Annotated in this window: 46 protein-coding genes, 4 pseudogenes, 1 riboswitch and 1 other annotated feature (1 of these 52 running past the window's edge); of the genes and pseudogenes, 24 read left to right on the plus strand and 26 right to left on the minus strand. The window is 59.9% G+C overall.

Annotated features, from left to right (window positions below; all coding sequences use genetic code 11):
• Window positions 1-124: 124 nt before the first annotated feature.
• The 4 genes from ACHAC9_RS11230 to ACHAC9_RS11245 all read right to left on the minus strand — a co-directional run bounded on the left by ACHAC9_RS11230 (window position 125) and on the right by ACHAC9_RS11245 (window position 7456).
• A complete protein-coding gene (locus tag ACHAC9_RS11230; RefSeq protein WP_435760067.1) occupies window positions 125-445 on the minus strand; it encodes a hypothetical protein in 321 nt (106 codons plus the stop codon).
• A gap of 1128 nt (window positions 446-1573) precedes the next feature.
• A complete protein-coding gene (locus ACHAC9_RS11235) occupies window positions 1574-3676 on the minus strand; it encodes an RHS repeat-associated core domain-containing protein (RefSeq protein WP_435760068.1) in 2103 nt (700 codons plus the stop codon).
• Between the two features lie 514 nt (window positions 3677-4190).
• Window positions 4191-6959, minus strand: coding sequence for a DUF6531 domain-containing protein (locus ACHAC9_RS11240; RefSeq protein ID WP_435760069.1), 2769 nt, complete (start codon window positions 6957-6959; stop codon window positions 4191-4193).
• Window positions 6960-7150: 191 nt separating this feature from the next.
• A complete protein-coding gene (locus ACHAC9_RS11245) occupies window positions 7151-7456 on the minus strand; it encodes a hypothetical protein (protein ID WP_435760070.1) in 306 nt (101 codons plus the stop codon).
• Window positions 7457-7811: 355 nt separating this feature from the next.
• Between ACHAC9_RS11245 and ACHAC9_RS11250 the strand changes: the two genes are divergently transcribed.
• Window positions 7812-8186: a hypothetical protein gene (locus ACHAC9_RS11250; RefSeq protein WP_435760071.1), complete on the plus strand. Its 375-nt coding sequence runs from the start codon at window positions 7812-7814 to the stop codon at window positions 8184-8186.
• 1144 nt (window positions 8187-9330) lie between these two features.
• Here the strand turns inward: ACHAC9_RS11250 and ACHAC9_RS11255 are convergent.
• Window positions 9331-9534 carry a helix-turn-helix transcriptional regulator gene (locus ACHAC9_RS11255; RefSeq protein ID WP_435760339.1) on the minus strand — a complete coding sequence of 68 codons (204 nt, stop codon included), beginning with the start codon at window positions 9532-9534 and terminating at the stop codon, window positions 9331-9333.
• A 616-nt stretch (window positions 9535-10150) separates the two neighbouring features.
• Between ACHAC9_RS11255 and ACHAC9_RS11260 the strand changes: the two genes are divergently transcribed.
• From ACHAC9_RS11260 to ACHAC9_RS11280, 5 genes are all read left to right on the plus strand, one after another.
• The gene (locus ACHAC9_RS11260; protein ID WP_435760072.1) at window positions 10151-11140 is read left to right on the plus strand and encodes an IS5 family transposase; all 990 of its coding nucleotides are present in this window, start codon (window positions 10151-10153) and stop codon (window positions 11138-11140) included.
• Window positions 11141-11534: 394 nt separating this feature from the next.
• Window positions 11535-12119: a hypothetical protein gene (locus ACHAC9_RS11265; protein ID WP_435760073.1), complete on the plus strand. Its 585-nt coding sequence runs from the start codon at window positions 11535-11537 to the stop codon at window positions 12117-12119.
• A 174-nt stretch (window positions 12120-12293) separates the two neighbouring features.
• Window positions 12294-12851: a type IV toxin-antitoxin system AbiEi family antitoxin gene (gene abiEi / locus ACHAC9_RS11270; RefSeq protein ID WP_435760074.1), complete on the plus strand. Its 558-nt coding sequence runs from the start codon at window positions 12294-12296 to the stop codon at window positions 12849-12851.
• Window positions 12852-13164: 313 nt separating this feature from the next.
• On the plus strand, window positions 13165-13551 hold the full coding sequence (locus ACHAC9_RS11275) for a hypothetical protein (RefSeq protein WP_435760075.1): 387 nt from the start codon (window positions 13165-13167) through the stop codon (window positions 13549-13551).
• Window positions 13552-14362: 811 nt separating this feature from the next.
• On the plus strand, window positions 14363-14923 hold the full coding sequence (locus ACHAC9_RS11280; RefSeq protein ID WP_435760076.1) for a metallophosphoesterase: 561 nt from the start codon (window positions 14363-14365) through the stop codon (window positions 14921-14923).
• Here the strand turns inward: ACHAC9_RS11280 and ACHAC9_RS11285 are convergent.
• Window positions 14822-15802 (minus strand): IS481 family transposase, encoded by a 981-nt coding sequence (locus ACHAC9_RS11285; protein ID WP_435760077.1) that lies wholly within the window; start codon window positions 15800-15802, stop codon window positions 14822-14824. The two genes, ACHAC9_RS11280 and ACHAC9_RS11285, sit on opposite strands and share 102 nt — an antisense overlap.
• A 195-nt stretch (window positions 15803-15997) precedes the next feature.
• Here ACHAC9_RS11285 and ACHAC9_RS11290 point away from each other — a divergent pair, with 195 nt between their 5' ends.
• From ACHAC9_RS11290 to ttcA, 4 genes and pseudogenes are all read left to right on the plus strand, one after another.
• A complete protein-coding gene (locus tag ACHAC9_RS11290; protein WP_435760078.1) occupies window positions 15998-16234 on the plus strand; it encodes a hypothetical protein in 237 nt (78 codons plus the stop codon).
• A gap of 88 nt (window positions 16235-16322) precedes the next feature.
• Window positions 16323-17473, plus strand: a pseudogene (locus ACHAC9_RS11295) (IS3 family transposase); the annotation flags it as partial.
• Window positions 16601-16717, plus strand: a sequence feature (AL1L pseudoknot). (Overlaps the previous pseudogene by 117 nt.)
• A 136-nt stretch (window positions 17474-17609) precedes the next feature.
• Window positions 17610-18718, plus strand: a protein-coding gene (locus ACHAC9_RS11300) for an IS3 family transposase (protein WP_435760079.1) whose coding sequence is annotated in 2 segments (ribosomal slippage) — window positions 17610-17862 and window positions 17862-18718 — 1110 coding nt in all. Because the reading frame shifts where the segments join, the coding sequence is not laid out codon by codon here.
• Window positions 18719-19061: 343 nt separating this feature from the next.
• Window positions 19062-19823, plus strand: a pseudogene (gene ttcA, locus ACHAC9_RS11305) (tRNA 2-thiocytidine(32) synthetase TtcA); the annotation flags it as partial.
• Window positions 19824-19842: 19 nt separating this feature from the next.
• On the opposite strand, the gene ACHAC9_RS11310 reads toward ttcA, so the two are convergent.
• On the minus strand, window positions 19843-20400 hold the full coding sequence (locus ACHAC9_RS11310; RefSeq protein ID WP_435760080.1) for a GNAT family N-acetyltransferase: 558 nt from the start codon (window positions 20398-20400) through the stop codon (window positions 19843-19845).
• A 117-nt stretch (window positions 20401-20517) separates the two neighbouring features.
• On the opposite strand from ACHAC9_RS11310, the gene ACHAC9_RS11315 reads away from it, so the two are divergent.
• Window positions 20518-21039 (plus strand): SixA phosphatase family protein, encoded by a 522-nt coding sequence (locus ACHAC9_RS11315; RefSeq protein WP_435760081.1) that lies wholly within the window; start codon window positions 20518-20520, stop codon window positions 21037-21039.
• Window positions 21040-21058: 19 nt separating this feature from the next.
• Here ACHAC9_RS11315 and ACHAC9_RS11320 read toward each other — a convergent pair whose 3' ends face one another.
• Window positions 21059-22621 (minus strand): hypothetical protein, encoded by a 1563-nt coding sequence (locus ACHAC9_RS11320; RefSeq protein WP_435760082.1) that lies wholly within the window; start codon window positions 22619-22621, stop codon window positions 21059-21061.
• Window positions 22622-23054: 433 nt separating this feature from the next.
• On the opposite strand from ACHAC9_RS11320, the gene ACHAC9_RS11325 reads away from it, so the two are divergent.
• Together ACHAC9_RS11325 and ACHAC9_RS11330 are read left to right on the plus strand one after the other, a co-directional pair.
• Window positions 23055-23621, plus strand: a complete 567-nt coding sequence (locus ACHAC9_RS11325; protein ID WP_435760083.1) for an RBBP9/YdeN family alpha/beta hydrolase — start codon at window positions 23055-23057, stop codon at window positions 23619-23621.
• Window positions 23622-23734: 113 nt separating this feature from the next.
• Window positions 23735-23821: pseudogene (locus tag ACHAC9_RS11330) on the plus strand (hypothetical protein); the annotation flags it as partial.
• Between the two features lie 160 nt (window positions 23822-23981).
• Here ACHAC9_RS11330 and ACHAC9_RS11335 read toward each other — a convergent pair.
• The gene (locus ACHAC9_RS11335; protein ID WP_435760085.1) at window positions 23982-24119 is read right to left on the minus strand and encodes a hypothetical protein; all 138 of its coding nucleotides are present in this window, start codon (window positions 24117-24119) and stop codon (window positions 23982-23984) included.
• The gene (locus ACHAC9_RS11340) at window positions 24058-25500 is read right to left on the minus strand and encodes a TonB-dependent receptor plug domain-containing protein (protein WP_435760086.1); all 1443 of its coding nucleotides are present in this window, start codon (window positions 25498-25500) and stop codon (window positions 24058-24060) included. Before ACHAC9_RS11340 ends, ACHAC9_RS11335 begins: the two co-directional genes overlap by 62 nt.
• A 681-nt stretch (window positions 25501-26181) precedes the next feature.
• On the opposite strand from ACHAC9_RS11340, the pseudogene ACHAC9_RS11345 reads away from it, so the two are divergent.
• From ACHAC9_RS11345 to ACHAC9_RS11355, 3 genes and pseudogenes are all read left to right on the plus strand, one after another.
• Window positions 26182-26358: pseudogene (locus ACHAC9_RS11345) on the plus strand (histidine kinase); the annotation flags it as partial.
• A gap of 248 nt (window positions 26359-26606) precedes the next feature.
• Window positions 26607-26741 carry a hypothetical protein gene (locus ACHAC9_RS11350; RefSeq protein ID WP_435760087.1) on the plus strand — a complete coding sequence of 45 codons (135 nt, stop codon included), beginning with the start codon at window positions 26607-26609 and terminating at the stop codon, window positions 26739-26741.
• Window positions 26738-27499, plus strand: a complete 762-nt coding sequence (locus ACHAC9_RS11355) for a LytR/AlgR family response regulator transcription factor (protein ID WP_435760088.1) — start codon at window positions 26738-26740, stop codon at window positions 27497-27499. The genes ACHAC9_RS11350 and ACHAC9_RS11355 overlap by 4 nt, the downstream gene beginning before the upstream one ends.
• 89 nt (window positions 27500-27588) lie before the next feature.
• Here the strand turns inward: ACHAC9_RS11355 and ACHAC9_RS11360 are convergent, their stop codons facing one another.
• The 3 genes from ACHAC9_RS11360 to ACHAC9_RS11370 all read right to left on the minus strand — a co-directional run bounded on the left by ACHAC9_RS11360 (window position 27589) and on the right by ACHAC9_RS11370 (window position 34815).
• Complete coding sequence (locus ACHAC9_RS11360) at window positions 27589-29361, minus strand: M14 family metallopeptidase (RefSeq protein WP_435760089.1); 1773 nt, start codon at window positions 29359-29361, stop codon at window positions 27589-27591.
• Between the two features lie 139 nt (window positions 29362-29500).
• A complete protein-coding gene (locus ACHAC9_RS11365; protein WP_435760090.1) occupies window positions 29501-31075 on the minus strand; it encodes a S41 family peptidase in 1575 nt (524 codons plus the stop codon).
• Between the two features lie 179 nt (window positions 31076-31254).
• Window positions 31255-34815, minus strand: a complete 3561-nt coding sequence (locus ACHAC9_RS11370; RefSeq protein WP_435760091.1) for an indolepyruvate ferredoxin oxidoreductase family protein — start codon at window positions 34813-34815, stop codon at window positions 31255-31257.
• 182 nt (window positions 34816-34997) lie between these two features.
• On the opposite strand from ACHAC9_RS11370, the gene ACHAC9_RS11375 reads away from it, so the two are divergent.
• Window positions 34998-35510 carry an Lrp/AsnC family transcriptional regulator gene (locus ACHAC9_RS11375; RefSeq protein WP_435760092.1) on the plus strand — a complete coding sequence of 171 codons (513 nt, stop codon included), beginning with the start codon at window positions 34998-35000 and terminating at the stop codon, window positions 35508-35510.
• Here the strand turns inward: ACHAC9_RS11375 and ACHAC9_RS11380 are convergent, their stop codons facing one another.
• The 7 genes from ACHAC9_RS11380 to ACHAC9_RS11410 all read right to left on the minus strand — a co-directional run bounded on the left by ACHAC9_RS11380 (window position 35511) and on the right by ACHAC9_RS11410 (window position 43759).
• Entirely contained in the window at window positions 35511-36176 is a 666-nt protein-coding gene (locus ACHAC9_RS11380) for an N-acetyltransferase family protein (RefSeq protein ID WP_435760093.1), read from the minus strand.
• A gap of 88 nt (window positions 36177-36264) precedes the next feature.
• Window positions 36265-37821, minus strand: a complete 1557-nt coding sequence (locus tag ACHAC9_RS11385; RefSeq protein ID WP_435760094.1) for a DAHL domain-containing protein — start codon at window positions 37819-37821, stop codon at window positions 36265-36267.
• Between the two features lie 87 nt (window positions 37822-37908).
• Window positions 37909-38652: a lysostaphin resistance A-like protein gene (locus ACHAC9_RS11390; protein ID WP_435760095.1), complete on the minus strand. Its 744-nt coding sequence runs from the start codon at window positions 38650-38652 to the stop codon at window positions 37909-37911.
• Window positions 38653-38739: 87 nt separating this feature from the next.
• A complete protein-coding gene (locus ACHAC9_RS11395) occupies window positions 38740-40014 on the minus strand; it encodes a multifunctional CCA addition/repair protein (RefSeq protein WP_435760341.1) in 1275 nt (424 codons plus the stop codon).
• A gap of 2 nt (window positions 40015-40016) precedes the next feature.
• Window positions 40017-40736, minus strand: a complete 720-nt coding sequence (locus ACHAC9_RS11400; RefSeq protein WP_435760096.1) for a glutathione S-transferase family protein — start codon at window positions 40734-40736, stop codon at window positions 40017-40019.
• Window positions 40737-40754: 18 nt separating this feature from the next.
• Window positions 40755-41717, minus strand: a complete 963-nt coding sequence (locus ACHAC9_RS11405; RefSeq protein ID WP_435760098.1) for a complex I NDUFA9 subunit family protein — start codon at window positions 41715-41717, stop codon at window positions 40755-40757.
• A gap of 38 nt (window positions 41718-41755) precedes the next feature.
• Window positions 41756-43759, minus strand: coding sequence for a transglycosylase SLT domain-containing protein (locus ACHAC9_RS11410; RefSeq protein WP_435760099.1), 2004 nt, complete (start codon window positions 43757-43759; stop codon window positions 41756-41758).
• A 145-nt stretch (window positions 43760-43904) separates the two neighbouring features.
• On the opposite strand from ACHAC9_RS11410, the gene ACHAC9_RS11415 reads away from it, so the two are divergent.
• The gene (locus tag ACHAC9_RS11415) at window positions 43905-44561 is read left to right on the plus strand and encodes a 5-formyltetrahydrofolate cyclo-ligase (protein WP_435760100.1); all 657 of its coding nucleotides are present in this window, start codon (window positions 43905-43907) and stop codon (window positions 44559-44561) included.
• 227 nt (window positions 44562-44788) lie between these two features.
• Window positions 44789-44920, plus strand: a complete 132-nt coding sequence (locus ACHAC9_RS11420; RefSeq protein WP_435760101.1) for a hypothetical protein — start codon at window positions 44789-44791, stop codon at window positions 44918-44920.
• 25 nt (window positions 44921-44945) lie between these two features.
• On the opposite strand, the gene metF is transcribed toward ACHAC9_RS11420, so the two are convergent.
• The 5 genes from metF to metK form a co-directional block, all read right to left on the minus strand.
• Entirely contained in the window at window positions 44946-45773 is an 828-nt protein-coding gene (metF, locus tag ACHAC9_RS11425; RefSeq protein WP_435760102.1) for a methylenetetrahydrofolate reductase [NAD(P)H], read from the minus strand.
• Window positions 45760-46113 carry a phage holin family protein gene (locus ACHAC9_RS11430; RefSeq protein ID WP_435760103.1) on the minus strand — a complete coding sequence of 118 codons (354 nt, stop codon included), beginning with the start codon at window positions 46111-46113 and terminating at the stop codon, window positions 45760-45762. Before ACHAC9_RS11430 ends, metF begins: the two co-directional genes overlap by 14 nt.
• 108 nt (window positions 46114-46221) lie before the next feature.
• Window positions 46222-47649, minus strand: coding sequence for an adenosylhomocysteinase (ahcY, locus tag ACHAC9_RS11435; protein WP_435760104.1), 1428 nt, complete (start codon window positions 47647-47649; stop codon window positions 46222-46224).
• Between the two features lie 26 nt (window positions 47650-47675).
• Window positions 47676-47746, minus strand: a riboswitch (S-adenosyl-L-homocysteine riboswitch).
• 135 nt (window positions 47747-47881) lie between these two features.
• A complete protein-coding gene (locus ACHAC9_RS11440) occupies window positions 47882-49246 on the minus strand; it encodes an ATP-binding protein (RefSeq protein WP_435760105.1) in 1365 nt (454 codons plus the stop codon).
• A 449-nt stretch (window positions 49247-49695) separates the two neighbouring features.
• On the minus strand, window positions 49696-50862 hold the full coding sequence (gene metK / locus ACHAC9_RS11445) for a methionine adenosyltransferase (RefSeq protein WP_435760106.1): 1167 nt from the start codon (window positions 50860-50862) through the stop codon (window positions 49696-49698).
• Between the two features lie 184 nt (window positions 50863-51046).
• Between metK and ACHAC9_RS11450 the strand changes: the two genes are divergently transcribed.
• Genes ACHAC9_RS11450 through dapF form a run of 3 tightly spaced genes read left to right on the plus strand, consistent with a single transcriptional unit; the run spans window position 51047 to window position 53626 of the window.
• The gene (locus ACHAC9_RS11450; RefSeq protein WP_435760107.1) at window positions 51047-51898 is read left to right on the plus strand and encodes a lysophospholipid acyltransferase family protein; all 852 of its coding nucleotides are present in this window, start codon (window positions 51047-51049) and stop codon (window positions 51896-51898) included.
• On the plus strand, window positions 51895-52758 hold the full coding sequence (locus ACHAC9_RS11455) for a lipid A biosynthesis acyltransferase (protein WP_435760108.1): 864 nt from the start codon (window positions 51895-51897) through the stop codon (window positions 52756-52758). Before ACHAC9_RS11450 ends, ACHAC9_RS11455 begins: the two co-directional genes overlap by 4 nt.
• Before the next feature lie 4 nt (window positions 52759-52762).
• On the plus strand, window positions 52763-53626 hold the full coding sequence (gene dapF / locus ACHAC9_RS11460; protein ID WP_435760109.1) for a diaminopimelate epimerase: 864 nt from the start codon (window positions 52763-52765) through the stop codon (window positions 53624-53626).
• Window positions 53627-53718: 92 nt separating this feature from the next.
• Here dapF and ACHAC9_RS11465 read toward each other — a convergent pair whose 3' ends face one another.
• Entirely contained in the window at window positions 53719-55434 is a 1716-nt protein-coding gene (locus ACHAC9_RS11465; protein WP_435760110.1) for an SEL1-like repeat protein, read from the minus strand.
• 453 nt (window positions 55435-55887) lie between these two features.
• Between ACHAC9_RS11465 and ACHAC9_RS11470 the strand changes: the two genes are divergently transcribed.
• Both ACHAC9_RS11470 and ACHAC9_RS11475 read left to right on the plus strand, forming a co-directional pair.
• Entirely contained in the window at window positions 55888-56955 is a 1068-nt protein-coding gene (locus ACHAC9_RS11470; RefSeq protein ID WP_435760111.1) for a porin, read from the plus strand.
• Between the two features lie 257 nt (window positions 56956-57212).
• Window positions 57213-57671, plus strand: partial view of a porin gene (locus ACHAC9_RS11475; RefSeq protein ID WP_435760112.1) — the beginning only. Its footprint extends 822 nt past the window's final position; the window shows 459 of its 1281 coding nt (coding positions 1-459); it begins with the start codon at window positions 57213-57215; its stop codon lies off the right edge, out of view.

Below are 57671 nucleotides of genomic sequence, written 5' to 3' on the forward strand. Positions count from 1 at the left end.
TCCTTTGAAGCTGAGCATGTCGGATCGTCAATGTGCGGCGTTGCAGTCTACTCGATCGGGGCCACCGCTCGGCTAACGCGACAAAACCCGTTTGTCGGCACTGACCCTGTGCCGCCCCTATGCATCAGTCCGTGTCCGTTTGTCGGCACTGACCCTGTGCCCCCCCTCTGGCCTCGCCGTGCCCCCCTGCGCGCCACTGCTTAGCACGCAACACGCTCTCTATCATTGTCAACGTCAGGGGCAAGTACTCACTGCGCCGCCGGGCAACATAGCCTGCAAAAGGCAAGATTGAGAACACTGCTGCAAGAAGTGCATTCTTCCCAGCAAACTCGGGTGGGAAGAACTTATCGAACTCGAAGCCACTCATGTCAACGTGATAGTGATAGGCCAACTCTTCCATGTAGGCTTCAGCAATATCTCCGTAAAGGCCAAGATCGTGATACATCCGCGTGCTGCCGTTACACCGTGCGATCTTTGCCTTCAGATAGGCCGCAGCGCCTGAGGTATTCGCGCAATTCTATCGAAAGTTCGTCTGCCATTCTATCAATCACAAAAAGCGTCGTAGAGTTCATAGGCCGCCAAGGCATACCCGGCATATGGGAGCTTCCGCAGGACCTTCGTGATCCCGTGACGCGTCGCATTCGAGTACAATTTTTTCGCTGCCGCCGCATGATTCATCTGGCTAAAACTTGAGGTACGCCTACCTGAAGGGCCTCCCCCGTCAACGCCTCCTCGCGGTTTGCTCGTAAACGCACCAGCTCCACCAATTACACCGCCTGCTGCTGCATTGCCAGCGGCACCAGCTAAACGGTGGGGCAATTTACCGCCGACCTGTGCAAAATCGTCAGCGCTGAACGCATGCGACAGACCTGCCGCTCGACCGGGTCCGTATGACACGGACAGCCCGCCACGGCGGGCGCTATCCGTGATTTCGACGGTAAGCGTTTAACAGAGAGGTGGATAGTGTCTTACACGGGAAGCCTGCAACGGCGGGCTTTATGGCAAACCGGAGGGTTGCGTGATGTGTGAGAGATTGGCTGGGGCGCGGGGGACTCCCCGCACCGGCCCAGGCTGGCCGTTGCCAGCGGCCGCACCGCCACCAGGCGGCTTTTTCGGCAGGATACGAACGGGATATAAATGGGATACGGCCGGCCGCAGATGGGATACGAACAGGATACGAATTATGGCGGAACCGCGCAGCGGTGGGACAGGTTGTCCGCCGCTACAGCCGAGGTCGTGTCCGATGATGTCAGACCTGGCCCCGTTGTTCCTGCAAGAATGAGCGGGCCAGGTGTTCATTACTCCTTAGTTAAATCTGCATCACAGTTTTGACATTTACTTCTCACAAACCCTGCGTAAATAGAAATGCTGCCGAGCTTACCTTGGTAGGCAACCGGAACACCGCAATTCGGACATCGGATTCGCATAAGTAGAAATGACCCTCCCATTATCCACACAAAAAAAGCAACTATAAGGGCTGTTTGTTGCGTTTCGACGAGGGCGATAATGATCGCTAGTCCGACCAAAATAAACGCACAGGCAGCGTAAACGAATTTCTTTCTAGGCGAAGTCATTATGGGCCTTTCTTCGACGAGAAAATATTCCGCAGCAAACCCCGCAAGCCCCAAGTTCCGGTAGTAGAATTCGAAATCGAGCCACCCAATTTGGCAGCAACGCCAATCGTACCTCCTACGACCTTGCCAGTTTTTGGATCTTTCATCAAGGTACCGCTACCCACCACACACGCAGCATTTAAATTCGTTGTATCACCGCTGACATTCGATAGTGCACCCGGCACATATCCAAGTTGAGCACCCAAGCCAACAAGTGCTCCCCCACCCACTCCACCGGACGCGACGATACCAATATCCAATGGTCGATTGCTAATATAAATACCTGCGCTGCCTTCGATGCCGCCTAAAAGCACCACGCTGCCGCCACCGGTAAGCGTGAATGTCGCAAGCCCGAAAGGGTCAATGTACGAAAGTGGATTCCCTTCGACATAGGCATAAGTATTTATTCCGCCTTCAAGCCCAATGGGATCGCTTTGGAGATATCGTCCCAGTGAGGCGTCATAATAGCGATTCCAGTTATACCAAAGCCCACTTTCTGCGTCAAAGTACTGGCCCGGAAAGCCGATGTTCAAACCACCTATCGAATCGACAACAACCATGCGTCTATCGAATACAGCATTCTCGGCACGCCATACCACATTGCTATTGATGTCAGTCAATACCTCAGGCCGCCCAGTTTGATCATTATGACTGGCAAAGAACTGATCATTACGAACAATCCCAATCATTTGCCCATCATTATGAACATAGCTTGTAGTCGTGGCCCCCACTTCCGCCAAAATTTCCCCACCTGGACCGTAGATGAAGTAGGTCGCCTCGCCACGTGAAATTTTCACTACCCGCTGATCAAGCGCGTTGTAACGGTAGTCGCCGACATGCCCCCCGTTCACGTGTACCCCCTCCAGCCGGTTGAAGTCATTGTAGGTATAGACGCGCGTACCGTCATGACGTGACTCGTTCGTCAGGTTCCCGACCAAGTCGTAAAGCAGCGTACTGGACTTGCCCGCCCCGCGCCACGACATAATTCGATTGCTGGCACTGTCGATTGTGAAGTCGTAGCTCCCTTCTCCCTCGCGTCCCTGCAGTGTGCGGTTACCAACCTTATCCCATTGGAAGCTCTGGTCATCTATACCAACCCGGTCTACTGTTTCAAGACGATCAGCTGCATCGTATCCAAACGTTGTGCTTCGTGCAGGATACACATTGTCGGTTGACGAAGATATCGTATCAACATCGTGATAACCAAATGTCAGGTCATGTTTTCCTGGAGTGGAAATCCGCTGCACCCGTATGTCGTTGTCGAGCGTCAACATACGGGGCAGTCCGTTTCCGAACCGCCACGCATATATCCCATCACTGGCTGGCTGGTACAGGAAGGAGTCTGCCAGTGTCATGCCCGTTGCCATACCAGCTCCCGGTGCGGCGTTCACAATCGCTAGTGCGGACGATACATGACCGAACCAGGCATTCCCTCGCAGCATTTGCCACTGCATAGTATAAGTTCCAGCTGCAGGCGCCACTACATTGAACCGGAACGTATGTTGCTCCCCGGGCGCTACTGTACGGTCGAGTGCAACACGGTTCTCACGCCAAAGAACATTGTTACTCGGATTTTGGGAGCCCAACTTATAATCAGCGGCGGGATTCCAGGTAGTATTGCCGGTATTTTTATAAGTCTCAACAACAGTGTACGATTGCCCTGAAACCATCAAGGATGGAACTTCTTTACTAACAAGCTCAGCGCTGTCACGTGGGGGCTCAACACTGACGGTGAAGTTTGGCGATTGGTCCCCAAACCACTCTGACGGCTCCCTCAACATGCGCCAACGGAAACTGTATGCTCCCGGCGCTGTAGGCGCTGTCACTGCAAAATAAAAAGTATAGCTTTGGCCTGGTGCTACTTCTACGGATCCAGCGATACTACCCGGAGTCCAAGCAGCATTGCTTTGCGACCCCAAACGGAAGCCTTCCGATGTTCGCCAAGTGCTCGTTCCATTGTTCTGCAATGTTAGCGCGACGTTATAGACCCCACCCGCTGCCATTACTGCGGGTACCGACTGAGAAACAAAAGCCGCTGAATTTCCGGAAACTGTGTCGTCCATCAGAAGATCAAGCAGCACTGGAAGCAGTTTCGCGATTGTCAACGAAGCGGGTGGTGCGGACGGGGTAGAAGGTCCAGACGGGCTGGTTGGTGCTGACGGATCAGTTGGGGCTGGTCCGGAGGGAACCGGAGACCCGGGAGGTGACGGGGGCTCCGGGGGAGGCTCCGACGGTTCCACTGGGTCCACTGGTTCAAGACGTAACGGTTGAAGCATGCCGGGTGCCGATGGCTCGGACGGAGTTGATGCTTTGGACGACGCCAATGCTGCACCGGCGTCATGCGGGGACTTCGCCTTTTTATCTTTTACAGGCGCTGCAGCACCTACCTCCCCCCCTATAAGGGCAGAAATAACCAATACGGCTTGAACAACTGTAGCAACACGACCAGATAGTTTTTTCATTTTATTTTACGTTTCTCGGCACTTCCACATAACTTCCCCACGACTTGGCAGCGTCGCGATAAGCGCGACGCCGCAGTAATCCGCCAGAGTGCGGCGCTCAGACTTGAACGCGATGTCAATTCTTTGCTTTTAGAGCGCTCGGGCTCTTAATCGCGGTACGACGTCCGACATTGTCATACTCATAAGTTATAACCAGCCCCGTTGGATAGGTCATGCCGGTCATCCTGCCAGCGTTATCATACGTCCAGCTGGTATTAAAGACCTGACCATAAATATCGTTACGTTGTCCCAACAGCTGTCCTGCGGCGTTGTAGGTATAATTGGTCTGCCCAGTGCCGTCATTTATCTTGGTTAGGTGACCCATGCCATAAGCACCTTCATCGTAGGTAAAAGCTTTACAGGAAGTGCTACTACAAGAGCGAGTTTGCCGACTAAGCATGTCCCAAGTGAATTCAGTCGCCCTAGCGGCTGTTGTTTTCGTTCTTAGCCTACCACCGCGATCGTACGTATAGCTTATCTGCCTAGTATCGGGGCTAACAAGACTAATGACGTCGCCAAAACCGTTGTAGCCATAGTGCGTTTGCAGACTGCGTGGGTCGGTGACGGTTTTGTTGCGGCCTTCGTTGTCGTAGGCAAGCTCGACAACACCGCCATCGGCGGCGGTCATGCGACTGAGTTGATTGCGGAAGTTGTATTCATAAGTAGTTACTCGGCCAGCTGCGTTAGTTACGGTCAATAAGTTTCCGTTGTCATCGTAGCGTTTTTGGACCTTCTGACCGTTATTGCCCAAAATATCATAGGGTCGTCCTTCAGAATCAAAGATCGTTTTTGCACTGAACTCTCCATCAACCTTGCCGCTCAGAACGCCATTACTTAAGGCAGGGACTTTGCGCGCGCTGCGCGTTGTAATGGAATTCTCAGTTAGATTAAGGTTGGTTTCCGTAAACTCTCCCAGAGCGTTACCAATCCCTACTTGACGACGTGCGGCATCATATTTGTACTGGACCATTCGCCCATCGGAACTGCGAATCGACTTGATCTGGCGATCATGTTCATAGACAAAATTCGTCGTCCGAGGGCCTGGCGATACGATACTTTTAACAAGACCGCGCTTGTCATAGTCGTATTCGGTTGTCTGACCGTTGATATCCAGATACTTTCGCGGTAAGCCGAGCCCATTAAAATCGGACCAAGACTCGGTCTGTCCGAGCGCGTTTGTACGAGAAGTTATGCGCCCAAATTCATCGTAATTTTCGACCGAAATTGCCTCGCCCTCATCTAATTGAATAGATGCGGTCACTGATGCAATTGTCCCCGCAGGTCGCATAACATACGCATAATTAAAAATGCGTTGCTCGCCATTTTTCGCGTCAGTAGCAACTTGCTTGGTCAATCGATCATTTAAATAGGTGTTCGTTAATTGCAAATAAGGATTACCGTCGACACCCCGATGTTCCACTCCCGTATTCTTGGTACCCGACCATGTATAAATTGTTTTCAGCGCTTCTGATGTACCGGCTGCTTCTACCGTTGACTTTAATCGACCATAGGCGTCATACTCATAGTCAGTCTTATTTTTTTTCCAGTCCAGTACGTAGTCGATATAACCATTTGTATCATAAACCGTCTCCGCTGCAGCTGAAGAGCATGTCGACGTTCCTACACGCGAAACCCGTGTTATTTTCAGCTCAGCCTGAATTGGCGCAAAACTGAAAGTGGTAGACGCGCCTTTCGCATCGGTCACGGTCGTTTCATTTTGCCCGTAAACGAAATTATCCGCCTCGCCATCGCCTTCCAGTGCACTACGGCGTACGCGACCGTCCGGATAATAGCTGTAGCGGCTATATCGAACGCTATTAATCGAGATACCTGTTAGCAGCGTGGCGGCTTGCGCCGCACTGGAATCCTCGTAATGATACTCGCGGATATCAGGGTCGGCATCCGGCGAAGTTACCTTCGTCAACATACCGTTTTGATTGTACGTATATTTCCAAGTATTGCCTGAAGGGTCTTGTACTTCAGCCACACGATGGTTTGCGCCCAACCGAAGTTGAACCTTCTGCCCAGCGTTATTGCTGACATCTATAATACCGCCAACACGGTGTTCAACTTTTATCAATTGTCCGGAAGCATTATTGTACGCCTTTTGGAGCACCCCAGCCTCGCTGTACTCATAAGTTCCCGATGGTGTCGATAGAGTATAGCCGACACCCTTTTCCCAAGTCAGCTGACCAGTGCGAAGAGCGGACTTTACGGAATAATATCCGCCAATGGCAAACCAATCATTTTTATCGAACAATTCTGGGTGGACAAAAGAATCTGCTTGGTAAAGGTATTTTGTGCCATCCGGTTCGATAAATGTGATCTCCTGGTATGCGTTCGACGACCATCTTTCAGTAGATTTTCTTCCGAAGCGTAGCGAAGGAAAATCGAGCGTCGACATCCAGTTAGCGCCAAATAAAGTGCCTGAGGCTTGCTGGCTGCGATATGTCCGCGTCAAATTAAACCCATATAGCCCCATTGACATGAAATCGACTTCGTCTTTAATCTTTTCCCCAGTTGTTATGATCACAGGCTTGCTCGTTGTGTTTGAGCAAGTTATCGCTGAATCATCCTCTGCCGGTGGCGCCGCAAGCGGGATTTCAACATCTTCATTGGTATTACCTGCGGTATCTTTCACTCCCCACGGCGAGTACGAGCCAAAGCCAGAAATATGCGGCCGTGGTGGCGGCTCAGCAGGCTCGCTAGGTCTCTGGCCGGTTATGTAGACCCGTTCCGCCTGAACCCAGTTGCCATCTGAGTCTTTATAATAATAGTATTCCTCTTTCGCTAAAGTCGGAGATGATATAAAGATGAGGGAAATCAAAGCAGCAATACGCTTCATTTTTTTCGACATATCGATCGATGACTCGTGCAAAAGACTTTTTCGTTGAACGACCATAATTGGGGAGTTATTAAGAAAATGTGCAGGTTAAGCCAAGCAGTACATATGACCGCAGCGATTATTGTCCACATGGCGCATTGCAGGCAACGAACGCATCGAAGAAAGCACGCCGTATAGCTGGTTATTGAACGTCAATTGAGTCCGAAGCTCGTGATAATGCACTGAGCATCTCGCTGTTCATAGTAAATGAACATTGGAATTTTCGCCGTCTTTGCCGTCATAACTGTGGCATAAAGACGGTTATGTTCTGCAACTGTCGATCCTCCTGGAAGCCCTAAACCCCCATTAGCGCACGTCGATGGCGTATGCCATAGCACGACAACAGTTGCGCCGTAGCTTTCTAGTTTCCAAGCAGTGGGCACTTCGGAAAAACCTGCGCCAAAGACATTTGGACTTAACGAAATCGCTAACGCTGCGATGCCGACGATTTTATACATATAAACCTCGCTATAAAAAGGAAAACTTTCTCTGCTTGTAATCTATTTGTCAACCACTCGTTCCGTAGTTCACTATTGACATTCGAAGCGGAGAAATATTTTATTTAATCAAAGAATGGACTTTTTGAAAATTTTCGACTTTTATAAGGAATGCCTACCATTATTTTAGCTTTCCTGAGCGATAAGTTAATGACTTACTTGGAGAGGCGTAAGTGCGTAAGTAACGCAACGTTTCCTTGTGGCACACAAATCACGTCATCAATTGTTCCAGCCAATTTCATGTCCATAGCTAACGCCATGCTGAGCAAAGCAAAATAAACGCCTTCCTGATGTTGTTGTTGCATCAATCCTATATATGGCAATGCTGTTGAACACGGAGGGCATTGCCATGCTGCAACACAAATGCACATGTACATTTTGGTCGCTGGCGCTCACTATTTCGACAACATCGCAGCCATCGAACTACCCGGCGGAGACGGAGCCGGTAATTAATGAAGAAGTAAATGCTAAGAGGATTTTTGTTTTCATTGAATTACTCATGAAAATTCATGACTCTATATTACAATTTTGGCAGACTCTATTTATGGACGACTATATAATCGACAGTTTCACGGTCGCCCCACACGTCACATACTCCCTTACCAATTACACTCACAGTTTTACCTACAGCATGGGCAGCGAGAAGGGCCGCAAGCATTGCACGTCCAGCGGCGGCATTTGGGCCAACTAAGTCAATTGCCCACTCATTGCCCGGACTGCAAGCCGGTGGGTTAGAAGCGGTTCCAGCACTAAAAAAGAGTTTGCCAGAACTCGAAACTAGGTAATTTCCCACGGGCCCCGAACTGGTTCCGCAAAGAGCTGGTCCCGACAAAGCGGCCATACTAAAAGCTAAGACGATTTTTTTCATTTTCATGTTTTTATCAGACACAGTATTTTTTGCCGTTAAGGAATCTTAAAAAAACAAATAATTTAGCAGCGAAATTTCTCGATCGCAACAACTGCTTAGTTGGTTCTTCAAAAAACTCGTCATAGTGTCTTGATTGCAACATAATTTACAATTACGCGAATGTTGTTGATTTACAAATAGATGTGTGTTAGGCACAACTCGAGAGGTAGAAGAACTTCCGGCGATAATTTCAAGCACGATTTTTACTCTTGATAAAATACGTTATCAAGAGTAAAGATGTTGGCGTGCACTACGCGATCGTGGCGTTGCGGGATGGCTCCTTCACACTGCTGCCCCCTCTAGGCCACGGACTAGGTTGGCGGGGTTTTACCTTGCGACAGAGCGATTTGAGGTGTAAAACGTAGCTTCGTATTCAGCCGCCGATTTGCGTGGCGAGGCAAATCGTGTCCTCGAAGAGTGGTGAGCGCGGCCACACTTTTTGTCCATCATAAGTGCGGGTAAGTACACTTATGACCGTTGTGAAGCAACGAAGCTTGATTGACCAGGTGCTCTTCAATCTTGTTCGGAAGTTACTTGTAGTCATCGGACAGTCGAGGCGTACGCGCTGACAGCAGTTTTGAATGTACTAGCTAGACTACTAAACATGTACAACATCGACAAAAAAACGTACCGCTTCGTAACTGTGCTTACAGCGGAAACGTGCGTTCTAGGCGTGCCTGTTGCCGTGTGGGACAACGCGTTCCTAGGTCGTTTTCAGCAGAACATGGCCCTGCACAAGGGGCTAACCGACAGGAAGCAAGCAGACATCAATCTAGCTGCACGGGGGAGCGAGGACCCCGGTTAGGTCCACCTGCGCGTCCTGCTCTAGGGTTATGTAATCGAATCGTTGTGCTGCCGAGCCCGGACCCTGGCGAATGCCATCATCGGGTTAAGGGTCTAGCCGTTGAGATAGTGCGCCATTCTGACGCTAGATAGCGGCGACTAGCTCCTCTGTCGAAATGATCAGCGAGCTTGCTGTAGTTCCAACGGCAGCAGCTAGCTGGAACACCGCTCGAACGGTAGGCTGCCGCTGACCACGCTCAATTAGACTAATGTAAGTCCTGTCAAGGCCTGCAGCATGCGCAGCCTGCTCCTGAGTGAGCTCAGCGCTTAAACGCGCCTCGCGAAACACTATTCCAAATGCTAAGCCTGGGTCCAATGATTTCTCCTCTTTGGAGAAATCATCCCTTTGCTGTATGATTAAGTCTTCGGACTATAGTCATCATTTCTTCAAGATTCGAGGGCGCCTTTGTGCAGGCAGCCTGGGATTGTTCCATCCTGCTCGTCGAAATGTATCGTTGAGCCGCTGCTTACTTACTTCAGTGCAATCATGGCGTTTGACTTACTCTGTACCTTGAATTCGGGCGCGCACGCAGATCTCTGCCTGCGCTACTGGGCATGCGACGACGAAGGAGTCTGGAAAGAGAGTTTGACCAGCCTTTGTCGGGCGTTTGCGCTCACAGCAGAGGCGTTAGAGAAACAAGTCTCGGATAACTCAGTCGCATACGCGCTCAAGATGCGCTGTAAGTGCTGTGGCATGCCTGAGTTTGCGGTAACCCGGGTTCAATTCGAGCGATTAGCACGTTTCACATCTCGATTCGCGCGGCCGTGTAACAATGTTAATTGTGAGCTCAAGCGCAACCCGCTCGATTTATTGAAAACGTTAGGGAAACACTGATTTAATCGGCGAGGTCTCGCCCGAAGCGAGCTGAGCTGGCACAATGGCGTATCGCATTTGCACAAGTTACATGATGAAGCAAACGAGCTTTTCCGACGTCGAGTTCGCCAGCAAGAAGAAGCTGACGCGGCGCGAGCGTTTTCTGGCCGAGATCGACGCGGCAACGCCGTGGCCTGCCCTGGTGGCAGCGCTGTTGCCGCACTATCCGAAAGGCGATGGTCGCGGTCGCCCACCGATCGGTCTGGAGCGCATGCTGCGCATGTACATTGCTCAACAGTGCCTTGGCCTGTCGGATGAAGGGATCGAGGACGCGATCTACGATATCCAGTCGGTGCGCGCGTTTGTCGGTATCGACCTCTCGCACGAATCGGCTCTTGACGCGACGACGCTGCTAAAGTTCCGCCGTTTGCTCGAAGAGAATGCGCTGACGCGCCGCATCTTCGATGAGATCAAGGGCCACCTTGCCAGCAAGGGCCTGACGATGCGCGAAGGGACCATCGTGGACGCCACCTTGATCGCAGCGCCACCGTCGACCAAGAACCGCGACAAGGAGCGCGATCCGGAGATGCATCAGTCGAAGAAAGGCAACGACTGGCACTTTGGCATGAAGGCACACGTTGGCGTGGACATGGCGACCGGGCTGGTTCATACCGTCGTCGGCACCGCTGGCAACGTAGCCGACGTGACGCAGGCGCACGCGCTGCTGCACGGCGGCGAGAAGGCCGTGCTGGGCGACGCTGGCTACCAGGGCGTGGCCAAGCGCCCCGAGAATGCGGGCAAGGCGATCGACTGGCATACGGCAATGCGGCCAAGCGTGCGCAAGGTGCTCAAGAAGAATCCGCTGGGCCGAGCCAAGGAAAAGCTCGAGCAAGCGAAGGCCAGCGTGCGCGCGAAGGTCGAGCATTGTTTCCAGGTCGTGAAGTGCCTGTTCAAACATCGCAAAACGCGCTACCGCGGACTAGCCAAGAACAACGCGCAGCTGTTCACGCTGTTCGCTTTCGCTAATCTGGTGCTGGCGCGAAGATTCATCGGGCGCATACACACCCAAGTTGCGTCCTGAGTGTGGAAAACGCTCAGGTAGTGCACAAAAAACGGATCAATTCTCCCTTCTGACTCATCACCGGGCCGAGATTTCGCTGTTGCGCGCCGCAATTACGAGAACACCGTAGAAGCAATCGGAAACTGATTAGTTCAGCGCTTCCTTAGACTCACTCAACCGGCGCGCTGACGTCATCGAAGAGAAGCTTCAGGCACTACGCCGGCAACTTCAGCCTGTCGAGTATGCGTCGCTGAACGTAGTTGATGCATTCTATTTATACTCCCTTTTAGTCGCGTCCGTAGGCGCCTGGTACAACGATGAGCTACCGGCGAATGACTCTCTACGAGCTAAAGTAGCGCCTACGCTCCTGTTGACAGAAAAGGCATACGAGCGGCTACGTTCTCTTTCAGTTATCGTGCCTAGCATTCACTCACCTTTGCAGTCTTTTAATATCGCAGGTGGCAAGAACAGTCCAATCACATACGATCCTCTACGTGTTAGTTGGACGCTTGCAAGAGATACAAACGGCCACGTTAAGGATCATTTAGTAGCTTTGCTGCGGAGCATAATCAGGTCGGCAGATGAAGCAAGCCGCCGGCAGATCCGTCAGGCTCTTGTCGAGCATGAATGCATAAATCTAATTGGTGGCAAACTGGCCAGTTTAAACATCAGTTTGAATCGAGCGACAGAATCACAGTTGCGTTCGGCACTCGAACCTATGTTGCGTAATCTCCCGGCAAAGGCGGTTATCCTTTTCATAAATGAGATTTTTATTGATCAGCGGTTTTGGGGCAAGTTTAAAAAGGCTAGAAGAGACACCGCTGTTTCGACTACAGTGGCTAAAATAGAAAAGTACGCAAAGGCAATGCCGCGGTTTAAATTGGCCGCAGATGCCTCGGAGCCGCTTAATGATCAGATACTTCTGGAGGGCGATTCGGTGATGTTGAATATTTTTTGCCAATTTCTTTCGGAGCAGTCTCAGCGCGCACGCAGCGATTGATCCTTGAGTGACAACATACGTTTGCGAGCCGATACACCAATTGCGTCGGGGAGGCTATCTATTTTTTTCGGAAGTACAATAATGATTGCGCATCCGCTCATGGGTGTACAACGGATTGTCCGGCAGGGCCGTGCAGAAATATTTTTCGAAAAGTCTGCTGTGGATTAAAAGCAAATGGATTTAAACGCGTTGCATACTAAGCTCGAGCAATTGGATGAGCTTGGTATCCAAGTTCTCGACTGGCCTGACTTGAAGCGCCTTCTAGGCGAATATTCCCCTAATCTAGTTAACAGAGTTGTGCAGAATGCGTTACGCGAGAAGGTATTGCAGCGGGTAGCTAGAGGTGTTTTTGTGAACCTGCATGCGCGGTCACGCAAGAGCTATCTGATCGAAGAGATAGCATGCGTCCTTAGAAAGGGATACTTCAATTATGTTAGCTTGGAATCTATTCTTTCTGAATTCGGGGTCATTTCTCAGATTATGATCAGCCGGATTACCATCATGACTACCGGGCGGAAAGGAACATTTCATACACCCTATGGAATCATAGAATTTACACATTCCGCTCGTAGATTGGATTCGCTTGTTGCACGAACGTTGCACATCGAAGGGAGACCGCTCCGCATTGCGACTAAGCGCGCAGGTGTTGCGGACCTGCTACGTGTAGGGCGTAATATCAGCATGATCGATTGGGAGGAACTCGCTGACGATGATTTCAAAGTAGACGATTAAAGTTTCGAATTAGCGGTTCTACTGTCGCTTACAAACAGTTCTTGAGCTCAATCGCCTAAGCGGTGGAACTCGCTGTTCTATTTGCATAAGAATAAGCCGTAAATGAGTGGGCAGCGCATTGCGACGGGTAGAACTGTGATGCGAGAACGAGACGTTTCTGACTGAACGGGTGTTGTGATTCGCCGAGGGGCGTAAGACTGGGCACATCGCCAGACGGAACAACAGGCATTTTTCGAAAGCGAATTGCGCTGTCACGCTTGCAATCACGCAAGTTTCGACCCTCATGTTGTACCGCTGCATTTGATTGTCGAAGATGTTCCAGAAGATTTCGACAGATTTTGAACTACACATGCCGGCCCATCCTGGCAAGATACCATTTATAGAGAGAAATATGGCCGAGCGAATAATAGACGATGCCAATTCGGCATTTTCGCTAGATAACACTGTAGATTTTATGCTTCTTGCAAAATTCAGTGAGTTGGAGTGCCGATCAGCTGATGCCGGTCGACCAATTAGTGTAGATCTGGAAAAATTATGCCGATTCGCTAACGTTGTCGGTAAGAATACAGCCCGCTATCTGGAAGAGAGGATGGTGCTTTGGCTGCGTAATGAACATAAGGCTGCGGTTTCTGTTAGCGATACAGCGCGAGCGGAAACAATAGATTCGCTGATCAGGTCTCAATTCGATCAGCGGGTCTGACTGTTTGCAACCGAGAGCTTAGTAACGGCATGGAACGCCCTTATAAACGTGGAAATGCGTTATAGAAGGTAATGACCTATAGCACGATTTAATTGGCAGGCCTACAGCACATAACCTAGATGCTCATCTCATAATCTTAAAATTTTGGAATTTATGAAGAAGCTCAGTTGGGCGAATGAGATATCTACCAAGTAATCTGTTTTATAGAATGGATGATGATGATGATGACGGATCAAGTGCCGACTAAACCTTTAGAGATTTCATCCGATCGGAAAGCTGAGGCATCGTTTGGAGCACAGGACACAAAACAGTTTGCCGAGGAAGATAACGCTGAGCTAGTTGCGCAGCTCCGACAGGACGCAATGGATCGGAGGGCGGCACTATATAGAGCAGGGGAGCTTCTTGACTCTGCCGAACTGTGTAAACGTCTCGGAATTACACAGCAAAGCCTAATTGTTGCGGTGCGCGAAAAACGTATTTTCGAAATCGAGGGGCCAGGCCGGGCCATATGGTACCCAAGCTTTTTTGTGACTAGCGCGGCAACTCGGGGCAATCTTGAGCGAGTTTCTGTAGCTCTAGACGACTTGCCAGGTGACGCTAAATGGTAATTTTTTATAACACCGAAGTATTCTCTAGACGAAAGTACTCCCTTGGCTTCACTAGATCGGGGTGAGGTAAGTCGTGTCCTCTCCGCTGCGGTCGGATATAAGGAACGCCGACTTGGGCGTTAGCTCATCGATGCGGTTAAAGCTAGCATTACAGCTAAACAAAATATCGCATTTATTAAGCTTAACTACTAACGGAGAGAGATATGAGGTTGTTAGTTTTGTCTGATCTTCATTTGGAGGTCTGGGGCGCTCACGTGCCACGGATCGATGTATCGATTAGCAGGCCCGACGTCGTAATTCTCGCTGGTGACATTCACACAAAATTTCGTGCGCCTTCGTGGGCTGCAGAAATTTTTCGGGAATTACCGGTAGTCTACGTTGCTGGAAACCACGAATTCTATGGAGACTCAATTGAAAAAACAGGAGAGGCGATTGCCCAGGAATGTGCCCGTTACCCCAACATATATCCTCTCAACTGCGGGGAGTACATTTATAGAGGCGTTCGTTTTTTAGGTGCGACTCTCTGGACTGATTTTTCCCTGTTTGGCCCTGATCGCAAGTGGAGCGCGATGCTCGACGCTCGTACTGTAATGAATGACTACCGACGTATCAGCGTCGCGACTTCCGGGTACAGGAAACTGCAACCGCAAGACACTGTTCGCCTACATGTCAAGACCCGCTTGGTTATAGACGCGTTTAGTGAACAATTCATGGCGCTTGGCCTGCCATTGTTTAAGTGCCTGAATCGGCGTCTGGTGCTTTAACGCCCGCTGTGGGATGTTGTGGTTGTAGATCTTAACGTAATTGCGCAGCGTCGATTCAAGCTCGGCTGCTGAACCAAAACGGGTCTGATTGACGATGTCGCTGATACGGCCATTGAACCGCTCGACCATGCCATTGGTTTGCGGATGGCGTGGCGGAATAAGGCGGTGCTCGATATCGAATTGCTTGCATAGCCGGTCAAACAGGTGCCGCCCGCTGGGCTCCTTGTTTTTGCCCTTGGCGGTAAAGCGGTCGGTGAACTGGCTGCCGTTATCGGTGAGCAGTTTGACGATCTTGACGGGGCATGCCGCGCGCGCCTTGGCCAGGAAATCGGCACTGCTGCTTTCAGTCTGGTCAGCATAGATCTCGATGAATACCCAGCGCGTGGCGCGGTCGATGGCGACGAACAGGTAGCGCCTTGCAGACTCGTCCGGCATCTGCGGCAGGTACTTGATATCGATGTGGATGAAGCCGGGCTCGTAGTCCTTGAAGGTTTTCTTCGTTGCCGGCGCGCCGTCGTCCTGCGTGACCAGGTTGCGCAAGTCGGAAACGCCGTGACGGCGCAGGCAGCGCCCCAGGCCGGCGCGTGAAACGGCCGGATTGATGAACTCTCGCGTGACTGCCAGTAGGTCGTCAGTGGGCAGCAGCAGGGTCTTGCGCAGCTCGACGACGATCAGCTCTTGTTCAGGCGTGAGCGTCGTGTTCAGGGTCTTGGGGCAATGAGAACCGTCGACCGGGCTGTCGCGATCCTGCCATTTCCTGATAGTCTGCCGCGTGACGTTGTAGAGCCGGGCCAGTTCCGCTTGTGGCAACGTCGAGTTCTTGATTTCTTCGCGGATCAGGTGCGTCGTTCGTGCTCGGCTGTGCAAGGCTTGGGTCATCAGGCTACCAGTAAAAGATCAGGTTGGAACAGTGTACGCAAAACGTGCCTCGCTTTGAAGAGGGGCCAGCTACGGACGGGTACATGATCCCACGAGTCTAAACACCTACACACCGTGCAACGAACATGGCTTCAAGAAAAACTTGATGAGCCGTTCGCTGGACGTACGGTTGTCGTTACCCACATGGCGCCTTCAATGCGCTCGGTTGCTCCTGAATACGCAGCAGATCCAGTTTCGGCTGCATTCGCTTCGAACCTAGACGAAATGGTAGTGAAGGCAGATGTTTGGGTACATGGCCATACGCACAGTAGTTTCGATTACGAAGTGGGAGAATGTCGTGTCGTCGCCAACCCGCTCGGATATCTGATGCGGAATGGCGGTGCTGAAAACGAAGAGTTTGACCCCAATTTTATTGTTCAGCTAGAGCGCTGACCTCTTCCATGTCAGCATCATTTGTACCATCACAACTGTACTGAATCGCCCGGGTTTTGTAGAGCCCCATTCTTAAGAAAATGGAGCCATGAAAAAGCAACCCAAGTATTCCCCCGAAGTCATCGAGCGCGCTGTACGCATGATTAGCGAAGCCGGCAGCCAGTACGAATCGCAGTGGGCTGCAATCACGTGGATCGCCGCCAAGATCGGCTGCGCCCCAGAGACGCTGCGTCGCTGGATGCGCCAGCTGGAGCGCGATACTGACTAGCGGCAAGGACCCTCCACTACCGAAAAGGAGCGCGTCAAGCCGCGCGAGCGAGAAGTGCGCGAACTGCCTAAGGCGAACGAGATTCTTCGTTTGGCGAGCGCATTTTTCGCCCAGGCGGAGCTCGGCCGCCACTTCAAGCCGTGAGGGCTTTCATCGACCGGTACTGCCATGCCTACGCTGTCGAGCCGATCTGCAAGGTGATGTAGGTCGCGCCGTCGGGCTACTGGCGCCATGCTGCGCAGCAACGCAACTCGGCGTTGCGCTGTGCCCATGTCCAATGCGACGACGTGCTGAGCGTCGACCTAGAGCGTGCCTGGTAGCGAACCTGCAGGTCTACGGGGCCGACAAAGTTTAGCGCCAGCTGAGGCCTGAGGGGACAGATGTGACCTGCTGCACCGTGGGGCGCCTGATGCGCAAGGCTGGCCTGTATGGCGTCAGGCCAGGCAAACTAGTGCGCACGACGGTAGCCGATGCGAAGGCGCCGTCCCCGCTCGACCGGGTGAACCGCCAGTTCAAGGTCCAGCGACCAAATCATCTGTGGGTCAGCGATTTCGCTTAAGTCTCGACCCGGCAGGGTTCGTCTATGTCGCCTTCATGATCGACGTTTTTGCCAGGCGCATCCTAGGCTGGCGCGTCAGCTGCTTGATGCGGACCGACTTCGTGCTCGACGCCTTGGAACAGGCCCTGTGCGCTCGCTAGCCCGAACGCAACGAGCTCGCCCACCATAGCGATAGCGGCTCGCGATACATATCGATAATGTAAAGCGAGCGCTTGGCAGAAGCGGGCATCGAGCCCTCTGTAGGGAGCAAGGCCGACAGTTACGATAATGCCTTGGCCGAGACTATCAACGGGCTCTACAAGGCTGAGCTGATCCACCAGCGCGCACCCTGGAAGACGCGTGAGGCCGTCGATTGGCCACGCTGAAGTGGGTTTCCTAGTTCAACCACCACCGCCTGCTGGAACCGCTCGGCTAGATACCGCCAGCAGAAGCGGAGGCAAACTATCACAAGCAACTGAGCAGTCAAGCAGTCTGATCTGCATTGGCGAAATTAGACACTTCCGGACGCGAGTTTTTGGTCAATAATTCCTTTGCGGGAGGGCTTGACCATGAAGCGCAAACATTTTCCTGCAGAACAGATCGTATCGGTCTTGAAGCAGGCCGAACTGGGCATGGCGGTCGGCGACATTGTCCGGCAGCTTGGCATTTCTGAGCAGACGTTTTACCGCTGGAAGAAGCAGTACGGCGGTCTGCAATCCGAAGGCGTGCGGGAGCTCAAGATCCTGCAGGACGAGAACGCACGGCTGAAGAAATTGGTAGCTGAGCTGAGTCTGGACAAAGCGATCCTGCAGGACGTCGCCTCAAAAAAGTGGGGCGGCCCGCGCTGAAGCGTGAGGTGGTCGATTACATCATCGATCACTACGGATTGAAACTGGCGCGGGCCTGCCGGCTGATCAAGCAAGTGCGTAGCACGCAGTATTTGTCGAGCAAGAAGGATCCAAAGCTGGCACTGCGCCAACGCTTGCGTGAGCTGGCCCAGGTACGCGTTCGTTGGGGCTACCGGCGCCTGCACGTACTGCTCAAGCGCGAAGGCTTTCAACTGGGCGTCAATCAGACCTACCGCTGGTATTGCCTGGAGCAGTTGCAGTTGCGCGCCTGGCGCAAGAAGCGGCGCAAGAGCGCAGTGGCTCGCCAGGCGCGCATGCAGCCACGTCGAGCGAACGACGCATGGAGCATGGATTTTGTAGCGGACCAACTCGCAGACGGAACGAAAATTCGACTGCTGACGATTATCGACATTTACAGCCGGGAGTCCTTGGCCATCGTGGCCGGCCATCGCTTGCGCGGAGAAGACGTCGTAACTGCACTCAACCGGATCGTCGCAAAACGCCCGGCCCCGAAATGCCTGTTCGTCGACAACGGGAGCGAATTTTCGGGACAGATGCTGGACCTGTGGGCCTACCACCATCAGACCAGGATCGATTTCAGCCGGCCAGGCAAGCCGACCGACAACTGCTTCATCGAAACGTTCAACGGATCGCTACGTGATGAATGCCTTAACGTCCACTGGTTTTCCTCACTGGCCGAGGTCGAGTCCGTCGTGGAGGCATGGCGCATTGACTACAATGAGATTCGGCCTCACATGGCTCTCAAAGACCAAACCCCGACGGCCTTCGCTCGGAGCGCGGTTTCTGGAGGGCCGGAAATAGGCCATTGACCGACCAAATCCTCAGGTCCAAAGTGTCCATGGAATCCAAGCGGATCAAGTCCCCGCCTGACTCACACTAATCGGCGTCCACGAAAGCCGGGGCAATTCATTTACCAACTAGGAGTGTCCAGAAAAGTCAGGGTACCTCAGGTATTGCACGCTCGATTGAACTACTGAACGAAGCCTCAATCAGCGAGTTGCCCGCGTAAGCTCAGTCGTGTTGTGGTTTTCAAACAACATAATTCTAGGTTCGCATAGGCTACAGGAAGCGACCTGTAAAGATTGCATAAGAAGTTCTGTGTAAAGATCTCCATCAAGGATTCCCTATGTAGGGTGGAATCTTGACATAAATTGTATGCGCATTAGGAAGGACAGCTATGCCCTGCTCGACATCCTGCTGACGCTGCGCGAGCGCGCGCCGATCCACTTCGATATCGTCGCCGTGAATCTCGACCAGAAGCAGCCGAATTTTCCTCCGGAAGTGCTGCCGGCCTACCTGGATAAACTGGGCGTGGATTACCACATCGAAAACCAGGACACCTACAGCATCGTCAAGCGCCTGATCCCGGAAGGCAAAACGACTTGCTCGCTGTGCTCGCGCCTGCGCCGCGGCATCCTGTACCGTGTCGCCGATGAACTCGGCTGCAACAAGATCGCCCTCGGCCACCACCGCGACGACATCCTCGAGACCTTCTTCCTGAACATGTTCTTCGGCGGGAAGCTGAAAGGGATGCCGGCGAAGCTGGTGTCCGACGACGGCAAGCACATGGTGATCCGCCCGCTGGCCTATGTGAAGGAAGCCGACACCGAGCGCTATGCGCAAGTAAAAGGCTTCCCGATCATCCCGTGCGACCTGTGCGGGTCGCAGGAAAACCTGCAGCGCAAGCAAATCAAGGCGATGCTGCGTGGGTGGGAAAAGACGCATCCGGGGCGCGTCGACAACATCTACTCGTCGCTGTCGACCGTCGTGCCCTCGCACCTGCAGGACCGTAACCTGTTCGGTTTTGTCGATTTGAAAACCGATGGCGTGGCCAATCCACTGGGGGATATCGCGTTTGACGAGGAGCCGTGCTCGACGCCGGCCGTGAATACGATTTCGCTTACACAGTTATAAGCAGTTTCGGCCATCCGGCCTATCGAAAAACGGCAGAGTGCTTACTCTGCCGTTTTTTATTTGCATTAAGAATATTAATGACAAATAACTGCAATTGACGCGCAGTGTCCGGCGCCTCGATCATGCGCTCAAAGCGCAGGCCGAGTTTTTCGAGCAGGCGGATGGAAGCACTGTTATCGGGACGCACAGTGGCGACGATGCGTGTTAAACCCAGCTGCGCCGCATGCGCCAACACGCCCTGCGCCGCCTCGAACGCATAGCCCTGCCCGCCATACTGCGGCAGGAAGGCATAGCCGATATCGACATCGTCGAGAAAATCGCGTTTTGCCAGGCCGCATACGCCGATCGGGCAGCCGTTCTCCCGGAGTTCAACCACGTCGAAGCCGAAGCCGAGACGCGCGTTCATTTGCATCGGACCTTTGACGATGTAATCGCGTGCGCCCTCGATCGTCCGGATGCCGCGGTCGCCAATAAACCGGTGCCAGGCTGGGTCGTTGAGGAGGCCCAACATGAACTCGGCATCGCTCGGTGCCATGTGGCGCACGCGCAGCCGTTCGGTCTGCAGGACAATCTTCAAGGGCTCCTCCGGACATTCAGTTTGTCGCTGGAAAGAATAGCACCGATAGCGCCATGCCGCGACGGTGGCCGGATATGATAAGTTCATGCTCGCTCATCACCCATCGAAGGAAACGTCATGCCCCTGTTCCCGCGCCTGTCCGGCGCCTGCGCCCTCTTCCTCGCCCTGCTGGCGCCCTGCGCCGCCATTGCGGAGCCGTCGATGATCTACCTGGTCCGCCATGGCGAAAAGGCGCTTGAAGGCAAGGACCCCGAGCTGGCGCCGCAAGGCCAGCAGCGTGCGCAGAATATCGCGGCGATGCTGGCTAAAACCGGCATCGCGCACATCTTCAGCACGGCGACGAATCGCACGCGCCAGACCGCGCAACCGCTGGCGCAGGCGAGCGGCCTGACTGTGCAAATCTACGATCCGAAAGCACCGCAAGCCCTGGTGGCGAAAGTGAAAACACTGAGCGACCCGGTGCTGGTCGTGGGCCATTCGAACACGCTGCCGGAACTGGTGCGCCTGTTCGGCGGCCAGCCGGGGCCTGATATCGCCGACAACGAATACGACCGCGTCTATCAACTGGTACCGGGCGCGGGCGGGACCATGTCCACCGTACTGTTCACGTCATTGCCGCTGACGGGCGCAGCACCTTGATACCAGCGGCGCCCATTTCCTAATTCCTGGCGAGCGCGCCAGGCAGGAGAGGTGGCACCCGGGATGGCGTCGTCTGGCCGCGTCCGACACGGTCGCCGATGTCGTGGCATTGGAGCTCCGCGGTACGCTTCGTCGCCGGATAAGCGGTGAAGGTCCAGAATTGCTCGCGCCAGAACGGACATCGACCGAAATCCCCATGGTTCTGCGGTGATCCGTCGCGTACACCGAACCGCGTCAGATAAACGCGTCTGCGCACGTTTTCTTCCATGAACACCTGGTTTGCACTGCGCAGCATGTTGAACCAAGAACCCGAGGTGCGGTCCTGGAATGAATTAATGTCGGCCAGCGTATCGTCGATCCAGATGAGCAGGCTGCCGCGTGGGATCACGTCGTAGTAATGCGCTTCATTGACCTCACGCTCCGGATGCAGCGACAAGTGATAGAACCGTGTTCTCTGGTTCGCCTCGAGATAAGGTGCCACCACTGTTTCCACATCTTTCAGGCGCGCTGCGGCGCCCATGTAGACGATCTGGTCGAAGCGGATGCGCGGATACTTGGCAAGAATATTATTTGCAATGATCGTTCCCATGCTATGCCCGACCAGAATGGTGGGCAATTGCTGGAATTTTTTTGCTTCCTCTTCCCATCGGCGGAAAAATTCGGCCGCTGCAGTCGAGGCGGCACTCACCGGGGACCCTGGCGCTTTTTGCTCCTGGACGCTCTCCTTTTCTTCCGTCGTTCTTCCCTGAAAACTGCGCGCCTTACGCAATACCAGATCGGCACGCCGCAACATCGAATTCCAGGCGCCTTTGCCCAATCCATCGATCAAGGGTGCGGTAACGAGTTTGATGGGATTGGCCCGCAGCACGTCCTCGGCATCGGAATGGCCAAACTCTTTTCCGGACAAGCGCAGCTGGAACTCTCCCGCCTTTGTCAGCGTCTCGAGACTGCGCGCTGCCGCGCGCTCCTCGGCGGTCTGGTAGCGAGGACTCAGACTGCGTTGTCCAAACACCACATTGTAGACAGCGGCAGGAATATGCACGACCGAGCGCGTGAGGTCTTCCACAAACACAATGGGGGAGGTAACAACGCCAGGGAAATGGCGAGACATGCCGCGCCGAATCAGGAACAGGTGATCACGATAATTACCTGGAAAACCGGAATCCCAAGAAATAAACAGCGGGTAACTCCCGTCCTTTAACATACGCGCACGCACCCGGTCGACACGATCGGTGGCGTTCTCAAAGGAATTCAAGCCGCCGTGAATGAATATCGTCAGCTTTAATGGCGTGCCGCCAGCAGCCTGCCGATCTTTATTGATCAATGCAATATGCGCGAATATAGCTTCCAGGTACGCTTGCTCGTCTTCCACGATTTCTCGCGTATAAGGATTGAGGAGCTCGCCCTGCGATCCAATGTAGATCTGGTAGAGACGTGCATTGCCTTCATTTAAACCGTCCAATGCCGTTTTTGCCCAGGTTTCTCGTGAGTGGTTCGTGGCGCAACCGGCGAGCAAGGTCAGCATGAGTACCAGACACACAGCGAATGACTTAGCGAAGAAACCGTCCTTGTGCCGGTACATTGCTGTCTCCTCTCGCTGCATCAAAGGAAATTGGTATTTGTAAATTTAATCGGTTTCAATCGCCCTTGCTTTACTCTAGCACCGCGTTGATATACCCCTCCTCAAAAAATTTTTGATTATGCAAAGCGCTACAGTTTTTTATTGGTCGCGCGATTCTTTCATCGAATATATTAATAACAATATTATGGCGGCAAGCAGCCCCCGCTGCGCGGCCTTAGGGAACCGCTGATTTAATCAACCGCTGACCTAGCGAGCTGTCACAATAGCGTACCCAACCAATCTGACCAATGATGCATCGAACTTTTCCCGGCGCCGAGTGCCCGGTAAGACGGAGCAAACTCGGCGCGACCGTTTCTTGCAGAGATCGGGACTGCAAGACCGGAACCGATTGCCGTGTTTCTACCCGAAACAATCCTTTTACATATAACCCAACATGAAGAAAAATACGATTTTGCTGCTGCCGGGCCTCAGCAACTCCGGACCGGAACATTGGCAGACTCACTGGGAGCGGGAGTGCGGTTACGAGAGGGTGCTTCAGGACGATTGGGATACGCCATGTGTCCAAGATTGGGTCGAGCGTTTACAGGCACGTATCGTGGCGGATGACACGCCAAAAATTCTTGTCGCCCACTCCCTCGCCTGCTGCTTAGTTGCCCACTGGGCGCGAGCACATCGCGGCCCAGTGGCGGGTTCGCTTCTGGTGGCACCGAGCGATGTTGAAGGACCGAATTACCCACCCGGGACGGTCGGGTTCGTACCAATGCCACTCAGCGTTCTGCCCTTCCCGACGATGGTCGTAGCTAGTACTGACGATGAATACGTCCCGCTCGCTCGTGGCCGGCACTTTGCCCAAGCATGGGGAAGCGACTATCGGCTCATCGGCCCTCGCGGACATATCGGCAGTGCCGCCAAGCTTGGAACGTGGCAGGAAGGCCAAGCGCTGCTCGCAGAGCTGCAAGACGCGCGTCCAAGGGCCGGGCACACACAGACGTTGCGTTAGGCACAAGCTAATCTATACACCGAGTTTCTCGGCCGACGCGCCCGATTACCGCACTCAGGAATCTCATCTTTGGTCATACACCAATGAAGCAAACAAGTTTTTCCGAAGCGGAAGGCACGGCTGGCAACGTGGCCGACGTGACGCAGGCGCATGCACTACTGCACGGTGGCGAGAAAGTAGTGCTGGGTGATGCCGGTTATCAGGGCCCAGCGTGCGTCAGGTGCTTAATAAAAATGAGCTGGGTCGAGCCAAGGAAAAACTGGAGCAGGCGAAGGCCAGCGTGCGAGCCAAGCTTGAGCACGGCTGCCATGTCGTGAAGTGCCTGTGAACACGATTAATTCAGCGTTTTCTTAGCGGCCTTTACAGCGCACGCTCGATGCCGATGCGGATGCTGGCCATGCCTTCCCAGGTCAGCACCCGGGTGACCACGCTGCCGTCAGGCGCACGGTAAGCCCTGCCGGTCTGCTGGCTGCGGCCCAGCGCGTTGGCCACGCTCACGCGCGCGCGCCACTGGGCATCCAACTTGCGCGTCCAGTACATATCCATCTGGGCCACCCTGCCGCGCCAGGTGGCGACGCCATCGGGCGAGCGGCTCGTTGCGCTGCCGCGCACATTGAGATTCGCGCCCGCATCCCACACGCTCCCGGCGCGGTAGTCGATGCCGGCGTTGAGCGTGAACCTGGGCAAACAATGCCATGCGCTCGACCCGCGCCGTGTAGTCCTGCAGCCGCCGCGCCGCGCCTGCGGCGCCGCCAAACGTATCGGATTGATTCCGGTGTTCGCCGCGCGCCGTGCGGCTGGCGTCCCAGCCCAGTCCCAGGCTGTGCGCGGCACCCAGGGGTGCCAGGTATTTGCCGTTCAGGCTGGCCGTGCGCTCGTCCGCGCCCGAGGCCACGGCACGCGCAAGACCGGCAGTGCCGTCCGGCCGGGCACCGCGAAACAGGTAGTCGCCGCGGCGCCGGCTGGCGTCGACCACGCCTTTCACGGTTAACTTGCCGGCGCCGTCAATGCGGTGCGTCCAGGCGAGGTCGCTGCGCAGGCTGGCGACGTGCGAGGCTGAGCTGGCGACACTGTCCGGGTAGGCAGTCGGTTCGCCCAGAAACGTCTCCTCGCCCTGGATGCCGGCGCTGTGCGCGCGTGTCAGGGCGGCGAGCGTTTGCCAGCCCAGGGTGTCGCCATTGTCGAAGGTCCAGTTCAGGCGCGGCGTGATATTGACGCGCTTGTTGGCCGAGCGTCCCACCTCGGTGGAGCGGCGCGCCTCACGCCTGGCGTTCACACTGTCAAGCGTCTCGTCGATGCGGATACTGTCGATGCGCGCGCTGCGCTCGACACTGGCGCCTGCAGACCAGGCAAGGCTGCCGCTCTTGCCGCTGGCCTGGGTCGATGCCGACGGGCTCCACTGGCCGCGCCCGTAGCTGCTCGCCACCTTGTCCTCGCGCCGCGCGCCCCCTGGGCGCTTGCGCAGCACGATGTTGATGCTGCCGGCGATCGCCTGCGCGCTGCGGTCGGCCGTCGGGCTGCGCGCAATCTCGATGCGTTCTACCAGCTCGGGCGCGATCGAATCGATCGCAAACCCTTGCGGCACCGGCTCGCCGTCGACCAGGATCTGCGTATAGCCGGTGCCGAGCCCGCGCATGCGCACTTCGCTGCCGACGACCGAAACGCCGCTCTGGCGCCTGAGCACATCGGCCACATTGCCGTCGCCGTAGGCGGCAATCTCGGCGCGCCCGACCACGCGCCTGGCAGCTGCGGCATCGAGCTGCTCGGCCGCGCCCCTGACTTCGACGCGCGCCGGCGCTGGCGATGAAGGCGCTTCCTGCGCAGCGCCATACGGCAACGGGGACAGCAGCAGCAACAGCAACAGGGGCAAGCATTTCATGGGTGAATCGCGAAAGTGAGATGGAGTGTCCGATTCTAGAGGCCGCCATTGTACGTGGCGGGTGGCGTGTGACGAAGGGCCGCCGGCGTGTGACGAGCGCCGCCGCCGCCCTGTTTTTACCGCGTCTGGCGCTGCTATACTCGGCCCACCATGAATCAACGACAACGCAGAATCGCTCGCACGCTGCTGGTCCACATCACCTTCTGGACCCTGCTGTGCGCGGCCGGTGCGCTCGGCATGTACGCCGACCACGTCAAGCTCGGACGCCCCGCATCGTATCCGTTCCAGCTCCTCAACTGGTGGAGCGGGCACGTGCCGGTGATGGCGCTCAGTACCACCCTCGGCCTCGTACTTGCACGCCACCCCGCCCTGTTCACCGACCACCGCAACACGCTGCGGGTGTATGCCGGCCTGGTCTTCCTGTTCGTACCGCTGGAAATGTTCTTTCTGAGCTGTACCGACGTCCTGCTGCGCGGCGAAACGCTGACCCTCGCCAGCGGCTGGACCGAACTGGGGAACATGGGCAAGCTGACCTGGTTCACCGAAACGGCCTGGATCACGGGTACCTTCATCGCGATGATCGCCGTTGGCAATCTGCGCGAAGCGCGCGCCCGTAGCGAAGCGTTCCAGCGCGCCCAGGCGGAAAACATGAACCTGCACCTGGCCCTCGAACAGCAGCGCATGCTGGCGCTGCGCGCCCAGTTGGAGCCCCATTTCATCTTCAATGCATTGAACGCTATCAGCGCCCTGGTGCGCGCCGGCGACAAGCATGACGCGCTGGCCGGCATCGGGCGCCTCTCGGACCTGCTGCGCTATGCCTTGTCCGCCACCCAGCGCGAACAGGCGACGATCGACGAGGAGCTCGGTTTTGTGCGCGACTACCTGGCCTTGCAGCGCCTGCGCTACGGCGATCGCCTGCGTATCCGCATCGAGGGCGACGACGAGGCAGTGCGCCGTGGCGAATGCCCGCCGCTGCTCTTGCAGCCCTTGATCGAGAACGCGCTGCGCCACGACCTCGATTGCCACGATGGCGTCGGCGACATCCGCCTGTCGTTCGAAAGAACTGCCAAGGAACTCCTGATCCGGGTGATGAATCCGGTCAGTGAATGGGCCTCGCCGAACCCGGGCACGGGTCTTGGCCTGTCGAATACGCGGGCGATCCACGCGCGTCGCTGCGCACCGAACGGCAGGGCGAGAATTTTCTTGCCGAGATCAGCCTGCCGCTGGCGCTGCGGGATTGACGAACCTGAACATTCATTACGCAATCGTCGACGACGAAGAGCCCGGCCGCACCAATTTGCGCCTGGCGATGGAGGCGCACGCGGGTTGGCAGCTCGCGTTCGAGGCCGACAGCGCCGCGCGTGCGCGCGAGGCGCTGGCCGGCTGCCGCATCGACCTGCTGTTCCTCGATATCCAGATGCCGCGCGAGTCGGGCCTGCTGCTGGCGCGCGAACTGGGGCGCATGATAGAACCGCCCCTGGTGGTGTTCGTCACCGCCCACAGCGCGCACGCGATCGAGGCCTTCGAGGTGCACGCGCTCGACTACCTGTTGAAACCCCTGAACGACGCGCGCCTGGCGCAGGCCGTCGAGCGGGCGGCGCTGCTGCTGGCCGGGCGTCAGCGCGGCGCCTATGGCCGGGCGCTGCATGCCTATACCGAAGGACCGGCCTACCTGGAGCAGATCAGCGTGCGCTCGGTCGGCCGGATCGACCAGGTGCGGGTGGCCGACATTCTCTGGATCGAAGCGCAAGGCAATTATGTGGCGCTGCATACGGCGGCGGGATCGCCGCTGCACCGGGTAGCGCTGAGCCGCCTGGAAGAACACCTGGATCCGGCGCAGTTTTTGCGGGTGCACCGGAGCAGCATCGTGCGGCGCGAGCAGGTCGCGGGGCTGAGCGTGGCGGGGGATGGGAGTTATGCGCTGCGCCTGCGCGGCACGGCGGAGGTGCCGGTGAGCGAGCGGTATGTCGGGGCCGTGCGGGAGTTGCTGGGGGCCTGATACCGTCGACTGTGTCGACTGCTCGACGGGTTGACCGCGTGGACTCGAGAGCGGTTCGCCGCCCGGCCCACGCGGGATTACCCTTCGCGTTACGGCGCGACGTTCGTACGCAGCACCGGGTACAAATTCAAACGTTCATCCCACGACGAGTGGCGGCGCGCGAAAAACTCGAGGCGTGCGTGCGCGTTCTGCGCGAACGCCGGGTCGCTCTCGATGCGGCGCCTGAATTCGGCAGCCAGCGCCGGGTTGGCCGCCATCTGCTCGCGCGCGACGTCCTCGGCGACATACTCTTCCATGTATTCCTTGCGCTCGAAGGCGTTGTTGAACAGACCCCAGGCAAGCAGCGAGTCCGGCGCCTGCGGTTCCAGCATCGCCATCACCAGGCGCGCCTTCGGCTGGGCGATCGGCACGAACAGCGCGCCGCGCCCGATGTCGCGTGTTTCGCTTTTCCAGCTGCCCTCGACCGTGAGGCGCTGGTGCGATTCGAACGACGCCGCACTGAAGGTGGTCTTCGCGGCGCGGAAGGTCTCGCCGGCGAAGCCGTCCAGGGACTTGTCGAGCTTGCGGAAGGTGATGCCGTGCAGGCGCAGTTTCGCGCCCACTGCCGCCGCATGCGCGGCCGGCACGATGTAGCCGGCGCGTGGCGCCGCCACTTCGAGGTCGGCCACGACCTCGTCGCGCAGCGGCACGCGCCAGACCTGCGGTTTGGTTTCGTCGTAGCGCGTCATCAGGATGCCGGAGACGTCCGATGGGGTACGGGTGTACGCGTAGCCGTTAAAATCCACCATCTTCGACTGTTCCAGGGTTTTATACGTCAGCGCCACCGGCGTGCCGGCCAGGCGCGCGGCGCGAACGTCGGCGCTTGCTGCGGCAAGCTGCCACCCTTTTCCGTACTTCGCCACCTGCTCGAGCACCGAGATCACGCTGTTGTGGGTGATGCGCACGCGCGTCGGGTAGTCCTTCCACGCATGGGTCTCGACCAGCATCGCCATGCGGTTACGCAGCGGGAAGTAGCCGGTCGAGAAGCGCGGGTCGGACACGCCGTCGACAAAGCCCGACTGCGGATCGTCGGTCTTGGCGAACGACATGTAGTAGGACTGCGGGGTCGAGCCGAGCTTGGCGATGTCGGCGATCACGTTGTCGCGCAGCGCCAGGCCCGCCTTGCGCAAGTCCGGATCGGCTGAATACACGGGTTCCACCTGGATCGAGACGTCATGCTGGAACTGGGCGCCGTTGGTGACGTGCAGGTCGACATAGGTCAGCGGATCCCAGGCGTTCACCAGCGTCAGCATGGCCTGCATCTCGGGGGAATCGGCTTTTACGTAATCGCGGTTCAGGTTGAAATTCTGGGCCGTCGTGCGCCAGCCCATCTCGACCGGGCCGCGCTGGTTCGGGCGGTTCCACTGCTGGAAGCGCTCGTGGCCGTCGACGTTGAAGACCGGGACGAAGAGCAGCACCTGTTTCTCGAGCGCGCCCTTGGCCAGGCGGTTGTCGAGTACTTCGCGCAGGGCCAGGAAGCCGGCATCCTTGCCGTCGATTTCGCCGGCGTGGATGCCGCCCTGGATCAGGGTGACAGGAATGCCTCCCTTCGCTGCCGCCTGGGGGGTAAACGCGCCACTGCGGGTCGCGACCAGCGCCAGCATCGGGCGGTCTTCCGGGGTGCGCCCGAACTCAATGCATTTCACCTGCTTCGGGTACGCTTTCGCGAACGCGGCGCACAGCTTGACGACTTCGTCGTAGCGGCCGGTGGCCTTGAAGCCGGAACGCTCGGACACGGTAGTCAGGCCAGTGGCGGGGGCAATGGCAACAGCGGACAGGGGCACGGCAGTCAAGAGCGCAAGCAGTAACGCAGAACGAATCATCGGGAAGCTCCGGCAGGTGGAAGGGCAAAGCGGAAAATTATAGTCGGGTTTGCCTCTTGCAGACGAGCGCTTTGGCGTTCGAAAAAAAAGCGCCACCCGGAGGTGGCGCTTCGTCGTTTCAGCGAAGGGCGCGGTGTGCTTACCTTGCCCGGGTATGAATCGCGATCTGCGACACCTTCGGGCGCACCAGGGTGCGCGCCGTGATCGCCATCGCCTGCGCCGAGCTACGGGTCTGGGCCGGGCAGATGCCGGTGCTGCGGTAGCTCAGTGCGGTCGACAGCAGCGCTTCGTTGGTGTCGCCCAGCTCGCGCGTCAGGTCGTCGGCCACGGCGCAGGTCGGCGCCAGGCCGTCGCCGTAGTCGCCGAAGCCCTTGGCGTTCACGCCCTGGAACTCGATCGAGAAGTAGGTCGTTCCGCAGTTCGGCACCGGCGTGAAACCATATGGCTTGCCGCACGTCTGGGCGCCGATGATGTCGACCTGGACGTCGATGCCGCGCAGCGCGTTGATCACCGATTCGCTCGCCGAGCAGGTGCCGTCCGTCGTCAGGACGGTGACGCGGGTCAGGTCCAGGGAAGGCAGTGCCGACCCCTTCGGTACCGTGCCCGCGCCGGCCGCAAAGCCATAGGCCGTCGGCGAGAACAGGATGGTGTCGGACGAATCCGTTTTGATCTTGTCGTTGAACTGCAAACGCTCGAATACCTTGCCCGCCGACGCCGGGCCGGCAATCATGTAGCCCAGCTGGGCGGCGATGTGCAGCAAGCCGCCGCCGTTGTAGCGCAAGTCCAGCACCAGGCCGGTGACGCCGGCCGTTTTCAGCGTATTGAACGAATCGATCAGCTGGCGCTCGGCCACCGCGTTATGGTTCTCGAAGCTCAGGTAGCCGACCTTGCCGGCCGGGGTGTCGATGACCCTGGTGTTCTTCACCGACAGCGCCGTCACGTCCTGCGCCTGCATGCTCACCGCGACGGTGTCCGTGCCGCGCTGCAGGCTGAAGCTGTGCGACTCGCCTGGCGTATCCGGGAACAGTGCATCATTGATTTTCTCGACCGCTGCGGCATCGGTCGCGTTGACGAAGTCGACGCCATCGATCACGGTCAGCCGGTCGCCGCGGCGCAGGCCGGCCGCCGCCGCAGGCGAGCCCGGTTCGACGACCGCGACGTTCCAGGTGCGCGGTGCGGTGGCCCCGGCGCTGCTCCAGGTCACGCCATAGCCCAGTTCGATACCCGAGTTGTTCAGCTTGTCCCACTCCGCCGTGTCGTAGGTGAAGTGGAACTGGTCCTTCGGCGTGCCCGATGCCGTCAAAGCCGGCGTCTTGAGCTTGCCGAAGTAGTCGATCGCGTTGGTGAAATCGGCCATCCTGACATCAGTCGGGACTTCCTTGTACCAGAGGTAGTTCTGGTGGGTCCAGGCGCGCAGAAAGGTCAGTTCGTCGCGCAGGGTGCCCTGCCTGTCCGGGTAAGGCTTGTTCGTGTACGGATCAATGCCGGTACGCGGCTTGGCACACAAATTCCAGTAGTTGCTGAAGGCGTCGCCCAGGGTGGCGATGTCCGGCTCCCCCGCACTCGGGCTGGTGGACACCGGCGCGGGAGAAATGGTGCCGGGCGACCCGCCGCCGCCGCCGCACGCGGCAAGCGTCGACGCGAGCGCGATGGCGGTGCAGATCAGGCGGAGCGAAGGCGTCGTACGGCCGTCTTGGCGAGTGGGCGATTTCATGGGCAATAGATGTGGGACAAGGTTCGTGAGGGAAGAGTAAGACAAGCCTGCCACTTTGAGAAGACCGAAGCTGTGTCGTTTGCGGTTTTTTTAAAAATAAATTTCTAATGCCACAAAACAACAACGCCAGGACCAGCTGGGAGCCGGGCCTGGCGCAAAAAACTATGCAAAACGAATAATCAGGCTGCGTGCGTGAGTCCCGCCGGGTTCTGGAAAGCCGACAACAGCTGGGCCTCCTTGGCCTTTGCCGCCGCCAGGTGGCGTTCCTTCACGTGGCCGTAACCGCGGATGTCTTCCGGAATGCTGGCGATCGCCACGGCCTGCGCCAGGTTCTCGTTCGACAGCTTCGGCAGCAGGCTTGCCACCGTCTCGCGGTATTGGCCGATGAGGGCACGCTCGGTCTTGCGCTCGGCGGTATAGCCGAACACGTCGAACGGTGTGCCGCGCAGGCCCTTCAGCTTGGCCATCACGCCAAAGGCTTTCAACATCCACGACCCGTATTCCTGCTTGATCGCGCGGCCTTCCTTGTCGTGCTTGGCCAGCAGCGGCGGCGCCAGGTGATACTTGATCGTGAAATCGCCTTCGAACATGTTGGCGATCTTTTCCTTGAACGCCGGGTCGGTGTGCAGGCGCGCCACTTCGTACTCGTCCTTGTAGGCCATCAGCTTGTAGAAGTAACGGGCCACGGCTTCCGTCAAGCGCGTGCCTTTCCCCAGTTTCGCTTCCTCGCTGCGCACCTGGTCGACAAAGGCTTTGTACTGGGCGGCGTAGCCGGCGTTCTGGTACGCGGTCAAGAGTTCGATGCGGCGGTTCACCACGTCGTCCAGGGTCTGGGCGCGCTTGAACTCGACCACCTTGGCCGGGGTCGTCACGCGTTTCACCGACGCCAGGTCATGCGCGGCCGTGCGGCCCCAATTAAACGCGGCCTTGTTGAACGGGACCGAGACGCCATTGAGTTCGATCGCGCGCATCAGGGAGGCCTCGAGCAGCGGCACGCGGCCCTTCTGGAACGCGTAGCCGAGCATGAACATGTTGGTCGCGATCGCGTCGCCCATCAGGGTGGTCGCCATCTGGCCGGCGTCGACGAAGTCCACATTGTCCGCGCCGCACGCGAGCACAATGGCGGCGCGCGAGCCTTCGGCCGGGAATTGCCATTCCGGGTTTTTGACAAACGCCGCGGTGGTGGAGCCGGTGCCGTTGACGGCGGCCCAGGTGCGGCCTTCGCCCATGCGGCTCAAGGCGTCGCGGCTGGCGGCGACGATCTGGTCGCAACCGATGACCAGGTCGGCGCTGCCGGTGCCGACGCGGGTCGAGTGCAGGTCGGACTGTTGCTGCGCCAGGCGCACGTGCGACATCACCGGGCCGCCCTTCTGGGCCAGGCCGCTCTGGTCGAGCACGATGGCGCCTTTACCCTCGACGTGGGCGGCGACTGCCAGAATCTGGCCAACGGTGACGACACCGGTGCCGCCGACGCCGGCGACCAGGATGCCGAACGGGGCCGTGATCTGCGGGACGGCCGGCTCGGGCAGGCTTGGGGGTGCGCTGTCGGCGCCGACCGAAACCTTTTTAGGTTTCTTCAGGCCGCCGCCTTCGACGGTAACGAAACTCGGGCAGAAGCCGGAGACGCAAGAAAAATCCTTGTTGCAGGAGGACTGGTTGATCTGGCGCTTGCGGCCCAGTTCCGTTTCCAGCGGCTCGACCGACAGGCAGTTCGATTGCACCGAGCAGTCGCCGCAGCCTTCGCAGACGGCCTCGTTGATGACGGCGCGTTTCGCTGGGTCGGGGAATTCGCCTTTTTTCCGGCGCCGGCGTTTTTCCGACGCACAGGTCTGGTCGTAGATCACGGCGGTGACGCCCGGCAGTTCGCGCAGTTGCTTTTGCACGTCCATCAGCTCGGAACGGTGGTGCACGGTCACGCCCGGGGCCCAGGCGTAGTCGCTCGGGTATTTTTCCGGTTCATCGGTGACGACCATGATCGGGCCCACGCCTTCGGCCGCGATCTGGCGGCTGATCATGCCCGGATCGAGCGGACCGTCGACGTTCTGGCCGCCGGTCATGGCGACGGCGTCGTTGTACAGGATTTTATAAGTGATGTTCACCTTGGCCGCCACGGCGGCGCGGATCGCCAGGATGCCGGAGTGGAAATAGGTGCCGTCGCCCAGGTTCACGAAGACGTGCTTTTCGCTGGTGAAGGGAGATTGGCCGATCCAGGTCGTGCCTTCGGCGCCCATGTGGGTGAAGGTGGAGGTTTCGCGGTCCATCCACAGCACCATGTAGTGGCAACCGATGCCGGCCATCGCGCGCGAGCCTTCCGGCACCTTGGTCGAACTGTTATGCGGGCAGCCCGAGCAGAAGTACGGGATGCGGTCGGTTTCCGGATTGGCCTTGGCCGGGATGTTTTTCAGCACCAGCTCTTTGTTTTCGAGGAAGGCGATGCGTTCCTTGACGCGCTCGGCAACCGGGTGACCGGCGCAGTAGTGCGAGATGCGCGAGGCAATGGCGCGCGCGATCTGGGCCGGGTTCAGCTCGTAGGTCGCCGGCAGCAGCCAGTCGCCGTGGCCGGTGCGGTTTTTGTTGTGCCATTCGCCGGTGTCGTCGAACTTGCCGACCACGCGCGGACGTTCGGCGTCGGGTAAGTTATAGAGTTCTTCCTTCAGCGCGTATTCCATCACCTGGCGCTTTTCTTCGACCACCAGGATCTCGTCCAGGCCGCGCGCGAATTCGTGCACGCCTTCGGACTCGAGCGGCCAGGTCATGCCGACTTTATACAGGCGCAGGCCGATGTCGCGCGCCGCCTGCTCGTCGATGCCGAGGTCGGCCAGCGCCTGGCGCGTGTCGACATAGCTTTTACCGGCGGTGATGATGCCGATCTTCGGTTGCGGGCTGTCCCAGATGATTTTATTGAGTTTATTTGCACGGGCATACGCCAGCGCCGCGTACCATTTAAAATTGCTCATGCGGACTTCCTGGTCCAGCACGGCGTCCGGCCAGCGGATGTTCAGGCCGCCTTCAGGCAGTTCGACATCAAGCGGCGTGACGATCTGCACGCGGTCCGGGTCGAGGTCGACCACGGCGCCGGACTCGATGATGTCGGTCACGCACTTCATCGATACCCAGAGGCCCGTGTAGCGGCTCATGGCCCAGGCGTGCAAACCGAAATCGATGTATTCCTGCACCGAGGATGGGTACAGGACGGGAATGCCGCAGTGGGTCAGGATGTGGTCCGACTGGTGCGCGGTCGACGAGGATTTCGCCGCGTGGTCGTCGCCGGCCAGCACCAGCACGCCGCCATGTTTGGCGGAACCGGCGTTGTTGCCGTGTTTGAACACGTCGCCGCAGCGGTCGACGCCCGGGCCCTTGCCGTACCACATGGCAAACACGCCGTCGTAGTTGGCGTCCTTGTACAAATTCGTCTGCTGGGTGCCCCAGACGGCGGTCGCCGCCAGGTCTTCGTTCATGCCCGGGTGGAATTTGACGTGGTGGGCGTCGAGGTGCTTTTTCGCCTTGATCGCAGTCTGGTCGACGGACGTGACGGGCGAACCGCGGTAGCCGGTGATGTAGCCGGCCGTGTTCAGGCCGGCTTTCAGGTCACGCTCGCGCTGCAGCATCGGCAGGCGGATCAGGGCTTGCGTGCCGGTCATGAAGGCGCGGCCGCGCTCGAGCGTCCACTTGTCGTCGAGCGTGATCTCGTGCTCCGGCTGGGATGGTTGCAGCTGGGAGCGGTCGAGGGGTGCGTTCATTGGCTTGTCTCCGTTAGGTGGGTGCGGCGCGCTTGTTTTTTTTGTCGCGCCGCGACGGAGTTGTCTCCTCCGTAATCTGCGACAGTATAGTCTTGTGCACCCGGCATTAAATACCAATCAATTCCCCCCGCCGAAGCAGTTGCGCAATAAAATTGCGGATCTCGCTAGTACAAGGGAAATTTATGTCAAAGATAGAATTGGACAAAACCGACCGCAAGATCCTGGAGATTTTGCAGGCCGACGGCCGCCTGTCGAACCAGGATGTGGCCGAGCGCGTGAACCTGTCGCCTTCTCCCTGCCTGCGGCGCATCAAGCGCCTGGAAGAAGCCGGCGTGATCCGCCAGTACGTGGCGCTGGTCGACCCGGACAAGATCGGCCTCGGGCTGCTGGCGTATGTGAATGTGCGTCTGGAAAAGCACAGCGAAGGCCCGGCCAATTCACGCGTGCCGGCAACCTCCCCGCGCTTCGAATTCGCGCAGGCGGTGGCCGCCTGGCCGGAAGTGGTGGCCTGCTATGCGATGACGGGGGAGATGGATTTCCTGCTGCGGGTTCACGTCGAAGACATGGACCATTTCTCGCGCTTCATGATGGCAACGTTATTGCGCCATCCGTCGGTGCTGGATGTGAAATCGAGTTTTGCGTTGCAAAGAATAAAAGAGACGACGGCCTTGCCGATCGGGGAAGCGGGCCGCTGATCATGACGATCGTTTGCGGGGCGCAAACCATTTTACGGCGGCGCGGGCGTTGGCTTTGACGTTGTAATCAATCGCCGCAAACTGCTCTTCCAGCGCCTCGCGCATCACGCTGCCTGGACTCGGGGGCGGCAGGTGCAGGTAGGCATCGGCTTCCCCATACTCGCGCTTGATCTCCATGCCCGCCTTCTTGGCGATGTGCATCATCGTGCGGTTGCTCGATAAACACTGCATGTACAAGGTGTCGATATCGCTGTTTCGGCAGTGGATCGCGGCGCGCTCGAACAGGCGCGAACCGACGCCCTGCCCGCGCCCCGATTTCGACACCGACACGCCGAATTCGGCCACGCGTTCCTTCGCCGTGGTGCCGACACGGTTTGGCTCGGGCGGTGCGAACGCCAGGTGGCCGACGCCGACCAGTTGAAACACGCGGCTGACGACGCCAAACACGATGTCGCGCGAAAAATCGATCTTGTTCACATACGCGTGGACCTGCTCGTCCGGCAGCACGGTACCGAAGCGCAGCATGCGGTCGGCTTCGTCGAGTGCCAGGAAATGCTTGAGCATGCGGCGGCGATCACGCTGTCCAAGCGCCTTGACCAGCACCGCGGGACGCGCGCTGGTGCCGGCCAGGCTGGCAAACCAGTTGCTTATCGAATTGTCGGGCATAAGGGATCGATCCGTTTATTGTGCACTGCACCATCAGTGACATTGTAGCGGAATGGCGTTTTTGCGTTGTGCCGGCGAATGCGTGCGCTCACGCCGCCCCGGGCGTGGCATCGACGCTCCAGTGCGCGTTCGGACTGATGATGAAGGTACCCTTGCCGGCCTGCTTGGCGGCGTACATCGCCTTGTCGGCGTCGGCCAGCAGGGCCGCCGCGCCCCATTCCGCCCCGGCACGTCCGCGCGCACTGGCAATTCCGATGCTGGCGGAAATGGACACCGGGTTGCCGTCGGCCTCATTGATGCCTTCGATCTGATCCAGCACCAGGCGCGCGATGCGCAGCGCGTCCTCGGGCGAAGCGACCCCTTCCAGCATGACGACGAATTCGTCGCCACCCAGGCGCGCCAGGATGTCTTCGGCGCGCAACACCTTTTGCACGCGGCGGGCGACCAGTTGCAACACCAGGTCGCCGGTGGCGTGGCCCCAGGTATCGTTCACGCCCTTAAATCCGTCGAGGTCGATGAACATCGCCACCACCACGCTGTCGCGGCGCGCGGCGCGCACCAGGGCCAACTCCAGCAAGCGGGTCAGCTGGCCATAGTTGATCAGGCCGGTCAGGCTGTCGTGCAGGGCCAGGCGCGCCAGCTTGGCCGACTGTTCTTCCAGTTCCGCGGTGCGCTCGGCGACGCGGTGTTCGAGCGTGTCGTTGGCGGCACTCAAACGGCGGTTGACGTCGTTGATGATGCGGTAGCTGCGGCGCAGGCGCCAGCCGGCGTAGACCAGTAAAGCCAGCAGCAGGATCGAATAGGCGAACAGGAAGCCGCGCCAGCGCTGGCGTTCCAGCACCTCGGCCTGGAACGAGCGGTCGAGTTCACGCCCGAGGCGCGCCATCGCTTCCGCGGTGCCCGTGGCGGCGATCCGGGCTTCGAGCTCGTTTTCGCGCGGGCGCTTGGCGAGGATGATGCGGGTATCGCGCGCCAGCGCGTCGACCTGCTCGCTCACGGCCAGCGAAAACCAGTCTTTCTGGGCCTCGATCTGCGCCAGGTTGCCCTCGATACGGCGTGCCAGCGCGGGGCTTGGGGCCAGGTTGTAGCGCAGTGTATCGGCCAATAAATCGTTCAACAACGCGTCAAGGCGGACTACCACGCGGCCCGGCGCCAGCGCGCCTTCGATCCCGCCGAGCTCCGTCTTCAGGTCGGCCAGTGCGGGCGGCATCGACAGCAGGGCCGCGCGCAAGGACGGATTGAGGGTGCGAAATTGCGCCACCAGTGCGGCCTTGGTGCGCAGCGAGGCCACCAGTGCCGCGTGCGCCTGGCGCGGCCCGCGCCCGCGCGTCATCGGCAGGGCCTCGGCCAGGCGGCCGCTCAGCTCGTCGATCCGCGGCAGCGGTGCGGCCAGGCGGGCATCGGCGACGTTGCGGCCGATGTGGGCGCGCAGCAAATTCGTATCCCATTCGGCGTCGACCTGCTGCAATTCGTGCAGGTCGAACATCACGCGGTTCTGGGTGTCGACGTCGACGCCGGTGGTGCGGGTGTAGAGGAAGGCCAGCAGGGCGACGAGCGCCAGCGCGGCCATCACGCCGTAGCGCAGGCGCCTGCGCGGCCCCATCGCCTCGAGACGGTGCATCACCACCGCGAAAGACCTGTCCATCTGTTGTGCCAATTTGCTCATGGTTCGAGCATAGCAAACCTGCCCCACCGGCCACCGCACGTGGTACGTCTTGTAACAATTACGCGCTCAAGGCCAGAGGCGGGCGAAGATCCAGCCATTCATGGCGGCGTTGAAGGCGGCGTGGGCGGCAATGGCCGGCATGACCGAGTCGCCGCGGCGGCGCAGCCAGGCGAACATCAGCGACAGCAGGAACATCTGCGCCACCCACAAGGCGCCGGAGACGGGCAGCACTTGCACCCCGGCGGCGCCCACCAGGATGCCGTGGTGGCACAAGTGGACCAGCGCGAACAGCGCCGCCTCCATGACGGTCGCCCCTGTGCGGCCATGGCGGTCCTCCAGCACTTTTTGCAGGAAGCCGCGAAAGAAGATTTCTTCCCCGATCGGGCTGAACAGGCAGGCAATGACCGTAAAGGTGAGGTGCAGGCGCAGCAGGCTCCAGCCTCCCGTGGGCTGCAGCTGGTAGCTGCGCGCAATGCTGACGAACCAGTTGTCGGCGCTGGCGCCATACAGGGTGGCGCCGAGCAGGTAACAGGCGCTCGCAGCCAGCGCGCCGAGCAGCAGGCCAAGCGCCAGCCAGCCGGGGTGACGCGGACGCTGCAAGCCGATCTGGCGCCGCCCTTCCCGGCTCAGCACCATCCAGGGCAAGCTCGCCATCGCGACAAAGACGACCACGAACAGCGCGCGCCAGCTGGCCGGGCCGAACACCGCGGCGGCGCGGCCGGCCGACGAGGCGAGCACGAAAGCCAGCGTCAGGCCGGCAATACCAAAAGGTAGCGCACGCCAGAAGGGTTTGACGTCGATCCGGTGCATGGCTGGCCTGTCGGGTTGGGGAAACCCGACTATATGAGGAAGGGGTAGCGGCGTCCAGTCGGTGTGCATGAGCGCCGGGTGAAACAATCAGTCCGGTCCCAGCGTGCTGTCGGCGTAGGCCTTCGCACCGTCGGCGCTGTACACCCACTGCGAGACGGCGCTCACGCGCGCATGGTGCACGGCGTCGGGGATCTGCGCCTTGTTCTCGCCGCAGCCGGCGGCCACTTCGCCGGCATTGACCGCGCGCGCCGCCGCCAGCGCAGCGAGCAGGTAGGGCCGCTGCAGATAGGCGCGCGTGCGCATCGCGTGGTTCGCGTCGCCGCGTCCGCGCGCATCGCATTCGGCGGCCAGCAGCATGTCGGCGAAACGCTCGGGCTTGCGGAAGGCGTCGCAGCGCTCGCACAGGGTAACGATGGTATTGGCGCGCAGCTCGAAGGCGCGCGCGACATTGCCGTGTTCGCGCGCGGTGATGAGCGCCAGGTCGCGGCAATCGTTCGGCACTTTCAAACGCTTGCATACGGCGCCGATCAGTTTGGCGCCCATGCCTTCGTGGCCGTGGTGGGACGGCCAGTTATCCGGCGGCGTGATGCCCTTGCCGAGGTCGTGCATGAGCGCCGCGAAGCGCACCGCCAACGAATGGCGCTGCTCTGCCGAAACATCGATCACCAGCATCATGTGGACACCCGTGTCCACTTCCGGGTGGTGCTTGGGCGGCTGCGGCACGCCCCACAAGGCGTCGAGCTCGGGCATGATGCGCGCCAGCGCGCCGCAGTCGCGCAGTACCGCCAGCATGCGCGACGGGTGGTTTTCCATCAGCCCGCGCGCGAGTTCCTGCCAGACGCGCTCGGGCACGAGGGCGTCGACCTCGCCCTCTTCCACCATCTTTTTCATGAGCGACAAGGTCTCGTCGGCCACCCGGAATGCCGGGAAGCGCGCGGCAAACCGCGCCAGGCGCAGGATGCGCACCGGGTCTTCGGCGAACGCTTCGGACACGTGGCGGAACACGCGTGCGGCGAGGTCGCGCCGGCCGCCATACGGGTCGACGATGGCGCCGTCCGCGCCGCGCGCCATCGCGTTGATGGTGAGATCGCGCCTGATCAAATCGTCTTCCAGCGTGACGTCGGGGTCGGTGTGAAACACGAAGCCGTGGTAGCCGGGCGCGGTCTTGCGCTCGGTGCGCGCGAGTGCGTATTCTTCCTGGGTCTCGGGATGCAGGAATACGGGGAAATCCTTGCCGACCGGACGAAAGCCGGCCGCCAGCATGGCGTCGGGCGTGGCGCCGACGACGACGTGGTCGCGGTCCTGCACCGGCAAGCCGAGCAGCTCGTCGCGCACGGCGCCGCCGACGACATAGATCTTCATCGTCATGCGCGCGGCAGGTCGGCGTCGTGCAGCGGGGTCAGGTCGGTTTCCGCCATTGCCTCGGCGACCCAGCGCGCCACCGCCGGGTGCTTCAGCATGCGCTCGCAATAGCCCTGCAGCGCCGGCGCCAGCGTGACGCCGTAGGTGCGCAAACGCATCACGACCGGCGCATAAAAGGCGTCCGCGATGGAAAACTCTCCGAACAGGAAACCGCGGTGGCCGAAGCGGGACAAACACTCTTCCCAGATCTCGCAGATGCGGCCGATGTCGGCCTGCGCGCCCGGCGTGCGTCCGCGTCCCGGCAGGCTGGCCTGGATGTTCATCGACATGTCGTTGCGCAGGCAAGCGAAGCCGGAATGCATTTCGGCCGTGATCGACCGCGCGAAGGCACGTGCAGCGACGTCCTGCGGCCACAGGTGTTTATCCGGGAACTGCTCGGCCAGGTATTCGCAGATGGCAAGGCTGTCCCAGATCGTCATTTCTCCGGCCAGCAGAACGGGAACGCGGCCGGCGTGCGAATAGGCGGCGATTTTTGCCGCGGTGTCGGGTTGATCGAGCAGCAGGCGCACTTCGGTAAACGGAATGTTGAACGCGACTGCCGCCACCCAGGGCCGCATCGACCACGAGGAGATGTTCTTGTTGCCGATGACAAGCGTCAGGCCGGGTTTGCGGGCATTGTCGAGGGTGTTCGAGAGGGTCGGGTCGAGTTCGGTAGTCTGCATGGCGTTCCTGGTCGATGGTTAGCGCCCGGCGCGGGTGCGCAGGCGGTCGAGCGGTTCGCTGTGCGCCAGGTAGTGCGGCGCGACCGCTTCGAGCGCGGTGAGCTTGATTCCCAGGGAAGCGGCTGTCAAGTCCCCGATCGCGGGATCGAGGACGTTATCGACCTTCATCGAGTCGAGATTGTCGCGCGTGAGGATCGGCTCGCCCGGCAGCAGCTCGAACATGCGCGCCTGCAGCTGCGCCAGTGCCATCGGCAACTCGATGATGTGGCGCTCGCAGCCGGCATAGCGTCCGCTGAGCCTCACCAGCTCGGCCAGCGTATAAATGGTCGGCCCGCCCAGCTGATAGACCTGGTGCGCCGCATGCGGGTCGCGCAGCGCATGCAGGAAAGCGGTGGCGACGTCGCCCACGTACACAGGCTGAAAGGCGGCCGAGGCGCCGGCCAGCGGCACGACCGGCAAACGGCGCTGCAGTTTCGCGAACATGGTCAGGAATTGGTCGCCCGGACCGAACACGACCGAAGGACGGAAGATGGTGGCCGCCACCTCCGGGTGGCTGCGCGCGGCCAGCTCGCCATCGGCTTTCGAGCGGCTGTACATCGAGGGGCCGTCGACGTTCGCGCCGAGCGCGCTCATGTGCAGGTAGCGCGGCACACCGGCGGCATGGCAGGCGGCGACGATGCGCCGCGGCAGCTCGACGTGGGCGCGCCGGAACTCGGGACCGTAAGGCTGGGCACGGCTGCCATGCAGGATACCGACCAGGTTGATCGCCGCGGTGCGTCCTTGCAGCAACTGACGCAAGCTCGCGTCGTCGTAAATATCCGCTTCGACCACGTCGACCCCGGGCAATGTCGTCAGGTGACGCACGCGCGCGGCATGGCGCGTCGGTACCAGGGTCGGGATGCTTTCCTGCGCCAGCAGCGCGACCAGGTGACTGCCGATGAAACCGGAACCGCCAAATACCACCACTTGTGGGTCGCGCATGGGGTCCTCTTGGTATGCAGGTAAGATGCCTGGTCCGATCACGGCAGTCCGGCGGCGCCGGTGCGCGGGTTGATCGTGCCGAGGCGCGCCTTCAGCGACTGCGGGCGCTTCTCGAACAGGGCAGCGTAGTTGGTAGCGTTCGACATCACATTGCGGACATAGGTTCGGGTCTCTGAGAACGGAATCGTCTCGACGAACACCGCGCCTTCCATTGGTGCGTCGAGCACCCCGCGCCAGGTCCGCGAACGGGCCGGGCCGGCATTGTAGGCGGCCGTCGCCAGCACCTGCGAGCCGGCGTTATTTTCCAGCACCATGTTCATGTAGTTCGTGCCGAGCGTGATGTTGGTGCGCAGGTCATTGAGCATGCTGTGCACGAAGTCGGTCAGGCCGATCTTCGCCGCCACCCATTTGCCGGTGGCCGGCATCACTTGCATCAGGCCGGAGGCGCCGACACCGGAGCGGGCATCGGAAATAAAACGCGATTCCTGGCGGATCAGGCCATACACCCAGGCGGTGTCGAGCGAGAGGTTCTTCGCGGTCGGCTGCAGGATCTCGTTGTGCGGCGCCGGGAAGCGCTGGTTGAAATCGAGTTCGGTGCGGGTGCGCAGCGAGGTTTCGACCATGCGGTCGAGCAGGTCATGGCGGCGCGCAAATTCGGCCGCGGCCAGCAGCTGGCGCTCGGTCATCCCCCGCGTCGCCCAGTTCCATTCGCGGTTGCCCTCGGCGCGCAGGCCCAGCGCATAGAATTTCATGGCCTGGCGCAGCGGCGGCAGTTGCGCGACCCCGTTCACTTCGTCCGGCGTCACCGGCAGCGCGCTTGGCGGCGTCGTCACCAGTTGGCCCAGCTCTTCCAGCGCGAGCTGGCCATAGAAATTGTTCGGGGTGGCGATGCGGCGGTACAGGGCATCGGCATCCTCGCGCCGCCCGCCGTTGGCGTAGGCACGGCCGAGCCAATAGACCCAGCCCGATTCGTCGCGCAGCGGCGACGGCATGGCGTCGATGGTGGCAGCGACAAGACGCCAGTCGCCGCGGCGCAGTGCGATGCGGGCTTTCCATTCGCGCTGAAAATTCGTGAGCGGCGCGCCTTCGGCACGGCGCCAGTATTCGGATGCTTCGGGCGCGAGCACGATCGAGGCGGCCAGCGCCACGTTGGCCCAGCCGATCGCTCGCTCGTCGGGCGCGAGCTCGCTGCTGTTCTTGTCCAGGGCGACGGTGGCCAGTTTGAGGCTGGTGCGCGCCATGCGGCCCAGTGCCACCAGGTAGATCTCACGCTCGGCGCGGGTGCTGCCGATGCCGCGCGCCATGGCCACCGCAGGCATATCGACCGCTTGCGCGGCGCGCGTGTCGGAGGCCCCCAGCAGTTGCGCGATGCGGCGCGTGGGGCCGGTGGCACCCATTTCGCCTGCCAGGCGCAGTTGCGCCAGCAATTCGTCCTGCGTCAGCAGCCCGGTTTGCGCGAGTTGCGCCATCAAGGCCGCGCAGCCTTCGCCGTAAGCAGGCGGATTGACAAGTACCATGCGCGCCTCGTCGACGACCCGCTCCCCATGCGCGGCGCGCGCCAGCAGCGCATAGCAGCGCAGCTGCACGTCGTCGCTGCGCGCCGCTGCCGCCAGTTCGCGGTCAAAATTGTTCCAGTCGCGCACGCGGCCGAGTTCGAGCAACCAGTCGGTGCGCAGGCGATCGGCGACCGCCGTGCCCTGGTGGCGCTGCAGGACCGCGCGGATTTCGTCGGCACCTGCCTCGCGCAAGCGCGGTTTGAGACGATAATAGTCGACATACGAGGCCAGCACGTAGTTGGGCAGGCGCGAAGCGAGCGCGTTGGTGCGCGCGCTGTCGTTCTGGCGCGCCGCTTCGCGCAGCAGCAGGAAGGTGTCGTCCTCGGCACGGGAGGCCTCGTTGACGGGGGCGGCACCGGGACCTGCGGGAACCGTGGCGGCGCCCGGCACCGGCGGCACATTCGCCCCGGGTGCCTCGGCCAGCACGGAGGCACTGGCTGCGGCCAGGACGGCGCCAGCTAAGAAATTCTTTGGAAGCAAAAACACGAGGTAGACCCTTCATCGAACCATGACCGGCAAATCAAGAATACCATGCGCATCCATTGCGCGACCAGAGGACAAGGCTAGCGGAACCGGGCCGGACAGGGATGTCCGCCCGCTCCCGGACGCACCGGCTGCGAGTGAGGCAGCGATGAATGCGGCGTGCCGCGCGCCCGCGTCGGCCGCATCACAAAAAGATGCGCCAAAACAACAAACTGCTGACAGTGCGCCCGTAGCCGGCGACGCAGCCTCCAGCGCAAAGGCGGCGAAGGCGGCGCTGCGGCGTCACCTGAAAGCCCAGCGCGCCAGTCTCGACGGCCCCGGCAAACGCGAACGCGACCGCCGCATCGGTGAGCAAGTCATCGCCTGGTGGCGCCGTACCCGCCCGCCCCTGCTGGCGGTCTACTGGCCTTTGAGCGGCGAACCGGACTTGAGCGAGACGTACGCACTGCTGGCGCGCGAGGGGGCCATGCTGGCGCTGCCGGTCGTGGTGGAGCGCCACGCCCCGCTCGCATTTGCCGCATGGACGCCGGGCGAAGCCATGCTGCCGGACCCGATGGGCATCGCGGTACCCGCCGACCTGCGCACGGTGGCACGGCCGCCGGCGCTGCTGGTGCCTTGCCTCGGTTTCAACGAACACGGCTACCGGCTCGGCTATGGCGGCGGGTTTTATGACCGGACGCTGGCCGATGCGCCACGGCCCTTCACCCTGGGCATCGCCTATGCGTGCCAGCAGGCGCAGTTCGATGCCGATGGCCACGATATCCCCCTGGACACCGTGATCACGGAGCGCACCGGATCAGCTTGACCATTCCATCCGGCGAAATTTTTTTACCTGCTCGCACTGTCGTTTTTTTTACCATATATCGCAAATTGATATTTATTTCCCCGCTGCAACATTTTTAACCCAAGCCTTACAATTGCCTCGACGCAATAAATGCGCTGAATAAAAATGACTGGGGCGCCGGCGTGCAGGTGGCGCGCTACGCAGGCGAGACGATACCGACGCTGTCGCTATCGCACAGCTAAGGGTGGATGACGCTGCATGGCAATGCGGAGACACGTTTCGACAGCGCGGGCATCGGCCTGGAAGCCGGCAATTTCCGCCTGATGCTGCAGTCCGACACGTTCAAGCTGGACGAGGCAAAGGCACCCGATCGCCGCTGACGGCGACCGGGGCCAGGGTGCTGCTTTACACCAGGCGCTGCCAGATGGCGGTGGTCGCCACGGCTTGGTTCATGCTGTAGAAATGCAGGCCGGGCGCTCCGCCCGCCAACAGGCGCTCGCACAGACTGGAGACGACATCGAGTCCAAACGCCTTGATCGATGCGCTGTCGTCGCCGAAACCGGCCAGTTTCAGCCGCACCCAGCGCGGAATCTCGGCGCCGCACATGTCGGAAAAACGCATCAGTTGCGTGTAGTTCGTGATTGGCATGATGCCGGCCACAATCGGCACCTCGATGCCCAGTTTTTGTGCATTCTCGACGAACTGGAAGTAAGCATCGGCGTTGTAGAAATACTGGGTAATCGCGGCGTTCGCACCGGCCTTGATCTTGCGCTCGAAATTGAGTAAATCGTCTTGCGGCGAGCGCGCTTGCGGGTGCACTTCCGGATAGGCCGCGACCTCGATATGAAACCAGTCGCCGGTTTCAAGACGGATGAACTCGACGAGTTCATTCGCGTAGCGCAGTTCGCCCGCCCCGCCATAACCGCTCGGCAAGTCGCCGCGCAGCGCCACCAGGCGGCGGATGCCGTGTGCCTGGAATTGCTGGAGGATGGTGCGGATCGATTCGCGCGTGGCGCCAATGCACGACAGGTGGGGCGCGGCCGGGTGGCCGTCCGCCATGATGTCGAGCACCGTGTCGAGCGTGCCCTGCTGGGTGGAGCCGCCGGCGCCGAAGGTCACCGAAAAATACTTCGGGTTCAGTTCGGCGAGCTTGCGGCGTGTAACGCGCAGTTTATCGGCGCCCTCGAGGGTCTTGGGCGGGAAAAACTCGATGCTGAAATTATGCGTTTCCATCGTTTTTGAGGAGCAAGGTGGAAAGCGCCCACGAGATCACGCTGTACAGGATTGCTGCCAGGAAGGCCGACCAGAATCCCGCGACCTCGAAACCGTCCACCCATTGCGACACCAGCCAGAACAGGATGGCGTTGATGACCAGGATAAACAGCCCCATCGACAACAGCGTGACGGGCAAGGTCAGCAATACCAGCACGGGGCGGATCAGCGTATTGACCAGGCCCAGCACGAGGGCGGCGATCAGCGCGGTGCCGGCATTGCTGACGGACACGGAATGCATGAGGTAAGGCAGGGCCATCAAGGCGGCGGCATTGATCAGCCAGGTCAGGAGCAGACGCATGTTCAGCTTTCGTGGTGCGTTTTCTTGTTATGGGACCTGCGAACGCGCCGCGTTCGCAGGTGGCCTCGGCCGTTTATTTATCTACGACCTTATATCGATGGGCGTCGATTAATAACGGTAGTGATCCGGCTTGTACGGACCTTCCTTCTTCACCGAGATGTAGGCGGCCTGCTCCTCGGTCAGTTCGGTCAGCTGGGCGTTGAGCTTTTTCAGCTGCAGGCGCGCCACCTTCTCGTCCAGGTGCTTCGGCAGTGTGTAGACGCCGACCGGATACTTGTCCGTGTTGGCGAACAGCTCGATCTGGGCGATGGTCTGGTTCGCGAACGACGAGCTCATCACGTACGACGGGTGCCCGGTGCCGCAGCCCAGGTTCACCAGGCGACCTTCTGCCAGCAGGATGATGCGCTTGCCATCAGGGAAGATCACGTGGTCGACCTGCGGCTTGATGTTATCCCACTCGTATTTCTTGAGCGAGGCGACATCGATTTCGTTGTCGAAGTGGCCGATGTTGCAGACGATCGCCTGGTCCTTCATGCGCAGCATGTGCTGTTCGGTCAGGATGTGATAGTTGCCGGTGCAGGTGACAAAGATGTCGCCGTGTTCGGCCGCGTACTCCATCGTCACGACACGGTAACCTTCCATCGCCGCCTGCAGGGCGCAGATCGGGTCGATCTCGGTGACCCACACCTGCGCCGACAGGGCGCGCATGGCCTGGGCCGAGCCCTTGCCGACGTCACCGTAACCGGCGATGACGGCCACTTTACCGGCGATCATGACATCGGTCGCACGCTTGATGCCGTCGACCAGCGATTCGCGGCAGCCGTACAGGTTGTCGAACTTCGACTTGGTGACCGAATCGTTGACGTTGATCGCCGGGAAGGCCAGTTTGCCTTCCTGGTGCATCTGGTACAGACGGTGCACGCCGGTCGTCGTTTCTTCGGTCACGCCCAGGATTTCCGGCAGACGCTTCGAATACCAGCGTGGGTCTTGTGCGAGGCGGCCCTTAATGGCATTGAACAGGCAGATTTCCTCTTCCGAACCCGGGTTGCCCAGCACCGAGATATCGGTCTCGGCGCGTGCGCCCAGGTGCAGCAGCAGGGTCGCATCGCCGCCGTCGTCGAGGATCATGTTCGAGTACACGGCATTGCCCGCGGCGTCGTTCGGCCACTCGAAGATGCGGTGCGTGTATTCCCAATATTCGTCCAGGGTTTCGCCCTTGACGGCGAACACCGGCGTGCCGACCGCGGCGATGGCGGCGGCGGCGTGGTCCTGGGTCGAGTAGATGTTGCACGAGGCCCAGCGCACTTGCGCGCCGAGCGCTTCCAGCGTACGGATCAGCACCGCGGTCTGGATCGTCATGTGCAGCGAGCCAGTGATGCGCGCGCCCTTCAATGGCTGCGCAGCGGCAAATTCTTCCTGGATTGCCATGAGGCCCGGCATCTCGGTTTCGGCGATGCGGATTTCCTTCTCGCCCCAGGCGGCCAGGGAGATGTCGGCAATGTGGAAGTCTTGGGTAGGTTTCAAAACGGCGCTCATCACGCCCTCCTTTCAGTTAGAAAAAAGTAACGTGAGCGCAGTGTTGATATCCGAGCCTGGCGAAAAGAAGCTTTTCGTCGCAACGCTCCTCGGAACGGGATAGTTTAGCACGTCTGGACGAAGGCGGCGTCGGAGCCGAAGCTAGGTCCCTGGGGTATGTGCGCCTACACAACAGGCATTGGCTGCGGGGCAGCGGCCGCGCAGGCGCCGCAAGGCGGGTGGTTCCTGGCAGTCAGGCCAGGGCAACCGCGCCTGTTGTCAGGCCGGCGGCGCGTGCTGGCGCCAGCGGCAGGCGGATATCGAAACTGCTGCCGCGCCCCTGACCAGCGCTGCTGGCCGTGACCGTGCCGTCATGCAACTCAACCAGGCTTTTCACGAGTGCCAGTCCAAGACCGAGGCCGCCACTCTGGCGCTCGGACGAGGTTTCGGCTTGCACATACAGGTCGAACAAGTGTGGCAGGAGTTCGGCGTCGATTCCCTGGCCATTGTCGGCCACGCAGAGGAACGCAGCGCCCTTGCGCTCTTCCAGCGTCAGCGTGATATGCCCGCCCTCCCCCGTGTAACGGGTGGCGTTCCCAAGCAGGTTGCCGATGATCTGGATCAAGCGGGTGGCATCACCCTCGACCTTGCACGGGTCCAGGGGCAGCATCACGTCGACGTGCTGGTCCTTGCGCTCGGCCGCCGGCATGATCTGCTCGATGGCGGCATTGACCACGTCGCGCAGGTCGACCTCGGTCTTGACGATCGAAATCAGGCCGCGGCTGATGCGCGAGACGTCGAGCAAATCCTCGACCAGGCGGTTCATGTGGCTGACCTGCCGGTTGATGAGGTCGCTCAGGCTGACGGTCTGGGTCGTCGCGGCCGGGCTCTTCTTTAACAATTGCGCCGCCATTCCCGCCGCCGACAGCGGGCCGCGCAGTTCGTGGCTCAGCAGCGACAGGAATTCGTTCTTCTGGCGATCGGCCACCATCAGGGAAGCGGCCTTTTCGTTGAGCAGGCGATTCAGTTCCTCGACCTGTCCATTCGTTTGTTCCAGACGCCGCGACACCTCGACCAGTTCGTCCTGGCGCTCCTGCAGTGTCGCCAGCGCATCGGTCAGCTCGCGGTTTTGCTGATTAGCTTCGGACAAGGCAACATTGCTCGGCAGGGATACCCCGGCCACGGCCTGGGCAATGTCTCCCGCCGAGATCACGCCCGCACTGGCCGGCAGCAGTTTCGTGAGAACGATGCGCGTGCCGCTTTTGCCGGTATCGATATCGCACTCGTCCATGAAGCGGCGCGCGGCCAGCAAGCCGCCCGGGCGCTGGGTATGTTCGTCGCGCGCCAGCAGCAACTCCAGGTCGGCGATGCCCGGCCCCTCATCCTCGATCACCACCACCAGCGTGTGTCGCCCTGTCGCACCGGCCAATGAAAAGCCGACCTTGCCTTCGCCTGCATAGCTGAACACGTTACGCGCGAGCTCGGACACGGCAGTCGCAATGCGTGCCTGGTCGTGCGAGCTGAAGCCGCAACGGGCCGCAATCTGGCGCGCGCGCTGGCGTGAAGCAATAACATCCATCTCGCATGCAACCGCGATAGTCAGGATGGGCTGAGGCATGACGTGCCTTCTAATATGTAGGGAAACGTTTCCATTACGGAAAGTCGAGGTTGGATGAGGACGACTAGCGGCGACGGTGCTAGTGCGCGAGACGGCTGAATTATTCAAAAGGAAACTTATTTTCTGAACTAAAATTTATCCAGAGGAATTATGCGCTACAAGCGTGCATCGCGCTGAAAACAGTTGAGATTATTGGCAGTCGGCGAGCGCTGCCTGTCGACCGTCGTGCTGAAACACCGCTACCTAACCGCTGCTTGTGTAACAGAGAAGCAGTATCACAGGGTTTTCAGCAGAATGCGAGCGACGCTGGCGGCGCCGCCCTGTCAGCCCAGTTGCGAGGCAAAATACTGTATCCCCAGGGCAAAGAATTGCCTTGGAGATACAAGAACGCCCGGGGATCGCTCCGGTGCGGACGTGCTCCGCACAGTTCAGAGGGTCAAGCTTGTTGCTTAGGCCAGGCCCGCTTCGGCACGCAGCAGCGCCGCCTTGTCGGTGTGCTCCCAGGTAAACTCCGGCTCTTCGCGGCCGAAGTGGCCGTAGGCCGCCGTCTTGGCATAGATCGGACGCAGCAGGTCGAGCATTTGCACGATGCCTTTCGGGCGCAAATCAAAATGCTCCATCACGAGCTGGGCGATCTTATCGTCCGGAATGACGCCGGTGCCTTCCGTATACACCGTGATGTTGATCGGACGGGCGACGCCGATCGCGTAGCTGACCTGCACCTGGCACTGGCGTGCGAGACCGGCGGCCACGACGTTCTTGGCGACATAGCGGGCGGCATAGGCGGCCGAGCGGTCTACTTTAGTCGGATCCTTTCCCGAGAATGCGCCGCCGCCGTGGGGAGCCGCGCCGCCGTAGGTGTCGACGATGATCTTGCGGCCGGTCAGGCCGCAGTCGCCCTGCGGGCCACCGATGACGAAGCGGCCGGTCGGGTTCACCAGGTATTTGGTGTTCAGCAGCCATTCGCGAGGCAGCACCGGCTTGATGATTTCCTCGATCACTGCTTCTTCGATCTGCGAGTGGGAAACGTCAGGGTGATGCTGGGTCGAGAGCACGACGGTATCGACCGAGACCGGGCGGCCGTCGACATAGCGCAGTGTGACCTGGCTCTTCGCATCCGGACGCAGCCAAGGCAGGCGGCCGTCCTTGCGCAGCTGGGACTGGCGCTCGACGAGACGGTGCGCATAGTGGATGGCGGCTGGCATCAGCTCGGCGGTCTCGTCGCAGGCATAGCCGAACATCAGGCCCTGGTCGCCCGCACCCTGGTCGAGGTCGAGGCCGGCGCCTTCGTCGACGCCCTGGGCGATGTCCGGCGACTGCTTGTCGTAGCAGACCATGACCGCGCAACCTTTGTAGTCGATGCCGAAGTCGGTGTTGTCGTAACCGATGCGCTTGATGGTGTTGCGGGCGACGCCGATATAATCGACGTTGGCGTGGGTCGTGATCTCGCCGGCGAGCACCACGAGACCGGTGTTGCACAGCGTTTCAGCAGCGACGCGCGCCCGCGGGTCTTGCTCGAGGATGGCGTCGAGAATGGCGTCCGAGATTTGGTCGGCGACTTTGTCAGGATGGCCTTCCGAGACGGATTCGGAAGTAAAGAGATAATCGTTGGACATGAAGGCTCCGGTTACTGTTCAAAAACTGCCGCAGCAACTCGTGCCTGCGACGCTTTAGCGACATTTATATTCCGCTTCGCAAGTTGTCATTAACTCGGCGGATCCTGCGTAAAGTGGTATTTTACGCTCCTTTAAGAAATTTTTGGCGGAGGAGCCCTCTTCGTCCTGAACGCCGATCAAGCGCATGCTAGTTATTTTATTCAGAGTGTTGTCCATATTTCCACTACGCATGCTGCATGCCTTGGGCAGCATGCTCGGCTGGCTGGTGTATTTGTTGTCCCCTTCCTATCGACGCCGTCTCGACGCCAACCTGGCCCAGGCGGGCTACAGCGCCCAGCGCCGCGCTGCTGTCGCCGAGGCGGGCAAGGCCATCGTCGAGCTGGCGTTTGTCTGGTGTGGCAGGCCGGAACGTGTTGCCCGTCATGCCACGGTCGAGAACTGGGACATGGTCCAGCGCGTGCTGGACGCCGGCCGCGGCATTGTGTTCCTGACACCGCACCTGGGCTGTTTCGAGATGACCGCGCAACAGATCGCGCTGCACACTGCGCTCACCGTGATGTACCGCCCACCGAAGAAAAGTGCGCTGAAACCGCTGGTCGAGGGCGCGCGCGCGCGCCACAACCTGCACCTGGCGCCAGCCAATCTGTCCGGGGTGCGGATCCTGGCCAAGACCCTGAAAAGCGGCCAGCCAATTGGTTTACTGCCGGACCAGGTGCCGCAGGAAGGCGAAGGCGTCTGGGCGCCCTTTTTCGAACGCCCTGCCTACACGATGACGCTGCCGGCCAAGCTGGCCCAGCTCGGGCGCGCCGACATCCTGCTGGTGTATGCCGAACGCCTGCCGCGGGGCCGCGGCTACGTCGTGCGCTTTGTCCAGTTCGAAGGAGATTTGTCGGGCAGTCCTGCCGAGCAGGCCGCCAGCATCAACCGGGCGATGGAAGCGCTGATTGCACGCTGCCCTGCCCAGTATTTCTGGAGCTATAACCGTTATAAACAACCCGAGGGCGTGGCCGCACCACAGGCCGAGGCCGTGGCATGAGGCTGCTGATCGCATTCCTGTGGCTGCTGCATTGGCTGCCCCTGCCCGTGCTCGGGCGTTTCGGCGAAGCCGTCGGCAGCCTGCTGTTCCTGGTGCTGGGCAAGCGCCGCCACATTGCCCTGACCAACCTGCGCCTGTGCATGCCGGAATTATCGGAACAAGCCCGTCGCGCGATTGCGCGTCAACACTTTCGCAGCTATTCGCGCAGCATCTTCGAGCGCTCGATCCTGTGGTGGGCGCCGGAAGCGCGTGTTCGCAAGCTCATCCACGTGGAGCCCGCCGTGCCGCAGGCGGCCATGGAAGCCGGGCCGACCATTTTGCTGTGCCCGCATTTCGTGTGCCTGGACGTGGCCGGCATTGCGGCGCGTGTGATTCCGGTATGCAGCATGTACGTGCCGCAAAAGAACGCCGCCTTCGACAAGCTGCTGCGCCACGGCCGCGAGCGCTATGGCCCGGTGCGCCTGGTGACGCGCAAGGAAGGCATCAAGCCGATCCTGCGCGCGCTGCGCGACGGCCTGCCCTACTTCATGCTGCCCGACATGGACTTCGGCGAGAAGGATGCCGAGTTCGTGCCCTTCTTCGGCGTGCCGGCGGCGACCCTGACGGCGCTGGGCCGGATCGCCGCCTCCACTGGCGCCAAAGTGATTCCCGTGGTGGCGACCTATCTGCCGAACTACCAGGGCTGGCGCGTGCGCTTCTATCCTGCCTGGGAAAACTATCCCGGTGACGACATGATCGAGGCCACCCGCCGCATGAACGCTTTCATTGAAGACCGGGTGCGCGAAGCGCCTGCCGAATATTTCTGGACCCACAAGCGTTTCAAGACCCGCCCACAAGGTGAGCCTTCGCTCTACGAGTAAGCACATGAAACTCAAGTTCACCAAGATGCAGGGCGCGGGCAACGACTTCGTCGTGATCGACGCCATTCGCCAGCACATCGATTTCAGCACCGAACAATGGCAACGCCTGGCGGACCGCCGCTTCGGTGTCGGCGCCGACCAGATCCTGATCGTGGAACGCCCGACGGTTCCCGGCGCAGATTTCCGCTACCGCATCTTTAATAATGACGGCGGCGAAGTCGAACAATGCGGCAACGGCGCGCGCGCCTTTGCCCGCTTCGTGAGCGACCAGGGGCTCAGTAGCGAACGCAGCATCCGGGTCCAGACCATGTCCGGCATCATCGCGCCACGTCTCGAGGAAGACGGCAGCGTGACGGTGGACATGGGCGCCCCCGTGCTGGAGCCGGCCGCGGTCCCTTTTGATAGCCAGGCCCTGGACAGCATCCCCGAAGGACGCGACCAGCTATGGCCGCTGTCGCTGCAACTCGATGGCGCACCGGTGCATGTCCTGGTCTCGGTCGTCTCAATGGGCAATCCGCATGCGGTGCAGCTTGTAGCAGACGCCGACAGCGCGCCGGTGGCGGAACTGGGGCCGCAAGTCGAGCATCACCCGCGCTTTCCGAAACGGGTAAACGCCGGTTTCATGCAGGTCGTCGACCGGCAGCATATCAAGCTGCGGGTGTTCGAGCGCGGCGCCGGCGAAACCCTGGCCTGCGGCACCGGCGCCTGCGCAGCGGTCGTGGCCGGTATCCGGCGTGGACTGCTCGACTCGCCGGTTCAGGTAGCCGCGCGCGGCGGCGAACTGTCGATCGCCTGGACCGGCGAGGGGGAACCGGTCTACCTGAGCGGCCCGGCCGTCACGGTGTTCGAGGGCGAAATCACCTTATAAGGTAAAACGCTGTCGGCCCCGGGGGCCGGCCGAGCGGCGCCCATGCAGCGAGGTGCAATCAAAGCCCCGCAACCTGCCGCAGCCAATCTCGTTCAGGCCGCCATGCCATAGGACGCATTGCCGCGTTCCGGTTTCACGGAAGGCGTGAGCCTGCCATCAGTCCCGTCGGGCATTCTTCCGGACATGGCCGCATCGGCCATCAGGGTGCGCAGCCGGTACAGGCGCTGTCGGTAATTTCCTTCCGGCCCACCCGGTCCGCAATCGACATTCTCGAACAGTCGCACAATGCGGTCGAGCGTCTGCCGCTCCTGGGCCGTTTCAACCATGACCAGACGGCGCTTGCTGCGTCCATAGCTGGCACGAATATCGATCACCAGGCAGTGCCCCTGATCCGCCGCGGCCACGTCGAGCAGCAGCGTTTCGGCACGCGTCAGGCCGAACAGCGCCGCCAATTCGAGCCGCGCCGCCAGTAGCGGGTGCGGCGACAGGTCACCGACACAACCGAGCAGCGCCCCGGTTTCGGTATGGGAGGCGTCGTCGGGACGCGGCGCGATCTTGCGGATGGCTGCATCGGCCTCGGCGTTGCCCTGTGCCGCCGCCTGCTGCAGCCAGAACACGGCGCGCACATCATTGCTCTCGTTTTCGCGGCGCGCGCGCCATGCGTTGTTGCCGCACTCCAGCTGAGCGACCTCATATCCCATTTCCGCTGCCCGTTCCAGGTAACGCTGGGCATCGGCCACATTCCGTTGCGAGAACTCGGGTTTCAGGTAGATGCGCGACAGGGCGTACCAGGCCTCGGCCAAGCCCTGTTCGCCTGCCAGCAGCAGCCAGCGGATCGCCTTCTTGAAGTTTGCCGCGCCCGTACCGCCTTGCACCCGGGCACCGTGAACCTGCATGCGCGCATACCACAGGCCGATCGCCAGCTGGGCGTGCCGGTCGTGCTCGGCGGCGGCCATCTCCCAGAACGCGTGAATGTCGTCGCCGCCCGCATCGATGCCGCCTTTTCCTTCGGCCAGCAAGCGCGCCGTGCGTGACAACAGCGTGACTTCGCCGGGTGCCAGGCGACGCGTATGCTTGGCGCTGCCGTTTTCCACGAGCGTGCGTGCCAGTGGCAGCGCGCGCGCCAGGTAATCCTGCCAGGCTTCGGCGCTCCAGCTCTGTTCAAGCAGGGCAAACTGCGCCTCGGCCATGCCGTTGTCGGCGGCCCGGCGCAGCCAGGGTTGCCCTGAGGCCGCAAGCGCGTCTGCCGCCGGGACACCCGGGCGTGCAACCGCGCGCCGGTCGAGTGCCTGCCCTGCCGGCTCGCGGATCGGCGCCATCCCCTGCTGCGTTGCAGCAAGGCGCTGCGGCGGAGCGGCGGGTACAGACGCCGGATTGACGCCGCAAGCAATGTCGGGCCGGCGCGCCAGCAGCCATTGCGCTTCCGCGAAACCGGCGCGCGCGGCTTCTTCGAGTGCGCGCGCGGCCTTGGCACGCAGCGCGTCGGGCGCGGCGCGGCCGTCCTCGAGCAGCAACTGGGCCAGTACCAGTCCGGCGCGCACGTTGCCGCCATCGTAGGCGCGTTCGTACCACGGCGCCAACGGTGTGGCATGCACGCACGCGAGGTCGAGCGGGATATGGCTGCCGATCAGCTCACACGACTCGGCGCACCCCTGGCGCGCCGCCCGGTCCAGCCAGTGCAGGGCGGTCGGCAGGCTGCACGGCAGGCCGGCGCTGCCGAACAGGTAGCGCTTGCCCAGTTCGAGTTGCGCGTCGGCGTGGCCACTGCGGGCGCCACGAATGATCGCCAGTTCTTCACGATTAGCCATCGGTCGTCTTCGTCAATTGGTAAGGAGGCGTGGTGCAGGCGGGATTGGCGGAAGACCACGACGGAGAGGCAGTCGCAGGCAAAGTTGCCAATATACAATAAGTTCGCACATCTCGCCCACCCATCGGTTCAGGGAAAGTCTAAGCCAGCAGGAAGGCCCAAACGTCCCGAACCGCCCGATGATTGATATCGAACAAACGCCTCGAAACGAGGCGGAACTCTGCTACGTTGCAGTGCATCAAGCACAGAACAGGGGCGCCGACCGGGCTCGAGCGTTTCGAAAATACAACAGCACGATTGGTTAAATTGGCTTTCCACCAACTCGAACCGCCATAATTAACCAATCCGGCAATCCTGACGCGTTAAGCCTTTAAGGTTCACTCGTCCGAGTGTTCAGCAAAAAAAAATCTCAACGCTCTTTGGATTCCGATTCATCTTCTTAGGATACAAATAAATGAAAAAATCTCTGATCGCAGTCGCACTCGTCGGCGCATTCGCCGGTGTGGCCCATGCACAGACCGCCGTTCAAATCTACGGCACCATCGATGCTGGCGTGCAGAAGCGCTCGGGCCAGACCCTGAGCATCGGCAAGCGTGCTTCGAACACCCTCGGTTTCAAGGGCACTGAAGACCTGGGCAATGGCCTGAAGGCACTGTTCCAACTGGAAATCCGCTATGAGCCGGACACCGGCACCGTCGAGAGCGGCGGTCGTCCGCTGTTCCAGGGCCAGAGCCGCGTCGGCCTGCAGGGTAACTTCGGTATGGTGCGTATTGGCCGTGGCCTGACCCCGTACCAGGAAACCGTCGGCGCCTTCGAGCCGTTCCACGCGCTGCCGCACCAGGCTGGCTTCTACACCGACCTGGCTGTCGCTGGTTACACTTCGACTCCACTGGATCCAGCGGTCAACTCGAACAACCGTTGGTCCAACGCCTTCTGGTACAACAGCCCGGTCGTAAGCGGCTTCCAGCTGAACACCGCGATTGCTACCAAAGAAAACAATGGCGCCCCAGCCATCCTTGGCCGTGGCACTGTCGCGGCACCGCAGTACGCTGCCGGCGCACAAGCCAGCTCGAACCCGTTCTCGGTCACCGGCACCTATAACAACGGCCCGGCAGCCCTGATGGTCGGCTACGAACGTAATGCGATCGAGAGCAAGGTCATGTCGGTCGGTGCATCGTTTAGCGTCACACCTGAACTGAAACTGATGGCACTGGCATCGCGTCAGGACCAGGACAACACCCGCTTCTTGAACACGAAGACCAATGCATGGATTTTAGGTGCCAACTACACCATGGGCCCGGGCAAGTTCTTGGCCGGCTATGGCCAGAAGGATCCAGACAACTTCATCAAGACAAAGCAGATGTCGCTGGGTTACGAGTACAGCCTGTCGAAGCGTACCTATGTGTACCTCGATGCATCGCGCAAGAATGGTCCACAGCGCCAGTTCAACACGTTCAACGGAGCCGCTGCGCCTGACGAAACGGTCAACTTTTACACCATCGGTGTGAACCACTCGTTCTAAGCTGAAGCGGACGCAAGTCCGCCTGGCTTGACGAAAAAGGCAGGCGCCAGCAACGGTCCCTGCCTTTTTCACGTCTGCTCCGTTGACACCAGCTTCATATAGCTGTCGCGTACGCATCTGCTGGCAATGCTCAATTGTTGTATTTATGCAACTAAACCCCACCACGCTGGGCAGTTGTGTATACAGTGCGGTGTGCCAATGGCATATTTGCAAGACGGAATTTTTAAGCTTCCGAAATAGACAATAGTGGAGATTTAATGAACAAATGTTTGATCGCCGGCCTGATCGGCTCGTGCTTCGCCCTCCCGGCCCTGGCCCAGTCCAGCGTCCAGATCTACGGTATCGCCGATGCCGGCGTCATGTGGCAAAAGGGCGGCCCGACCAAGATCATCAGTGGCGGCGCCGACGGTTCGCGTATCGGCTTCAAGGGCACTGAAGAAATCGGCAACGGCTACAAGGCCATCTTCAACCTGGAAGCACGTGTCGAACTCGACACCGGCACCCAGCAGCCTACCCTGATCAACGACAACCGCGGCTTCTACCTGGCGCGCGGCCTGGATGCATTCAATGCAGCCGACCCACGCATCGCCGCTGGCCTGCGTGCAGCGCTGTACGTGCCGGGCGCCGCGGCCGTGAACCAGGAACGCGCCCTGTTCGACCGTACCGCCATGGTTGGACTGGTGACCCCGGTCGGCGCCGTGCTGCTTGGCCGCATG

Source organism: Massilia sp. CMS3.1, assembly GCF_051262535.1.
Lineage (GTDB): Bacteria > Pseudomonadota > Gammaproteobacteria > Burkholderiales > Burkholderiaceae_D > Telluria.

Coding starts and splice junctions, on each gene's coding strand:
- ACHAC9_RS11395 (WP_435760341.1), bottom strand. CDS start 40,014: ATGAAGATCTATGTCGTCGGCGGCGCCGTGCGCGACGAGCTGCTCGGC.
- dapF (WP_435760109.1), top strand. CDS start 52,763: ATGAAACTCAAGTTCACCAAGATGCAGGGCGCGGGCAACGACTTCGTC.
- ACHAC9_RS11465 (WP_435760110.1), bottom strand. CDS start 55,434: ATGGCTAATCGTGAAGAACTGGCGATCATTCGTGGCGCCCGCAGTGGC.
- metK (WP_435760106.1), bottom strand. CDS start 50,862: ATGTCCAACGATTATCTCTTTACTTCCGAATCCGTCTCGGAAGGCCAT.
- ACHAC9_RS11325 (WP_435760083.1), top strand. CDS start 23,055: ATGAAGAAAAATACGATTTTGCTGCTGCCGGGCCTCAGCAACTCCGGA.
- ACHAC9_RS11240 (WP_435760069.1), bottom strand. CDS start 6,959: ATGAAGCGTATTGCTGCTTTGATTTCCCTCATCTTTATATCATCTCCG.
- ACHAC9_RS11260 (WP_435760072.1), top strand. CDS start 10,151: ATGATGAAGCAAACGAGCTTTTCCGACGTCGAGTTCGCCAGCAAGAAG.
- ACHAC9_RS11455 (WP_435760108.1), top strand. CDS start 51,895: ATGAGGCTGCTGATCGCATTCCTGTGGCTGCTGCATTGGCTGCCCCTG.
- ACHAC9_RS11365 (WP_435760090.1), bottom strand. CDS start 31,075: ATGAAATCGCCCACTCGCCAAGACGGCCGTACGACGCCTTCGCTCCGC.
- metF (WP_435760102.1), bottom strand. CDS start 45,773: ATGGAAACGCATAATTTCAGCATCGAGTTTTTCCCGCCCAAGACCCTC.
- ACHAC9_RS11390 (WP_435760095.1), bottom strand. CDS start 38,652: ATGCACCGGATCGACGTCAAACCCTTCTGGCGTGCGCTACCTTTTGGT.
- ACHAC9_RS11375 (WP_435760092.1), top strand. CDS start 34,998: ATGTCAAAGATAGAATTGGACAAAACCGACCGCAAGATCCTGGAGATT.
- ACHAC9_RS11470 (WP_435760111.1), top strand. CDS start 55,888: ATGAAAAAATCTCTGATCGCAGTCGCACTCGTCGGCGCATTCGCCGGT.
- ACHAC9_RS11440 (WP_435760105.1), bottom strand. CDS start 49,246: ATGCCTCAGCCCATCCTGACTATCGCGGTTGCATGCGAGATGGATGTT.
- abiEi (WP_435760074.1), top strand. CDS start 12,294: ATGGATTTAAACGCGTTGCATACTAAGCTCGAGCAATTGGATGAGCTT.
- ACHAC9_RS11450 (WP_435760107.1), top strand. CDS start 51,047: ATGCTAGTTATTTTATTCAGAGTGTTGTCCATATTTCCACTACGCATG.
- ACHAC9_RS11350 (WP_435760087.1), top strand. CDS start 26,607: ATGGGCCTCGCCGAACCCGGGCACGGGTCTTGGCCTGTCGAATACGCG.
- ACHAC9_RS11280 (WP_435760076.1), top strand. CDS start 14,363: ATGAGGTTGTTAGTTTTGTCTGATCTTCATTTGGAGGTCTGGGGCGCT.
- ACHAC9_RS11360 (WP_435760089.1), bottom strand. CDS start 29,361: ATGATTCGTTCTGCGTTACTGCTTGCGCTCTTGACTGCCGTGCCCCTG.
- ACHAC9_RS11275 (WP_435760075.1), top strand. CDS start 13,165: ATGTTCCAGAAGATTTCGACAGATTTTGAACTACACATGCCGGCCCAT.
- ACHAC9_RS11250 (WP_435760071.1), top strand. CDS start 7,812: ATGGCAATGCTGTTGAACACGGAGGGCATTGCCATGCTGCAACACAAA.
- ACHAC9_RS11320 (WP_435760082.1), bottom strand. CDS start 22,621: ATGTACCGGCACAAGGACGGTTTCTTCGCTAAGTCATTCGCTGTGTGT.
- ACHAC9_RS11400 (WP_435760096.1), bottom strand. CDS start 40,736: ATGCAGACTACCGAACTCGACCCGACCCTCTCGAACACCCTCGACAAT.
- ACHAC9_RS11415 (WP_435760100.1), top strand. CDS start 43,905: ATGAATGCGGCGTGCCGCGCGCCCGCGTCGGCCGCATCACAAAAAGAT.
- ahcY (WP_435760104.1), bottom strand. CDS start 47,649: ATGAGCGCCGTTTTGAAACCTACCCAAGACTTCCACATTGCCGACATC.
- ACHAC9_RS11290 (WP_435760078.1), top strand. CDS start 15,998: ATGCGCTCGGTTGCTCCTGAATACGCAGCAGATCCAGTTTCGGCTGCA.
- ACHAC9_RS11315 (WP_435760081.1), top strand. CDS start 20,518: ATGCCCCTGTTCCCGCGCCTGTCCGGCGCCTGCGCCCTCTTCCTCGCC.
- ACHAC9_RS11420 (WP_435760101.1), top strand. CDS start 44,789: ATGACGCTGCATGGCAATGCGGAGACACGTTTCGACAGCGCGGGCATC.
- ACHAC9_RS11380 (WP_435760093.1), bottom strand. CDS start 36,176: ATGCCCGACAATTCGATAAGCAACTGGTTTGCCAGCCTGGCCGGCACC.
- ACHAC9_RS11385 (WP_435760094.1), bottom strand. CDS start 37,821: ATGGACAGGTCTTTCGCGGTGGTGATGCACCGTCTCGAGGCGATGGGG.
- ACHAC9_RS11340 (WP_435760086.1), bottom strand. CDS start 25,500: ATGAAATGCTTGCCCCTGTTGCTGTTGCTGCTGCTGTCCCCGTTGCCG.
- ACHAC9_RS11245 (WP_435760070.1), bottom strand. CDS start 7,456: ATGTATAAAATCGTCGGCATCGCAGCGTTAGCGATTTCGTTAAGTCCA.
- ACHAC9_RS11230 (WP_435760067.1), bottom strand. CDS start 445: ATGTATCACGATCTTGGCCTTTACGGAGATATTGCTGAAGCCTACATG.
- ACHAC9_RS11430 (WP_435760103.1), bottom strand. CDS start 46,113: ATGCGTCTGCTCCTGACCTGGCTGATCAATGCCGCCGCCTTGATGGCC.
- ACHAC9_RS11370 (WP_435760091.1), bottom strand. CDS start 34,815: ATGAACGCACCCCTCGACCGCTCCCAGCTGCAACCATCCCAGCCGGAG.
- ACHAC9_RS11235 (WP_435760068.1), bottom strand. CDS start 3,676: ATGGACGACACAGTTTCCGGAAATTCAGCGGCTTTTGTTTCTCAGTCG.
- ACHAC9_RS11285 (WP_435760077.1), bottom strand. CDS start 15,802: ATGACCCAAGCCTTGCACAGCCGAGCACGAACGACGCACCTGATCCGC.
- ACHAC9_RS11405 (WP_435760098.1), bottom strand. CDS start 41,717: ATGCGCGACCCACAAGTGGTGGTATTTGGCGGTTCCGGTTTCATCGGC.